The sequence below is a fragment of the Gluconobacter roseus genome, from assembly GCF_046058915.1.
Taxonomy (GTDB): Bacteria; Pseudomonadota; Alphaproteobacteria; order Acetobacterales; family Acetobacteraceae; genus Gluconobacter; species Gluconobacter roseus_A.
Genome location: NZ_CP175538.1, coordinates 1,564,420 through 1,619,662, shown reverse-complemented (window position 1 = coordinate 1,619,662; position 55,243 = coordinate 1,564,420). Strand labels below are relative to the sequence as shown.

The window sequence follows — 55,243 nt, the reverse complement described above, 5'->3', positions numbered from 1 at the left end:
CCTGCCGACAGGGCTGCCCTGGGAAATCGGGACACCCAACAATGGTGGTTCCGTTATTACCAAGGGAGGACTGGTCTTCATTGGTGCAGCGACCGACAACCTGATCCGGGCCATCGACGAGCGGACGGGCAAGGTCCTGTGGTCGCATGTCCTTCCGGGGGGAGGTCAAGCCAACCCGATGACCTATGAAGCCAATGGTCGCCAGTATGTTGCGATCATGGCCGGTGGGCACCATTTCATGATGACGCCGATCTCAGATCAGATGGTTGTTTTCGCCCTGCCCAAGGGCACGAACTGAAAAAAAACCGGTTGCCGCATGGACTGCGACAACCGGAAAAGTCGAGGCGCAGATCCTGCCTTGTCCGGGACACGAAAATGGCCGTTTTGCGTGCAAGCAAAGCGGCCAGATGTTTTCCAGATTCGCCCGGGAAGGCGTTTTGGCTAAACAGGACTGTCAGGCTGCGTTTCGATCATTTCGGCCATTCAAGAGAAAAGGTTTTATGTCGAAAACTCCTAAACTGATTCAATCCATTGAACGCGCCGTGGCTCTGCTCGAAATCATTGCACAGCAGGGAGGAGGGGCGCGCCTGCGGGACCTGGCCACGATCTCGGGTTTGGGCAAAACGACTGCTCACAACATTCTCCAGACGCTTGAACAGCTTGGCTATGTTCATCGTCGTCTGGGAGACATGAATTACTATCTTGGCGGGCGTATCCTCAATCTCTCCCGCATTGTCGGTAACGACTACGTTTTCCGCGACAGGATGCATCCCATCCTGGAAAATATTGCCCGGGACAGTGGGGCGACCGTCTATTTTGCGGTGCCCAGCGGGGACAAGGCCGCTTATGTTGATATCGTGGATCTGAAAGATCCGCTTTTCGCCGCATCCCGCCTGCGCGACCGGGAAAAGCTTGAAGGGTCTTCGGTCGGACTGGTGTTTCTGGCCTTTGTGCCGGGCTTGGGAAAACGGGTGCTGGCCACGCGTTCCAATGCACTGGACGAAAATATCCTGTCCGAAATCGAAAGCGTACGGATCAAGGGGTATGCCCTCGACATCGAATCCTACCGGCCCGGGATCAATGCGGTGGCCATTCCCTGGCGGGAAAGCAGCGGCGAGGTCCGTGCAAGCATTGCCCTCTGGGGCCGGCTTCCGAACTGCCGCGACAGCGGCTGATCCAGCTTGCGTGGATGATGATGAAATATGTGGCGAGCGCCAATTTTCTGTAACAGCAGGCTTTGGACTGACTCTGGGCTGTAAATCATATCCAGATCGATACAGGAGACACAGGACATGATATCGGTCTGAGCCACTGTGAGAATGAGCCTGTTTTCAGGCTCATTCTCACCAGAGGTCGACAACCGGCTGCGCTTCTGGTGCAGTTCATCTGACGCTGATTGTCGTGTCCGATCCTGCTGCCCCGAACGAAACATTTCCCATGCCTGCTTCGCTCCAGACTACACAGTCCCGCCCTTTCTCCCATGGGGCGCCCATGCCTCAGACTGTGCCCTGTATCGCGGCCATAGATGGGGGAGGGACCAAGACGCTTCTGGTTGTGCTCGGTCAGGATGGGACGCTGGGCCCTGTGGCCCGGGCTGCGGGTTCCAACCCGTTTGACCAGAGCGACTGGCAGTCTGTCCTGCACGGGTTGCTCGCGCAGATCCCCGACACGGCGGCGGCACTTTCGCTCGGGATTGCTGGCTATGGCGAGAGCCGCCTTCATGGTCGCAGACAGGAAGAGCTTGTCGCCGCTGCTTTTCCGCAACCTTTCAGCTTTACCGGTGACGTTGAAATGGCGTGTACCGGGGCATTTGGCGGGCAGGCAGGTGTTCTTCTGCTGTCCGGCACGGGTTCGGTCGCCTGGGCAACGGATGGCAAGGGCAGCCAGGTCAAGGTTGGGGGCTGGGGTGGCCTGTTCGGAGACGAAGGAAGCGCGTTCTGGATCGGGCGTCAGGCACTGTCCCTGCTGACCATGCTGCTGGATGGACGCAATCAGGAAGATCAGGCTTTTCTTGCCCCGTTTGCAAGCGCCATGGGGCTGCCGCTCGACAGGGAGACCTGCGGGATGGCGCTGCTGGAATGGTATGGCGCGCTTGAGCATCCGCGGGCCAGTGTCGCGGCGCTGGCCCGGATTGTTTCGGATCTGGCCGAACAGGGGCTAGACCCGGCCAGACGCCTGATGCATCAGGCTGCCGACCATCTTTCCGAGCATATTAATGCCGCACAGCGTCACTTTTCCGAAACGCCCCTGGCATGGAGCTATGCCGGGAGAACTTTCCAGAGCCGCTTTCTGCGTGAAGCCATCACGGCCCGGCATGGTGCTCCTGTTGAGCCGCGTCTTCCTCCGGTCGGAGGTGGACTGCTCAGGGCCGCGCGACTGGCCGGGTGGAATCCGGATGATGCCTGGATCAGCCGGACAGCGGCAACCCTGCGCGATGCGGATCTGACGTCGTGACGGGCTTTGTTCGGCCTGATGAAGGCCTGACCGGACGTTACGGACTGGTACCGCTGGGCGTGGCGGCAGCGATTTTCTTCATCATGGGTTTTGTCACCTGGATGAACGGCCCGCTGATTTCCTTCGTCCGTGTTGCGTTTGATCTCAGCGATACGAGCGCCTTTCTCGTCCCGATGGTATTCTATTTTTCGTATTTCCTGTTCTCGCTCCCTGCATCTTTTCTGGCCCGGAAGCTTGGTCTGCGGACCGGACTGTCCGTATCGCTTCTTCTCTGCGCGGCGGGCGTGGCCCTGTTCGGGCAGTTCATTGCCATGCGCCTGTACGGAGGTGCACTGACCGGGCTTCTGGTCATGGGGGCGGGCCTGTCGCTGATGCAGGTCGTCATTAATCCGCTGGTTAGGGCCTGTTAGATCTTGAATTTCTTCCCATATTGTAGGGATGGAAGAAGGAGACAGAACAGGCACCTTTACGGACGAGACATGGGCGATCTGGGAACCTCTGATTGAGGAGGTTCGCCCGAGGGGCAAGACGCCGCCACATGATCTGCGGCGGACGATAGCAGCGATTTTCTGGCGTCATGAGAATGGCGCGAAATGGCGGAGTATCCCCGCTGAACTGGGTCCGTGGTGGCGGGCTGCGCAGCTTTTCATCCGCTGGGCGAAGCTCGGCGTATGGGAGCGGCTGCTCGCACTGGTTCAGGAACAACAGGGAGTGGCATTCGGAATGACTTTTCTGGATGGCACGAACATCAGGGCTCACCACAAAGCGGCGGGAGCCCAAAAAAGGGGCCTCTTTCGAAGAGCGAGACCATCGTGAAGCACTTGGCCGCTCTCGCGGCGGCTATGGCACAAAAGTCTGCGTGATCGCTGATGGACATGGAAAAGCCTTCGGTTTTGCGCTGGCCCCTGGACAGGCTCATGAACTGCCCCTGGCACCAGCCATGCTCGACAGCCTTCCCGCCACTCCCCTGTGGGTAGTAGCGGACAAGGGCTACGCGTCGAACGCCATGCGTGAACGGATATGGGACATGGGAGCACGGCCAGCCATTCCCGCGAAACGACGCGATGGCCCGGTCGTCTGCCCCAAATGGGCCTATCGGTGTCGGCATCTCGTTGAGAACCTCTGGGCTCGCCTCAAGGAGTGGCGCGCTGTCGCAACCAGATATGAAAAAACAGCAACGTCGTTCCTCGCGGTCATCCACATCGCTGCCGCAGCAGACTGGATCAAGCCCTAACAGGCCCTAGTCTGCTCGGCCCGTCCGAACGCGCCTCCCAGCGCATTGCCATCATGGGGGTGTGCAATAAATGCGCGGGGATCCTTGCCCCGATCGTGCTCGCAACCCTGGTCATGGGCGATATCGGCAGCATCTCGCAGCGCGCGCAGGAGACGACTGATCCTGTGGCGCGCAATGCCCTTCTGGCCGGTTTCGTCCACGCCATTTACGCTCCCTACATGACAATGGCGGTGATCCTGCTGATAGCGGCAATCGGCGTGGCAATCTGTCCGCTGCCCGACCTGCAGGCGCCCCCGCTTCCCGGACCACTGGAAAGCAGCAAACGCATTTTCCGGCCGCATCTGGTCGCCGGCATTGTCGTGATGTTCCTGTATGTCGGAATTGAAGTCATGGCCGGGGACGCCATCGGGACTTACGGGCAGGGCTTCGGCCTGCCTCTCAGCCAGACCCGCTTTTTCACGTCCCTGACTCTGGCGGCCATGCTTGGGGGATATGTGACCGGATTTCTGATCGTACCCCGCTTTGTGACGCAGGAGCGGCTCATGGAACTGGCCTGCATACTGGGAGGACTGCTCACCATCGCAGCCTTTCTGACGCACGGTTATGTCTCCGTACTCTGCGTGGCCCTTCTGGGAGCCGCCAATGCCATGCTGATGCCCACGATTTTTCCGATCGCCATCCGTGGCGCGGGTTTGTGGACTCCTCTGGCGTCTGCTTTGCTGGTCATGGCATATAGCGGCGGCGCAATCATCCCGCAGATTTACGTCGCCTTGAAACCCGTCATCGGCTTTCAGGCCATGTTTGCCCTGCTTGTTCTGCCATCCTATCTTGCGCTCCTGTTTTATGCCCGACGCTATGGCCAGACGGGCCTCTTACCTCTGGATCGGGAGTTATAATGTCTTATCTTGAGGGCCGGGTTGTCCTGCGGGACCGGATCGTGGACGGCCGGGTCAGCTTCGACAGCCATATCCGGGACATCACACCACTCGCTGAAACTGCAAACCGCTACATTCTGCCGGGCTTCATTGACGGACATGTCCACGGTGGCGGAGGTGCTGACACGATGGATGGTGTGGCGGCCATCGAAACGCTGTCCCGCTTCCATCTTGCGCATGGTACGACGACCATTCTGCCTACCACGATCACCGCGCCCTGGTCTGACGTCATGGACGCCCTGCGAGCCGTCGCATCGGTCCGTGAGAGAGGCGTGCAGAACGGTCCGCGCATTCACGGGGCGCATTTGGAAGGACCCTTCGTCAGTCCGCACAAGCTGGGCGCTCAGCCGCCTTTCAATATCGAACCGACGGCCGCGCGCGTGGCTGAAGCCATCGGCACCGGCTGCGTCCGCGTCGTGACGATCGCGCCTGAACTCGAACACGCTCCTGCGGCTATGCAGAGCTTTGCCCGTGCAGGCGTCAGGGTCAGTCTCGGACATACCACGACGGATTACGATGGAGCCGAACGGGCCATCTGTCTTGTCTGTGCGGCCGGGGGCACCATAGGGGCGACCCATCTGTTCAATGCCATGTCCCCCATCGAGGGACGGCGTCCGGGCCCGGTGACGGCGCTGATGTGCAGCGATGTGGCGTATGGCGAGATGATCTTTGATACCCACCATGTCCATCCTGCCAGCTTCCGGTTGGCGGAGCGCATGATGGGAAACCGCCTGCTGTTCGTGACGGATGCCATGCGCGGCACTGGTGAAGCGGACGGACCCAGCCAGCTGGGCGGCCAGGATGTGGTGATCCGTGATGGCGTGGTCCGCCTGCCTGATGGTACGCTTGCGGGAAGCGTGCTGACGCTGGACCAGGCCCTGCGCAATGCCATGCAGGCAGGGATGTCCCTGCCGAAGGCTGCGCGTCTGGTCAGCACGAATGCCGCCGCCTATCTCGGCCTGCATGACCGGGGTGCCATTGCGCCGGATCTGCTGGCGGATTTCACGGTTCTCGACGACAGGCTTCAGGTTACCGAAGTCTGGGTCAATGGCGAGCGCCAAGCCTGAGCATCCGGATAGGAGGGAGGCCACCCATGAAAATCATCGTCACCGACAGTTCCGATCAGGCTTTTACCCGCGCCGCTGACATGATCGCGGATGAAATCCGCAGCACTCCGACGCCGGTTCTGGGCCTTGCGACGGGCCGGACGATGGAAAGCATCTATCGCCTGCTGGTGCAGCAGCATGAAGCGGGGACGCTGGATTTCTCCGGCACCACGTCGTTCAACCTGGATGAATATGTCGGCCTGCCTCCGACAGATCCGAACTCATACAACCACTACATGCGGGAGCATCTGTTCGCCCATGTGAACATGCCTGCCGGGAGAGCGCATGTTCCTGACGGCGTTGCGGCGGATCTGGACGCGGAATGTGCGCGTTACGAAGCGGCCATCCGTGCTTCGGGCGGGATTGGACTTCAGCTTCTGGGTATTGGGGAAACCGGTCATATCGGCTTTAATGAACCGCCATCCGCTTTCGACAGCCGGACGCGCGTGGTGCCTCTGGATGACGTCACGCGCCGGCAGAACAGCGGCATGTTCGGCAACGATCCGGAGCGGGTTCCGGAGCGTGCCCTGACCATGGGCGTCGGAACAATCCTGGAGGCCCGGCAGCTTCTGCTGGTGGCTGTCGGGGATGGGAAGGCGGCCATCATCAACGACGCCCTGAACGGCCCCATCAGCGCGGACGTAAGTGCCACCGCCATCCGGTTTCATGACAATGTCACCGTCATTCTGGACAGGGACGCCGCCAGCATCTGGGCGCAGAAAAGAGGCTGAACTCTTCAGTCGGTTTGTGTGGAGAGAGCTTCGGTGAGTTCGAATGCGTTCCGTGTGGCGGCGCCGAAGGTTGTATTGTCATAGATGGTCCAGACTTCAGCGCCCTGACCTATGAGAGTTGCTACGGTTTCTGCCTGTTCTGCGATGGCTTCTTTTTCGTAGGGGGATTCGTAGATGCGTGGCGAGCCATGAAGTCGGAAATATGCCAGACCCTGCCATCCTCCGGGATGGGCCACGGCAGGGACGGGTTTGGCTGGATCGGCTGCGACGCGTGAGACCTGCTGTCTTTGCAGCATCCGGTCGATTTCGGGACTGAACCAGCTGGCATGTCTAGGCTCAAGCACGACCGGGCCGGTAAGCAGGCGTTTCAGTTCCTCGAAAAAGGCTTCAGCGGTTTCGCCGGGATAAGCGAAACTTGGTGGAAGCTGGACCAGGACAGGGCCGCGTTTGTTGCCCAGGCCACTCGTTTCATCGACGAATTTTTCAACAAGGTCCTGGCAGTCGATCAGGCGGCGTTCATGCGTGATTGCCTTGGGGAGCTTGACGGAAAAGCGGAATGAGGGCGGGACACTTGCTGCCCAGCGTTCATAGGTCGTGCGGCGATGTGGCCTGTAGAAGCTGCTATTGATCTCGACGCAGGACAGGCGTGTTCCGTAGCGCTCCAGATGTGTGCCGTCCGGAGGAAACTGCCCGGCCATTGCAGAAGGAATTGACCAGCCGGCAACGCCGATGCGGAGGGACATGAGCGGTTTCCTTGGATCCGGGCCATGGTGATGGAGCACTGTACGCCCTTGGTCTGTGAGAGAAAAGGAGTGCTGCTGTCTCTCACCGTGATGGGATCTGCTCTTGCCTGCTGGAGTGTTCCCGGTGTCGGGAAGACTAAGAACAACTTACGGTAGGACGGAAAAAAACATACATTCCGTTATCGTTCCGAAGATCGTTAGATTTTTCCGCAAGGTGATCGGCTGAGTGCGGGAGGTCACCGGGAATATTCAGAACGCTCCGATGTCTGGGTTGAGCGACGGACATGTGGTGGATGAACGGGAAGAAGATCAGCCGATGAAGACAGTCTCCATTCCTCTGGGTGTCATGCTGCTCACATGTGCTGCGAGCCAGCTTGTCTGTATGCAGGCCTATGCGGCTGACGTGGCATCGGATCGCAGGAATGCTCCGGCTTCGAAAGCGACGGGCGGGCATGTTTCTTCCGGCAAGAAGGTGATTTCGCTCCCCAAGGAAGACGAAACGGTCATCGTGACCGGAACGCGTGACCCGCACCAGACGGTCCGCAAGAGTGCCAGCCCGATCCAGGTCGTCACCTCTGCCGAAATTTCCCGCACGGGCCAGTCCGATCTCCGTGATGCCCTGACGCAGCTGACACCCTCTCTGACGCGCGCGCCGCTCCTGATCGGCAACGCCAATATGGTGGATGTGCTGCGTCTGCGCGGACTGTCTCCCAATCACACCCTGATCCTCGTCGATGGAAAGCGCCGTCACGCGACATCCGTACTGTCCAACAATTCCGGTCCGCAGCAGGGATCGAACGGTGTTGATATCGACATGATCCCGATCTCCGCGATCGATCATGTGGAAATCCTTCAGGACGGCGCCGCTGCCCTCTACGGCTCCGATGCGGTCGCAGGCGTCATCAACATCATTCTCAAACACCGCAAGTCCGGCATCACGATGCAGGCCACCAATGGCGGACGTTACGCTGGCGATGGTTTCCAGTCGGGTGAGTCCATCAATGCGGGCTTTGACCTGATGGGACGCGGCTTTTTCGATCTGAGCGCGGAATACAAATACCAGGACCACACCATCCGCAATTCGGCCGACAGCCGGAACGGCAAGTATGACTTCAAGGACGAGGGCGATCCGCGTCAGCAGCGCGGCACCATTTCCTACAACATGCAGTATGACTTCCTGCCGGACCTGTCCCTGTATTCGTTCTCGACTTACGGACACCGTTATGGCGAGAGCTATCAGGATGCGCGTGTCGCGTCTTCGGACTGGCCCATGTATCCCAACGGCTTCAGCCCGAAGGAGAGCGTTTCGGAAGACGATTACAGCGTCACCCTCGGCTTGAAGGGCGAGAAGTTCGGCTGGAACTGGGATCTCAGCACGACCTATGGCAGCGACCATACGTCGATGGATCTCTTCAATACCGTCAACCCGTCGCTCTATGCGGCAACGGGCGCCTCTCCGACGAGCTTCCACGAAATGGCGTTCACCAACACCCAGTGGACGAATGATTTCGGCATCCATCGCAGCTTCCACACACCGATTTTCGCAGGTCCGATCAACCTCGCGATGGGCGCGCAGTACCGTTACGATGAATTCGACATCATGTCCGGTGACGCGAACTCGTATTACGGCACCGGCCCACAGGGTCTGCACGGTCTGAGCCCGCAGAACGCCAGTGAAAGCAACCGTGATGTCACGGCCGGCTATGTGGAACTCTCCATGCGGCCGCTGAAGAACTGGCAGGTCGATTTCGCCGGGCGCTACGAATATTACACGGACGCCGGCGACACCAAGACGGGCAAGGTCTCCACGCGCTATGATTTCAACAAGTATTTCGCCCTGCGCGGCACGATCTCGAACGGCTTCAGTGCGCCATCCCTGCTGCAGGAGCACTGGTCCAATCTGTCGGTCGCGCCGACCTATGCAACGGGTTATCTGCCGGTCAATTCCGCCGGCGCACGCCTGATCGGGGCCAAGCCACTCCATCCGGAACACACGATGAGCTACAGCGCGGGCTTCACGCTGGACCCGCTGCCGCGTCTGCATATCAGTGTGGATGCATATCAGATCACCATCAAGAACCGCATCCTGGCGGCAGGCGTCTATAACGGTGCGAATGCGATCGAAGCCCTCCGTCTCGACGGCTTTACGGTGCCGTCCACGCTCCAGTCCAACGCCGTCACCGCCTCCTATTACGCCAATGCGGCCGACACGCGGACGCGGGGTCTGGACGTGACCGCGCGCTACGAAACCCGCTTCCGCGACTGGGGCAAGATCGACTGGGACGTGGCCCTGAACCTCAACGAGACCGATCTGACCCATACCGGCAAGGACGCGAACGGCAACAGTCTGCTGAACTCCCAGCAGGCCGCATACATCACGAGCTATACGCCCAAGAACAAGCTGATTTTTGGCGGCACCTGGCAGTACAAGAAGCTGGGTGTGTCCGTGCATGAGGTCCGTTACGGTCATGCGACGTCTTCGCTGACCTATTACGAAGGCCCGCTGGCCTATTCGAATACCGACTTCATGCGCTACGTGAACAAGGCCCGTTTCGAAACCAATCTGGCCATGTCCTATCAGGTCCTGCCGCAGCTTGGACTGACGCTCGGCGGGAACAATGTCGGCAACGCGAAGCAGCGCCGCATTCCCAAGGAATTCCGCTACCTTGGTGCGTTCCAGTACGACTATCAGATTGAACAGCTCGGCTATAACGGTGGATACTACTACCTGCAGGCCAATCTGAACTTCTAGGAAACGCGCTTCATGAGAGTGCCAGACACGGGAGAAAGCTCCTGACAGGGAAGGATCTCCCCCATCGTTCCGGAGCACTGCGCCTGATCGGACCTCTGATTGGGGTCAACGCTCTGGCGTGGCTTCTGGCAGTCCTGCTGTTCCACGGAAATGCGCTTCTTCTGGGCGCTGCGGCCCTTTCATATGGACTGGGTCTGCGTCACGCTCTGGATGCGGACCATATTGCCGTCATTGACAACGTCACCCGCGCTGCCCTGCGCGAGAACCGGCAGGCCCGCGCGGCAGGACTTTTCTTCTCGCTGGGTCATTCCACGATCGTCTGTCTGGCCACACTCGTAATCGTCCTCGCCGGACAGCATTACCGCACGCAGATCGACGCGTTTGCGGTGCAGGGCGGCCTGTTCGGGACATGGATCTCCGTCCTGTTCCTGCTCGTCATCGCCACCCTCAACGCCGCGACCCTGCATGATCTGTGGCGCAAACGGCGCGGCACAGAAACCACTCACCCTGAAATGCCACCCCGAGGCCTCTCCCGGCTGCTCACCCCGATCCTGCGTCAGGTCTCCGTGAGCTGGCACCTCTATCCGGTCGGCTTTCTCTTCGGTCTGGGCTTCGACACCGCTTCGGAAATCAGCCTGCTGGGCATTTCCATCGTCCAGAACCAGCACGGCCTGCCAATCTGGCAGATCATGATGTTCCCGCTGCTTTTCACCGCCGGAATGGCCCTGCTGGACACGGCCGACAGCATCCTGATGCACGGCCTGTACCAAAGGGCAGGGCGCAGGATGAACTGGAATCTGGCCCTGACCACCATCTCCGTTATGCTGGCGCTCGTCATTGCGGGGATCGAACTGGTGAACCTTCTTGCGGACCGTCTGCCGGGACTGGAAACGCTCACATCTCTCGCCAGCCTGCTGTCCGATCATTTTGAACTGATCGGCGCCGCCGTCTTCTGCGCGTCCGTCCTCGGATGGTTCCTGCTGCGATCCGGCCGGGAGGAGCCTGCATGAGTACGGCAGTTCTTCAGCGCGCCAGAGGCTGGTTCGGCCTGACGGCAAAGCTCCGGGACGGGCAGACCGTCCGCGGCGATCTGGAGCAGGGCGGATGCTGCCGCCTGCTGTTCCCACGCGTGGACGGCGCGTCGCTGGAAGCCGTCACCGTCAATATTTCTGGCGGCATCGCGGGGGGAGACCGGATTGAAGGCCGCATCGCCTGCGCGCCGGACACTGAATTGCTGGTCACGTCGCAGGCCGCAGAACGCATCTACCGCGCCCGCGCCAGCGATACGCCTCCCGAAATCCTCACATCCTGCCATATCGCGCCCGGAGCCAGACTGGATTGGCTGCCCCACGGAACGATTTTCTTCGATGGCAGCCAGCTTCGCCGGCACATGACCGTGGACATGGAGGCCTCATCCAGCTTCCTCTTCCTTGAAAGCCGGATGTTCGGCCGCACCGGCTCAGGCGAAATCCTGCAGACACTTGCCCTGCGTGACCGGCTGACAGTCCGGCGGGACGGGCGCCTCATTCTGGAAGACCTCGTACGGCTGGAGAGCGACGATGTCTCCGCCCTGATGGCCCGCAAAGCCGCGAGCGCGGACCAGCTTGCAGTCGCCACGCTGGTTCTGGTCTCGCCGCTCGCGGAAGCGCATCTCGACGCCGTGCGGGACGTACTGGACGCCATCGCGCCGCATGAGTTTGCAGCATCGGCGTGGAATGGCATGCTGGTCATCCGAGGGGTGGCGTCGGGCGGCTGGTCGCTGGAAAAGACGATCAGACGGATCCTGCCGGTCCTGCGGGAAGGGCGCCCCATGCCGGCCACATGGCGGTCATGACACAGAGTTCGGAACGGAGCAGGACATGAAACTTACCCCCCGTGAAAAGGACAAGCTGCTGGTGGCGATGGCGGCAAACGTCGCGCGTCGACGGCTGGAACGCGGTGTCGTGCTCAATTATCCGGAAGCCGTAGCTCTCATCACCGATCACGTTGTCGAAGGCGCACGGGACGGAAAAAGCGTGTCCGAACTCATGGCCAGCGGCGGCCGCGTTCTGACGCGCGACCAAGTCATGCAGGGCGTGGCCGAAATGATTCATGACGTGCAGGTGGAAGCAACCTTCCCCGATGGCACAAAGCTGGTGACCGTTCATGACCCGATACGCTGAATCCCTCGCCGCCGGGGCCATTCCCGGTGAAATCCTTCCCGCTGAAGGCGAGATCGTCCTCAATGAAGGCCAGCCGCGCCGGACGCTTCTGGTGACGAATACCGGCAACCGGCCGGTGCAGGTCGGCAGCCATTATCATTTTGCCGAGGTCAATCCGGCCCTGAAATTCGACCGCGCACAGGCGACAGGGTGGCGTCTCGATGTGGCGTCGGGCGGGGCCATCCGGTTTGAACCGGGACAGGACCGCGAAGTCACGCTCGTCCCCCTGCGTGGCCTGCGGCGCGTCGTGGGCTTCCGGGGCAATGTCATGGGGAGTGTGGATCAGTGATGCGTCTTTCCAGACATGACTATGCCGGACAGTTCGGCCCCACGGTCGGCGACCGCCTGCGCCTCGCCGATACCGCGCTGCTCGTCGAGATCGAGCGCGACCACACGATCTATGGCGAGGAAGTCCGCTTCGGCGGCGGCAAGACCATCCGTGACGGCATGGGCCAGTCGCAGGTCACGCGGGAAGAGGGCGCTGCGGATACCGTCATCACGAACGCCGTCATCATCGATCACTGGGGGATCGTGAAGGCGGATGTTGCACTGCGCGACGGGCGGATCGCAGCCATCGGCAAGGCGGGCAACCCCGATATCCAGCCGGGCGTGGACATCATCATCGGTCCGGGCACGGAAATCATCGCGGGCGAGGGCAAGATCCTGACCGCCGGCGGGATCGACAGTCATATCCATTTCATCTGCCCGCAGCAGATCGAGGAAGCACTGGCATCGGGCATCACGACCATGCTCGGCGGCGGCACCGGCCCCGCGACCGGCACGGCTGCCACAACCTGCACACCCGGCCCATGGCATCTGGCGCGGATGCTTCAGGCGGCGGAAGCCTTCCCGGTCAATCTGGCGTTCGCGGGCAAAGGCAACGCCTCCCGCCCGGACGGGCTGGAGGAAATGGTGCGCGCCGGGGCCTGCTGCCTCAAACTGCATGAAGACTGGGGCTCAACCCCCGCCGCCATCGACTGCTGCCTGAGCGTTGCGGACCGCATGGACGTGCAGGTCATGATCCATACCGATACGCTGAATGAAAGCGGCTTCGTCGAGGACACGATCGCCGCCTTTCAGGGCCGCACGATCCACGCCTTCCATACGGAAGGCGCGGGCGGGGGCCATGCGCCGGACATCATCCGCGTGGCTGGCCTGCCCAACGTCCTGCCGTCCTCGACCAACCCCACGCGCCCGTTCACCGTCAACACGCTGGACGAACATCTGGACATGCTGATGGTCTGCCATCACCTGGACCAGCGCGTGCCGGAAGACATCGCCTTCGCCGAAAGCCGCATCCGCCGCGAGACGATCGCCGCCGAGGACATTTTTCATGACATGGGCGTGCTCTCGATGATGTCGTCGGACAGTCAGGCCATGGGCCGCGTGGGCGAAGTCCCGCTGCGCACATGGCAGACGGCCCATAAAATGAAAATCCAGCGCGGCTCTCTGGCCGGGGATGGTGCTGCGGATAATGCCCGCGTGAAGCGCTATATCGCCAAATACACCATCAACCCCGCCATCTCGCATGGCCTGTCCCATGAAGTCGGATCAATCGAAGTCGGCAAGCTCGCGGATCTGGTCCTGTGGGACCCCGCTTTCTTCGGCGTCAAACCCGATCTGGTCATCAAGGGCGGCGCCATCGTCTATGCGATGATGGGCGATCCCAACGCGTCGATCCCCACGCCGCAGCCCGTGCATGGCCGCATGATGTTCGGCGGCTATGGCGGCGCGCTGACCCATACCAGCCTGACCTTCGTGTCACAGGCCGCGCTGGAAGACGATATCGGCAAAAAGCTGGGTCTGCGCCGGCCGCTCTCGGCAGTCTCGAACGTGCGCGGCGGGATCGGCAAGCGCAGCATGATCCATAACGACGCCATGCCCCATATCGAAGTCGATCCCGAAACCTATGAAGTGCGGGCCGATGGCGTGCTCCTGACCTGTGAGCCCGCCGAAGTCCTGCCCATGGCCCAGAGGTATTTCCTGTTCTGATGACCCAAATCCTGGATATCCTTCCCGCCGGAAGCTGGCCCGAAGCCGAAGCCAGCGGCACCTTCGCCGCCGATTACGAAGGGCGGCACCGTCGCCGGATGATGCTGACCCTGCAGAACGGTGAGAAAATCCGGCTGGAGCTGGAACATGCCCGCCTGCTTCAGGCCGGAGAGGGGCTGCGTCTGGAGGATGGCCGCATCATCCGCGTGGAAGCCCTGCCCGAAGAGCTGATGGAAGTCACGGCCCACAGCCCCCTGCAACTGCTTCAGCTCGCATGGCATCTGGGCAACCGCCACCTGCCCGCCGCCATTTCGGAACACGCCATCCTCGTGCGCCGCGATCATGTTATCGCCGACATGATCCATGGTCTGGGCGGACATGTGCGCATGGTGGAAGCGCCGTTCGACCCGGAAAGCGGAGCCTATGCCTCCCGAGCGGGCGGCCACGAGCCGCACCACCACGGGGACGGGCACCATCACCACACGCATGACTGAAACCCCGCTCCCGCAGACAGGCGCCGCCTTCCTGCGCCTCCTGTCATGGGTGTCGCCAGCCTTTCCGACGGGCGGATATGCCTACAGCCACGGTCTGGAATGGGCGGTGGAAAGCGGAGACGTCACGGATGTCGCAACCCTCTGCGACTGGATTGGCTGCCTGCTGGAGCACGGCGCGCCGGGCAGCGACCTGATCGTTCTTCAGGAAGCGTGGAAGACTGCTCACGACATGCCCCGCCTGCGCGATCTGGCGGAATTGGCCTGCGCCTGCGCCTCATCGCGGGAGCGCTATGACGAAACAGTCTATCAGGGCGAAGCCTTCTTCAAGGCCGCATCCGTCTGGCCGGTCACGCCCGATCCGTCCGAACTGCGCGGTACGCGCTGGCCGCTGCCGGTCGCGCAGGGGCTGGTCTTCCGGCGGGGCGGTCTGGCGCTGGAACAGGCGCTGCTCTCGGGTGGATACGCCACCATCGCCGCTCTCGTCTCAGCAGCCGTGCGCCTCGTGCCACTGGGACAGACGGACGGCCTGCATGCGCTGGCCCGGCTGGAACCGCTTCTCTTGCGCGCCGTAACCGTCACGAAAAACCGGACCCTGGACGATGTCGGGGGCGCCTGCTTCCGCTCCGACCTCGCGGCCATGCATCACGAAACCCAGACAACAAGGTTGTTCAGAACATGACAAAAGCAAAACACGGCCCGCTGCGGGTCGGGATCGGCGGTCCGGTCGGAACGGGCAAGACGGCGCTGATGGATGCCCTGTGCCGGACCTTCCGCGACGACTACAACATCGCTGCCATCACGAACGACATCTACACGCGCGAAGATGCCGAGTTCCTGACCCGCGCGGGCTCTTTGCCGCCGGAACGGATCAAGGGGATCGAAACGGGCGGCTGCCCCCACACGGCCATCCGCGAAGACGCCAGCATCAATCTGGCGGGCATCGCCGAACTGACGGAGCGCTTCGAGGGGCTGGATCTGGTTCTGGTGGAAAGCGGCGGCGACAATCTGGCCGCGACCTTCAGCCCCGAACTGGCGGATCTGACGATCTATGTGATCGATGTCTCGGCCGGGGACAAAATCCCCCGCAAGGGCGGCCCCGGCATTACCCGGAGCGACCTGCTGGTCATTAACAAGATTGATCTTGCGCCTTATGTCGGTGCTGATCTGGGCGTGATGGACCGCGACAGCAAAAAGATGCGCGGCACACGGCCCTTCGTCTTCGCCAATATCCGCGCGGGCGAGGGCGTGCCTGAAATCGCCCGCTTCATCGTCGAACAGGGCGGCCTCTGAAGGCCGCTTCTGGCTGCCCCGACGCGGCAGCCAGAAGCCTGTCTCAGGGCGTGTCAGCGCCCTTGGAGCGCTGGAGCATTCCGAACAGATCGCGCGGATCATCCGGATCGGCGAGCATGTCCAGCTTCTCGTACAGGCCGGTTGCGTCCAGCTTGTCGCGCACATAGCGCAAGGCCGAGAAGTCCTCGATCGCAAAGCCCACGGAATCAAACAGCGTGATCTGGCTGTCACTGGCGCGGCCCTTCGCTTCGCCGTTGATGACCTGCCACAGCTCCGTTACCGGATGATCTTCGGGCAACTGCTGGATTTCGCCTTCGATATGCGTCTGCGGCGGATATTCCGCAAAGATGGAGGACCGCAGCAGAATATCGCGCTGAAGCTCCGTCTTGCCCGGGCAGTCCCCACCCACAGCGTTGATGTGAATGCCCGCGCCAACCATGTTGTCCGACAGGATCGTCGCGCACTGCTTGTCAGCCGTGACGGTCGTGATGATGTCCGCCCCGTCCACGGCCTCCTCACTGCTGTCGCAGATCGTGATGTCAAAGCCCTGTCCGCTCAGGTTGCGGGCGCATTTCTCCGACGCCGTCCGGTCCAGATCATACAGCCGCAGCGCCCGGATCCCGACGATCTCGCGGAACGCCATCGCCTGGAACTCGGACTGCGCGCCATTGCCGATGATGGCCATCGTTTTCGCGTTTGCCGGTGCGAGATATTTCGCAGCCATGGCCGACGTCGCCGCCGTGCGCAGGGCCGTCAGCAGCGTCATTTCGGACAGAAGCATTGGATAACCCGAAGCCACATCCGCCAGCATGCCGAACGCCGTGACCGTCTGAAGGCCTTCCTTCGTGTTCTTGGGATGGCCGTTGACGTATTTGAATCCATAGAGGCTGCTGTCGCTCGTCGGCATTAGTTCGATGACGCCTTCAGCCGAATGCGCGGCCACACGCGGGGTCTTGTCGAATTCCGGCCAGCGCTTGAAGTCGGCTTCAAGATACTCCGCAAGCTCGCGCAGGAAAGTTTCGATCCCGATGGTGTGGACCAGCGCCATCATGTTTTCGACCGAGACGAACGGCACGAAGGCGAGATGGGACGGGGCAGGGGCGAAGGAAGTCATCTCAGTAGGTCCTTGTCTTGCGTTCGAGAACACGGCGGCCAAAGAGGCTGGCGGCCAGATCGGTCATGAGCAGGGCGGTCTTGGCGCGGACGTCGAGGAACGGATTGAGTTCCGCCAGATCCAGCGATGTCACGAGCCCGCTGTCATGCAGCATTTCCATAATGAGATGCGCCTCACGGAAGGTCGCACCGCCATTGACGGTCGTGCCCACGGCCGGTGCGATGTCCGGATCAAGAAAATCCACGTCCAGGCTGACATGCAGGCGCCCATTGGCAGCGCGGACGCGGTCCAGAAAGCTGTTCAGCGGTCCGACGATGCCCTGCTCGTCAATGGCGCGCATGTCGAAGACGGTGATGCCGATTTCCGCGACATGGCGTTTCTCGGCCTGATCGACCGAGCGGATACCCATCATGCACATGTTGTGCGGATCGACGGGTGCCGCAGGCGGCGGAAAGCCCTCGAATCCGGACTGGCCCGTGAAATAGGCGACAGGCGTGCCGTGCAGGTTGCCGCTGGTGGTCGTGTGCAGTGTATGCAGGTCGGTATGCGCATCCAGCCACAGGACGAACTGGGGCTGCTCCAGATCCTGCGCATGACGCGCCACACCCGAAACCGTCCCGGCGGACATGGAGTGATCCCCGCCCAGGAAAATCGGGAAATCGCAGGCCTTCGCCATCTCATAGGCCCGCTCACCGACGCTTTTCGTCCAGGCGATGATCGCGTCCAGATTGCGCACGGCGGGGTTGGAATGGCTCACATCCGGCATCGCGGCGGGTACGGCGTCTCCCACATCCTCAACCTGCCATCCAAGCTCCTGCAGGATTTCGGGCAGTCCCGCGATGCGAAAGGCCGTTGGGCCCATGATGCAGCCTCTTTCAGAGGTTCCGCTTTGGATGGGGACACCCAGGATCTGGCACGTCTTCATCTCAACTCCTTTCCGATACTCGGCGCCAGGGCTTCAGCCCTGACGCGAAAAATGGCTGACAAACCTGTCGAAGCGCTCATCCATACCGCCTTTGAACAGATCCTGCGGGGCACCCTGGGCGCGGACGGTTCCTTTTTCCAGAAACACGACCCGGCTTGAGACGTCCCGTGCGAACGCCATTTCATGCGTGACAATCAGCATGGTCCTGCCCTCGGCCGCCAGCCCCTGCATGACTTTGAGCACTTCCCCGACCAGTTCCGGGTCCAGCGCGGAGGTCGGCTCGTCGAACAGCAGGACGCGCGGACGCATGACGATGGCGCGGGCAATCGCGACCCGCTGCTGCTGCCCGCCGGAGAGCTGGGACGGATAATAATCCGCCCGGTTCAGCAGGCCCACGCGGTCCAGCTCCTTTTCGGCTTCCTCACGCACCTCCTGTCGGTTGCGTCCCTGAACATGGACCGGGCCTTCCATGACGTTCTGCAGCACGGTCCGGTGGCTCCAGAGGCAGAAGTTCTGGAACACCATGCCGACCTGCGACCGCAGGCGGTTGACCTGCCGCGCATCCGCAATCTGCCGCTCTGCGTCTTTCATGCGGAAACGGACGTCCTCGCCCAGCACATTGAGCGCGCCGCCCGAAGGGACTTCCAGAAGGTTCAGACAGCGCAGGAACGTGGATTTTCCTGAGCCGGAAGCGCCCAGGATCGAAATCACCTCGCCTTCATGCGCGTCCAGATCAACGCCCCGCAGGACGTCCAGGGCGCCATAGCGTTTCGTCAGGCCGGTGGCGCTGATGACGGGGGAGGCGGACAGGGCCCCTGTGGCGGACTGGATCGGTTCCATGGAAACTCCGGAAAAGACGGGGGCGTCTGGGTCAGACCCGGCGACAGGGCGTGAGGCGGCGTTCAAGGAGATGGACTCCCGTGGCAATCACGAAGGTCAACGCAAGATAGATCACACCCGCGACCGTGAAGATTTCTTCCGAACGATAGGTCTTCGAGACCAGCCTGTAAGCCAGACCCGTAACATCCATCAGCGTAATCACACTGGCGAGCGACGTTGCTTTGAGAAGCAGGATGGCCTCGTTGCCGTAATTCGCCAGCCCGTATTGCAGAGCCTGCGGCCAGATGATCCGCCGGCGCAGCAGCAGTCCGGACATGCCCATCGCGCGCGCCGCCTCGATCTCCCGCGCGGGAACGGCCGCGATGGCGCCACGGATGATTTCCGCGCCATAGGCCGAGGTGTTGAGCGAGAGCGCAAGAACGGCGCACCAATAGGCCTGCTGCAGGAACGACCAGGCAAAGGACGCCCGCAGAAAATCGATCTGTCCGAAGCCGTAATAGACGATGAAGATCTGCACCAGCAGCGGCGTGCCCTGAAAGAGCATCACATACAGCGCAGCCAGCCAGCGCGCCGGAGCAAACCGGCTCCTGGCCAGGGCAGCGATCCCGACCGCCAGCACAAACCCCGCGCAAAGCGACGTTGCTGCCAGCCGGAGGGTCAGCGGCACGCCTGTGAGGAGCGTCTTTGCCGTTGCGAAAAGAAAAGGCCAGTCCATCCTATCGCCCCCAGCAGCGTGCAAGACGTTTCTCGACCGTCCGGATGTCCAGCGCCGTGATCTGCCCCATGACAAGATAGAGCAGCGCAGCCACACCGTAGAACAGCAGCGGCTGCCGTGTCGCGCCCGACGCAATCGTGGACTGCCGCAGAAGCTCGACAAGCCCGATGATGGACAAAAGCGCCGTTTCCTTCAGGACGGACTGCCAGATATTACCCAGCGCAGGCAGCGCAAACCGCAGGGTCTGCGGTGCTATGACACGCCACAGCAGGACAAAGCTGGACATGCCGCAGGCCTTGCCCGCTTCGATCTGCCCGCGCTCCAGCCGCAGATAAGCGCTGCGATAGGCTTCGGTCTGATAGGCCTCCGAAACCAGCCCGATGGCCACGACACCGATGATGAAAGAGGGCAAGGAGAAGAACCCCGGAAACCCCGCCAGATGCATCAGGTGCGTCAGGGCAAGCGAGCCCCCGAAATAGAACAGATAGACGACGAGGATCTCCGGAATCCCGCGAAAAACCGTCGTGTAAAAAGTGCCAACCCCCCGCAGGCTCCGCGACGACGCCAGCTTGAGCGCTGCCCCTGCCGCTCCAAGCAGACTGCCCAGCGCAAAGCTGCACACCGCCGCCACGAGCGTCAGCCCGGCCGCCAGCAGCAGGAGCCTCCCCCAGCCTTCCGGGCCAAACCCGATGAGCGTGAAGGCCGGTGTGCTCACGCGGCGTCTCCCGCATCAAAGCGCCTGCCGCTGAACGGCGCAAGCAACGGATCAACCGTCCCGCTGACCAGAGAGCGTCCCACAACATCGCCCACCGCCGGCGAAAGCTGGAACCCATGCCCGCAGAACCCGAAGACATGCCACAGATCCGGCGTGCCTTCGCCCGGCCCGATCACGGGAATCCCGTCCGGCGTCGCGCCTTCAAGCCCGGTCCATGTCCGCAGGACCGGCACATGCGCCAGGCCCGGGAAGGCTTCGAGTGTGGCGGCCGCGCCCTCGGGCATCCGGTCCATGACGGTAAAGGACGTGTCGTGATCCGCACAGGGTTTCCCAAGAATGCCCCCGCCGATCACCAGCGACCCCACGGCGCTCTGCTTGAAAGACAGCGGACGGTCGATCCCGATAACAACGGGTTCCAGGAATGGCTGCGCCCGTGCCGTGACCATCATGGAGGGGGCGACCACCTTCAGCGGCAGCGTCTGCCCCGCCATGGCCGCCACCTGCGCGCCCCAGGCCCCGGCACAGTTGACCAGCACGCCCGCCTCATACCGCCCCGACGATGCCGTAACGGACCAGCCGCCGCCCGGCAGGCGGTCGAGGCCCAGAACACGGCAGTTCTCGACGATCTTTGCGCCCGCCGCCATGGCGGCCTGCCTGAAAGCCCGGGTCGACGCAGCCGGATTGGCATGTCCGTCCCCGCGCGAAACAAGCCCGCCCAGAGCCTGATCCGTCAGACCGGGCAGCATCTTCCGGACTTCCGTGGCCGAGAGAAGCTCTTCCGCCCCCAGCCCCCGCCGTTCCATCTCCTGCACGCGGCCCAGCGTCCAGGACATTTCCGCCTCATCGAGCGCCACCGCGATCTGCCCGACGCCGAGCCGAACCTCACAGCTTTCCGCAGCCCCCGCACCAACAAGCCGGTCGAGATGCCGCCAGTGTTCCATCGCCAGTTCGGACAGCGGATATTCCCGCCAGTCCCGCATCAGCGTGCGCAGGCCCCCGGCATTGACGCTGGAGGCATGACGCCCGGCGACATTCTTGTCGAGCAGCGTGACACGCCAGCCCGCACGCGCCAGGAACAGGGCGATCGAACAGCCCTGAAGTCCGGCACCGATGATCAGGGCGGTTTCATTCTGCCGGGGCATCGACCGTATCCTCTGATGCATTTTCGGGCTTGTCTTCGAGTGTCAGCCGGATGGTGGCTCGGGGGTCAAGACCCGACAGCGTCGCTACCGCTCCAAGCGGGATCGGCCGGATCGGCGGCCGTCCCCGGAATGTTGGCGGACAACCCGTAGCACGCGTCTCATCCTGAAGCAGCCGGGCCGCCGTCACCATGCAGCTCCGGCCCTGACACGGCCCCATGCCACAGCGTGATTCGCCGCGCAGCGCATCCATGTTCCGAAAGCCCGAGCGAATCTTCTCCCGCAGATTCCCGGCCGTCAGTTCCTCGCAGCGGCAGACGATCGTGTCATCATCCGGCAGTTCCTGCGCCAGACCAGGCGGGAAAGCTGCATCCAGAAACGGACGCACGGACAGCGCCTTATCGACCGCCCGCAGAGCCCCTGCTGACGGCCCCGCACCGTGATCCAGCGCCACCAAAATGGCCTGTGCGGCCACTTTGCCATGCGCCATGGCCGCATCCGCGCCTCCGATCTTCCGGGCATCGCCCGTAACGCGCAGCACGCACGGCCCTGCGGACAGTTCCGGCGGAAGGGTAGAGGCGCCCAGCCCGTCCGGCGTCGTCGCCGGACGCCAGCTCGCATTGGGCCCGTCCCATTGCAGACGCAGCCCGGCAGCATTGGGAATGTCGATCGCAGGCACGATCCCGTCATGCACGATCAGCAAATCGCAGGGCAGCGTCTGCCGTTTTCCACCGACCGTAAAGCTCACACTCTCGACGCTCTGCGCCCCATGCGCGGCCAGGTTCTCAAGCCCTGTCACGGATTTCACACCCGCCAGCTTCAGACGCCCCAGCCAGCCCAGCCCCTTCACAAGCGGCACAAGCCCGCCCGGCCGCAGATGCCGTGCAGCCCGCACACTATCGGAAAGCCGGTCGGTCCGGCCCACCAGCGCCGGTTTGACGCCAAGCTGGTGCAACTGGTTGGCCAGCAGCAGCAGCAGCAGCAGCAGCAGCAGCAGCGGGCCCGTCCCCGCCAGAACGATCCTGCCCGAAGGCTTCAGATGCCCGGCCTTGAGCAACGTCTGCACCGCACCCGCCGTCATGACGCCAGGCAGCGTCCAGCCCAGGAACGGCACGGGCCGCTCCATCGCCCCATGCGCGAGCAGAACCTGCCGCCCCCGCACATATCCGGCGTTCATGCCCTGCAACCAGCCCACGGTTCCATCGGGCCGCACTTCCCACACGGTGGTCTGCGGCCGGTAATCAATTCCGGAAAATGCCCGGAAACGCCGGATCAGATCCGCACCCGCCCGATAGGCAGGCCCCAGCGCGGCCAGAAGGCTCTGGCCTGCCGGGCTCGTGTCGCACAGATTGGCTTCAAGGCTCCGGAAAATCTGGCCGCCGGGCGCAGGCTGCATGTCCAGTACGATGACGGAGCGGCCTGCCTCCGCCAGCGTCACCGCAGCCGCCATTCCGGACGGCCCGCAACCGACGATGATGACATCCGCATCAGGGAGAGGCGCGTTGATGCTCATGGGACGGACGGCTCCAGCGCCGGTGGCGCCCCGGCCTGCCGGCGTACCTTCATGCCGTCGCGAACCAGCGTCAGGCAGGCCTGCCGGTTCCCGATCCCGTCGATTTCGACGAGACATTCAAAGCAGTGCCCGATCATGCAGTAAGGCAGGCGTGGCGCGCCGGAGACCGGTGTCAGGCGGTTATACGGCACCCCGGCCCGCAGCAGACAGGCCGCAACGGTCTCACCCTCACGGGCTCGGACCGGCTGCCCGTCAACAGACAGGGTGACCGCATCGGTGAGGGGGGCGAGGGCTGAAAACATCTTCGGTCCCGGTTGAAGGCCAGAGGAATGGCCAAGGGAATGGGCAAAGGAGGGGCGCGTTACGGACTCATTCATGGATCGAGATATCCGTGCCGAACCATTTTTCTGACAGCTTCTGATTGGTGCCGTCGCGGTTGACGGATGTCAGGGCCGCGTCAAAGGCATTGCGCAGCGCATCATCATCCGGGCGGAACGCAATATTAGTCGTGTTCGACCCCAGCACCCCGCCCGAGAATGTCGGTCCGGTCATGACGAGCGCCCCTTTGGGGGCCGCCTCCATCATGGTCCCGAAGGTGGTAACATTAGCGATGGCAATATCGATGCGCCCGGCAATCAGCTCCAGCCCAAGCTGGTCGAGGGAAGGGTATTCCATGATCTTCAGGCCCTGCAGATAGGCATCGGCAAACCCCGCCGCCGTCGAGCCCGTCTGCACTCCGATGACCTTCCCGGACAGGGCGGTCTTCAGCTCGGCAAGGGCTGCCTGCGCCTCCTGCGGCCCGCGCGTTAGATCAAAGGGCACACCCGTATGAGCCAGACGGGTCAGGGGCCCTGTGCCCGAGGTCAGAAAACCGTTCGGCGCCCGGGTATAGGGATGCGAAAACGAGACAACTTTGCGCCGCTCGTCCGTAACGCCCATGGACGCAATGATAGCGTCGTACTGCCCCACGCGAAGCCCGGGAATGAGCCCGTTCCAGTCCTGCGTGACAACCTTGCAGGTCGCATGCATCCGCTCGCAGAGCACTTTTACGAGGTCCATTTCATACCCGGCATAGGAGCCATCCGGCTTTGCAAAGGCCCAAGGCGGATAGGTGCCTTCCGTGCCGATCGTGATGTGGCGGGGAAGATCCTCTGCGGCGGCAAGGGACGGAAAGGCCAGAAGCAGGAACGGAAGGAGCAGACATGTCGCACGAACAGACATCCATGGAGTTCCCGCTGAGACGTTTGCAAAAAAGGCTCACTCACCGCTTTATGGCGTTGAATGCGATATCGGAATATATTTCTTCTTGGCAGAAAGCATAAGCTGAGCTTACGCTTGAGGAATGCAGCCTCATCGTATTCCGTCCCTGAACTGGCTTCGCGTCTTTGATGCCGCGGCACGGCACCAGAGTTTTGCGTCCGCCGGGCGTGAACTGAACATGTCGGCTGCCGCTGTCAGCCAGCAGATCCTTGCGCTGGAGACCTATCTCAAGAAGCCCCTGTTCCTGCGCAGTGCCAACAAGGTCAGGCTGACGCAGGAAGGCAACGAGTTTCTTCCTACCGTTCAGGTTTCCCTCCGGGCCATCGAGGCGAAATCCGCTGCCCTGTTTCCCAGACGGGATGTGGAGCGCGTCTCCCTTGTTGCCAGCCAGTTGATGGCCATGAGCTGGCTGCCGCGGCGCCTGTGCGAGTTTGAAAAGAACCATCCTTCCGTGCGGGTGGACGTCATTATCGAAGACTCCCAGAGGCACCGGGAGCCGGATCTTGCCATCCGTTTCGATTATGCCATGTCGACGCGGGAGCATCCGGGATGGCTGATGGGGATCAGCCATGTTGTTGTGGGTCAGCCGCAGGATGTGGAGCGGATCACTTCGGCAAATGATGTCGTCGGTTTCAAGCTGCTTGACGTCAGGTCCCATGCAGTCGGATGGAACACGTTGCTGGCCCGCTATCCCGGTCTTTCCGACGAGCCTTCCCTGATGGTGGAATCGGTGGATATGACCCCGCTGGCGCTCATGATGGTCAAGGAAAGTTCGGCTCTGGCTCTTGTGCCCTGGCCTGCGTCCCAGAACTTGGTTGAAGCGCTGGGGCTGAGTGTCTGCACTGTTCTCCCTGCCATTTCAGGGTTGGGGAATTACTATATCGAGCAGTTTTCCGGTCATGGTGTCCGGCCGGTTATCAGAACGCTGTTTGAAGCGCTGCGTCAGTCCAGCCGGGATTCCTAATAAACGGGTACAGGACGATCCCGTATGATAGCGGCTGCTTGTACTGATGATCCGTGTCATTCAACAAGGCGGAATGACTGACTTTTCTGCCGGATCCCGCGCGTATTTCAGACGTCTTTTGTCGTCTCCTGTATGGGGGGCTTCTGCTCTTCTGATTGCGTCGCTCACAGGGCTTGTTCTGGCGAATTCACCATGGGCGTCAGCTTATGCTGGCCTGATGACATTTCCTTTGCGGCTTTCCTGGCTGGGAGCGGATGGTCCGGGGACAGTTGGTGCATGGGTGTCGGACGGGCTGATGAGCCTGTTCTTTCTGGTGGTTATTCTTGAAATTAGAAAAGAGATTGTCTCCGGGCATCTTTCGTCATTCCGCCGTATCGCCCTTCCGCTCATCGGGGCGGTGGGAGGGATGATCGTGCCTGCCCTGACATATCTGCTGGTAACATACGGGCATCCGGAGACGGTCCGGGGCTGGGCTGTTCCGGTCGCAACGGATGCCGCGTTTACGCTGCCGATCATTCTGGCCCTTGGCAGGCATGTGTCTCCGGGGGCCCGGGTCTGGCTGATGGCACTGGCCATTTTCGATGATGTTCTGGGGATCGTGGTGATTGCCCTGTTCTACGGGCATGCTCTGTATTGGCCGGCGATGGGTGCGGTCATGATCCTTACGGGCGCGCTGATCGGGGCGAACAGGGCCGGGATCATGAGCCTGTGGAGTTATGGGATCGGGGGCGGTCTGTTGTGGAGTGCGCTGCTGTATTCTGGTCTGCATCCGACACTTGCAGGTGTTGTGACCGGGTTGTGTCTGCCTGCGGGTGTGTCCGGACGGGCTGTGGGAGACGCATCTCCGCTTGAGCGGGTGGCGGCTGGGCTGGGGTCTTTCGTGACCTGGGGTGTTCTGCCGTTGTTTGGTTTCATGAATGTGGGAGTGTCGCTGACGGGTTTCCGTCCGGAAATGATGCTGAAGGCTGTTCCGCTGGGGATCATGGCAGGGCTTGTGATCGGCAAGCCGCTGGGCGTTTTTGGTGCGACATTTATCGCGACGAAGCTGAAAATTGCCGATCTTCCGGTCGCAACATCCATGAGGATGATTTTTGGTCTGTCGCTGCTTTGCGGGATCGGATTTACGATCAGTCTGTTTATTGCCGGGTTGGCTTTTTCCACGCCGGACCTCGCATCTTCCGCCAGGCTGGGCATTTTTGCCGGTTCTGTCTTTTCTGCGCTGATTGGCTGGTTGTGGCTGCGGTTTTCCATGAACTATGCGTCATCCGGGTCTGCGACAGGGTAAGTTGAGGCAACACTTGTCGGCTTCGACGGTTGATCATGGCAGAGGTGCTGCTCCCTGAAAGCGCCAGAACTCTTTTGGAGTACTGTTTCATGCCTGATCATATTCTTCCGCAATCGCAGGATCACCAGCCCGGTCTTGAAGGACTGATGAAGCCCAAGGCCATTCATATCCGGCCTGATTATCGTGGGAGCAGTAAGCTTGAGGGAAAGAAGGCCCTGATCAGTGGTGGCGATAGTGGGATCGGACGTGCTGCGGCCATCCATTTCGCCCGTGAAGGTGCGGATGTGGCGATCCTCTATCTGGAGGAACATGAGGATGCACAGGAGACTGTTCGGCTCATCGAGAAAGAAGGGCGCAAGGGGCTGGCCATTGCCGGTGATGTCTCTTCCAGTCAGGTCTGCAATGATGCGGTGGCCCGCACGGTCGAGGAGCTGGGCGGTCTCGATATTCTCGTCAACAATGCCGGCGTGCAGATTGTCGAGGAAGACATTGAAGCCATCTCCGATGAGGAATGGCAGCGCCATATGGACACCAATATCAACGGCTATTTCTATCTCGTCCGGGCGGCGCTTGCTCATCTGAAGAAGGGGAGCGCCATCGTCAACACGTCCTCCATCAATGCATTTGCGGGGAACAAGGCGCTTCTGGCCTATTCCACGACCAAGGCGGCAGAAATGGGGATGACGCGGTCTCTTGCGCTTCAACTGGTGTCTAAGGGGATCCGGGTGAATGCCGTGGCGCCGGGGCCGGTCTGGACGCCGCTTCAGCCGGCAAGCTGGGGTGTCGTTGATCCGCAGTCTGTGGCTGATCTGGGCAAGGATACGCCGATGGGGCGTTGTGGGGATCCGGCTGAGCTTGGTCCGGCCTATGTCTATCTGGCGAGCGAGGATGCGTCCTTCGTGACGGGACAGACGCTGCATGTGAATGGCGGCATGATCATCAACGGCTGAAAATGCCTTTCTGCGCCTCTTCCGGTCAGTTTATCGGAAGAGGCGCAGGGATCATCAGCTTCCGGGTGTGATGGGCAGGCTGCGGTGGCGCTGGCCTGTGGCATGGAAGATGGCATTGGCGATGGCAGCGGCTGTTCCGCACATGCCGATTTCACCCACGCCCTTGACCCCGAGCGGGCTGACTTCCCGGTCTTTTTCCTCGACGAAAAGGACGTCCATGTCCGGAATGTCGGCATGGGCCGGGATGTGATACTCGGCGAAATTGTGGTTCATGAAGCGGCCGACGCGTTCGTCCATCAGGGACTCTTCGTGAAGTGCCATGCCTGTTGCCATAACCATGGCACCGCGGACCTGACTGGCTGCAGTTTTGGGGTTCATGATGCGTCCGGCGGCGACAGCATTGACCAGTCGCGTCACGCGGACGATGCCAAGTTCCTCATCTACGCGGACTTCGCAGAAAACGGCGCTGTGAGTGAAGCGGGCTTTTCTCATCTGGCTGATGGTGCCGCGCAGGCCCGGCTTTGCTGTTTCCTCGACTTCAAGCCTGTCCTGACCTGTCAGGGACAGGGCTTCGGAGAGAGACAGTCTGAGGTTTTCATCTGCGCCTTTATCCTGAAGAAATCCGTCCTTTAGCACTGTGGTATTATTCGACAGTCCTTCCGTCAGCCAAGCGGAAATATTTCCGCTTTTGCCTACAGCCTTAAACAGCTTCTCGCGCAGGCTTTGGCAGGCGAGCCAGACAGCGGCGCCTGCGGAGGCGGCTGTCCATGAGCCGCCCTCTGTCGGGCATTCGGGGAGGGTTGAGTCGCCCAGTTCAATGTCGATCATCTCGATAGGGATGCCGAAGGCTTCCGAGGCAGTCTGGGCCAGGATCGTGTAGGTTCCGGTTCCGATATCGGAGGCAGCAGTTGCGATATGCAGGCGTCCGTCTGCTGTCAGTGTGGCGCGGGCCGAGGTGGGGGAGAACATCGCGTCCCAGATGCCTGTCGCCATGCCCCAGCCGATCAGCTCCTTTCCGTCACGCATGCTTTTCGGGGGCATCGGGCGGTTGTACCAGCCGAAGCGTTCCGCGCCCTCATGCATGGCTTCTTTCAACGCCTTGCTGGTCAGGGGCATGTCATGCATGGCGTCGATATCGGAATAGTTGTGCAGGCGAAAGGCCAGCGGGTCCATGTTGCAGGCATAGGCCATTTCATCGACGGCCATTTCAAAGAGATTGACGCCCGTGGCGGCTCCGGGGGCGCGCATGTCGCTGGAAGTATAGGTGTCACGCGGGGCGACTTTGTAATCGGCCGTGGCGTTGGGGCATTTGTAGTTGATCAGACCCCAGATCACGAGATTTTCCATGTTGTGCTCAAAGCGCGATGTGTCCGTCACGCCATCGACGATCATGGACTGCAACGTGCCGTCTGGCTGGGCGCCGAGCGCGATATCCATGACGGCTTCCGGACGGAAGACATGGGTGAACATCTGCGGGCGGGTCAGGGTGATCCGGACCGAGCGCTTCAGCATTTTTGCGCCCAGCGCTGCGAGGAAGACGTTGTGCTGGGCGCGCAGGCCGGAGCCGAATGCCCCGCCGACATAGGGATTGCGCACGCGGACCTGATCTTTTGAAAGGGACAGGGCGCTGGTCAAATAGGCCTGGACGGCCTGCGGACCCTGTGTCTTGTCCCAGACCGTGAAGCTGCCGTCATCCTCGGCAATGACGGTAGTTGCGTGCATCTCCATGGGATTGTGATGCTCGGGGGCTAGGTGATAGCGCCCTTCGACCTTGATCGGGCTGAGGGCATAGGCCTCGGCGGCGTTTCCGCGTGATTTGGGCGGCACGTAATTGCTGCGGGTTTTGCCTGGCATGTATTTCTGGTGCAGGGACGCTTCAAAATCCGCGTTATGTGGCCAGCGTTCGTAATCCACTTCGAGGAGCATGGCGGCTTCACGGGCGGCTTCAAATGTCTCTGCGAGGACGACGGCGACGGGCTGGCCGTTGAAGCTGATTTCCGCGTCATGGAGTGGTCTGTAGGGAGAGCCGGGGACGCCCAGACCATCCATATAGGATTTCTCAAAAAGCGCGCTGTGGGGGCGGTTGAGATGCGTCATGATCTCCACCACGCCCGGCACCGCGCGGGCGGCCTCGTCCCGGATTGCCTCGATCCGGCCGCGGGCGATGGGGCTGTTGACGATGAAGCCGTACAGCATGCCGGCAGGATGCGGTTCGGCGGCGTAGCGGGCCTGTCCCGTCACCTTGGCGAGGCCGTCGATCCGGGAGACGGGCTGTCCGATTTTTGCTGAATGGAGGGTCATACCCGGGTTCTTTCAGAAAATGGTCTTTTGCGTCTGGGACTGGGGCGTGCCCGCGGCGGCCTGCGACAGGGCGCGGATGATCACGCGGGGGGCCAGCTTCAGCTTTGCGGCGTTATCGCGATCGGTGACGGCACCTTGCAGCAAGCATTCGGCAACGTCGCGGAACAGGGAAGGGGACGGTGTTCTCCCCTCAAGGAGGGCTTCGGCCTCCGGGACGCACCAGGGTTTCGTGCCGACGCCGCCCATGGCGATGGAGGCCTTGCGGATCGTGTTGTTTTCGATCTGAAGGCCCGCTGCGACGGAGACGATGGCGAAGGCGAAAGACAGGCGGTCGCGGATCTTGAGGTAGGTGTGATGGGATCCGAAGCTGAGCGGCGGAAGGTCGATAGACGTGACGATTTCACCGGCACGCAGGATGTTGTCCTGCCAAGGGGTGTCTTCCGGCAGTCGATGATAGTCGCGCAGGGGAACACTGCGCTCGCCTTCGGGACCTGTGAGGTTGACCGTCGCATTCAAGGCTGCGAGGGCCACGCACATGTCGGACGGGAACGTGGCGATACAGGCATCGCTGGTGCCGAGGATGGCCATGATCCGGTTGCGGCCGCCTTTTGCAGAACATCCCGTACCGGGAGAGCGCTTGTTGCAGGCCATGTCCGGGTCATAGAAATAGTGGCAGCGCGTGCGCTGGTTCAGGTTTCCACCATTCGTGGCCCTGTTGCGGATCTGCGGACTGGCACCGGCGAGAATGGCGGAGGCCAGAAGGGGATAGCGCTCGCTGACGAGCGGATGGGCGGCCGTGTCGGCATTGGTGGCGAGGGCGCCGAGGCGCAGGCCGCCATCAGGACGTTCCTCGATCTGGCTCATGGACAGGGCACTGAGATCGACGACATGTTCGGGCCGTTCGACGTCCGATTTCATCAGATCGATGAGATTGGTGCCGCCAGCGAGATAGCGCGTGTGGTCCGGTGTGTGGCAGGCGATATCGAGCGTGTCGGGGCGGGAATAGGAGAACTGTCTCATGCGGCTTCTCCCGTCCGGTCCTGCTGTTGCTGGGCAATGACCTGTTCGATGGCATCGAGGATGCCGTTATAGGCGCCACACCGGCAGAGATTGCCGCTCATGAATTCGCGGATTTCCTCGCGGGTGTGGACATGCCCTTCTTCCATAAGTGCCACCGCGGACATGATCTGGCCCGGTGTGCAGTATCCGCATTGAAAGGCGTCCTGATCGAGAAAGGCCTGTTGCATGGGGTGCATCTGCCCGTCCCGGCTCAGACCTTCGATCGTGGTGACCTCGGCATCAGGGATCGAGACGGCGAGGATCAGGCAGCTTTTCACACGCCTGCCATTGACGAGAACGGTGCAGGCGCCGCACTGCCCGTGATCGCATCCCTTCTTGGTTCCGGTGAGGTCCAGACGTTCCCGGAGCAGGTCCAGCAGAGTGACGCTGGGCGGGATATCGATGGTGCAGGGCTCTCCATTGATCCGGAGGCGGCAGGGGCTGGTGACGGACACGTCAGTCATTGGAAATTCGCTCCGTTCAGCGTCATTTTTGCAGGTATGTCGAAGTGTAAGAGCAACGCTGGCGGCAAGTTTCATGCTGCTCCCGATAATTCGGGGATACGGAAGTGTTGTCAGGCTGAAGAACCGGGCGGCGACTGCGGGCGGGGGCTGAAAAAGCATTTTTCTTTCAGCGGCTTCGTAACGTGAGTGGGATCTGGCCGTTTAATATCGAAGCGGCCGGGTTTCAGTACCTTTGCGGCGTGTCAGAAAATCTTGATGGGAACCAGTGTGACGGAAAACAGAGCGCAGACCCGGCATCGGAAGGATGACCTTTCCCTCGACGGACTGAGCTTTCTTCTTGCGGATGTTCAGGACAATCTCGGGAACTTCCTGACCGCTTTCCTGACGATACAGAACTGGCCTTCCAGCCGGATTGGGGCCGCCATCGCTGCGGGCGGGCTTGGGGCCGTGCTGGCGCGTTTCATAGGGGGATGGGCGCTGGATATCATTGCCCGTCGCCGCCTGATGCTGGCTCTGTGCTGTGTCGTGACGTTTGTGTCCGTTGCGATGATGGCCTGGGTGCCGCTGTTTTATCCCATTGTTGTGGCGCATTTTATTGCAGGCGGGGCGGGGGCTCTCTTTACGCCCATTCTGGCGGCCATCAGCCATCATACGGCAGGGGCCAAGGGTTATATCGAACGGATGGGGCGCAATGAGTCCTTCAACCATCTGGGCAATGCGTCTTCCGGCTTTCTGATGAGTCTTCTGGGGCGCATGATGGGGCCGGTGGCGCCATTATGGGGTGTGGGAGGGCTTGCGGCGGTCAGTCTTCTGCTGGTTGGTGGGTTTTCATCGCGGGCTGATGAACCTTCGGGCCAGTCGCGGGAGGCAGCGTCTGTGCGTGAGACGCTGCATGCCGTTGTCAGCCTGCTGTCCGAGCCGCGACTGGCCGTTTTTCTGGTGACGTATCTGCTGTTCAATGTGGCCAATGGTGCGGTTGTTCCGCTCATGATCGAGCGTTATGCCTTTTACCATCTTGGCAATCCGGCGGATGTGACGGCCATCTGCATTGTCGTGGCCCAGATAACGATGGCGCCGGTCGCATTCCTCGTGGGCAGGAAGGCACCGCAATGGCCGCGAAAACCGCTTTTTGTTCTTGCGCTCGCTTTGCAGCCTGTTCGGGATGGACTGGTTATTCTGAGTGCGGGCTGGCCGACGCTGGCGCTTGTGCAGATCCTAGACGGGTTGTCCTCGGGCATCATTCTGGTGCTGTTTTACGCCATTCTCTCCGATATCGCTTCGGGAAGCGGGCGGCGCAATCTGCTGATCGGCCTGGGTCTGGCGCTGGGGACCATCGGGGCGCTTCTGTCCAATCTTGCAGGCGGTGCATTGGCATCGGCTTATGGCTTCAGCACGACCTTCACGATCCTTGGCCTGACGGGGGCGGCCGTGGCCTGTCTGTTTGCCTGGGGGATGCCGGAAACCCATCCTCATGGTTCCGATCCGGCCTGATGTGCGGCATTCCGCGCCGCCTGCCCTCGAAAGAGTGACCGGGGAGCGGAGTTGGACTGTGCATCCCTGACCGCTTGTCAGACGTTGCGTGTGCTGGCTGGCGCGGAAGGATGCTCGGGCATGTTGAATTCAGGTCGGGACATCTCCTGCGAAGGCCTTGCCGTGTTTCAGGACAGGCTCCGACGCCTGTTTATGGAGTGGAAGGCCAGACCATTCCGATCTTCGGAAGATGTCTTTCCTGAGGAACTGCTCGCTTCTCTAAGGAAAATTGGTGCACTGGATGCGTTGCTTCCTTTCGAAGACGGGGGGCTTGGTGTGGCCAGTTCGCCGGAAGGACGTGGCGCGCTCCTGACCCTGCTGCGACGGACCGGGTATCTCAGCCTTTCCCTTGGCCGGTGCCTTGAAGGGCATGTGAATGTCATTCGCCTTGTTGCGCTTTATGGCAGTTCAGATCAGCGCAAGAAATTGGCCCGGACGCTTAAAGGTGGAGTTCTGGCGGGGATATGGGTGACGGATGGTAATCCCCCCGTGACGATTCAAAAGGAAAGCGATGGCTACAGGCTTTCCGGGCTCAAGGGATTTTCCAGTGGTGTCAGTCAGGTTGGACTGGCGCTGATCACGGCGACGACCGTGGATGATGCGTCGGTCATGGTTCTTGCTCCGACGACCGATCCCAGTCGCAGGCGACCCGGTCCGGGAAAGCTGACAGGGATGCAGGCGAGCGGGACCGGCGCTTATGATTTCACTGATCTGCATGTTTCAGCTGGGGATATTCTCGGATCGGCAGGTGATTATTTACGACAGCCCGAGTTTTCTGCCGGAGCCTGGCGTGGATCGGCGGTTGCTCTGGGGGCCATGGACCGGTTGGTTGACCTGCTGCGGCAGGAGCTTGTGGCGCGGGGGCGGGCGGATAATCCGCATCAGCTGTGTCGCATCGGAGAGGCGCTCATCCTGCAAAAAACGGCGTCACTCTGGGCCGGGCAGGCCGCTCAGGCAGCATATGGGGGGGCGGAGGTGAGTCCGGAAGAGATTACAGCGACCGTCAATCTTGCGCGGCTGGCGGTTGAACGGGCTGCTCTGGAGCTGATGACGCTTGTGCAGAGGGGGCTGGGTCTTTCGGCCTTTGTGAAGGGAAGGGCCGTCGAACAGGTGATGCGGGATCTGGCGACCTATCTGAGGCAGCCGGCGCCGGATGAAGCACTGACGGACGCTGCAAGCTGGTTCGTTAACCATGACTGGCCGGAGGATGTCGCATGAAAATCGAAGAGATGCTGCGCCATTTTTCCAGTTTTCCATTCGCGTCTCTGGATGAGATCGCACCCGGCACATCGCTTGTGCTCTCACCACATCCGGATGATGAGAGTCTGGGATGTGGGGGCTTTATTGCCAGCGCTGTCAGCGAAGGACGGCCGCCAGTGGTTGTGATTGTTTCTGATGGCTCGGCGTCTCATCCCGGGTCCGTGTCCTGGCCGCCGCAGCGTCTGGCTCAGTGCCGGCAGGAAGAGAGCCGGGATGCCGCCGCTGTGCTGGGTCTGCCTTCTGACCGGTTGCTGTTTCTGGGATTTCGGGACACGGCGGTGCCGAGTGAAGGCAGGGGGCTGGATGATGCCTTGCAGCAGTTGGCCGGGATTGTCCGACGTTACGACTGCAGCACGGTTCTGGTGCCCTGGCGGTATGATCCGCACTGCGATCACGAAGCGGTCTGGGTCATGGGGCAGGAGCTGAAAGCTCTTCTGCCGCATCTGAGGATACTGGCTTATCCGGTCTGGGGCCTGACACTTCCGCCTGACATGGAAATTGACGAGCCTGTTCCGATGGGATGGCGTCTTGATGTGCGGGATTTTCTGGACAGGAAACGAAAAGCCGTTGAGGCGCATCGGAGCCAGAGAGGTCTGGTTGTGGAGGACGATCCGGAAGGTTTTGTCCTGCCGGAGCATCTTCTGGGAAAAATCATCAAGCCTTATGAAATCTTCATCGCGTCATGAGCCGCGAAACGTGGAAACCGGAGGTTTTCGAGCGCCTGTTTCAGAGCAGTTCTGATCCGTGGGGGTTCGAGAGCAGTCCCTATGAGCAGCAGAAACTGGCGAGGGTGCTGGAGTGTCTCCCCAGCCGCCCTGTTTCATTTGCTGTTGAACTTGGATGTGCGATCGGTGTCGGTACGCTGGCGTTGGCACAGCGTTGCGGGCGGGTTCTGGCTGTTGATGCGTCGGAAAATGCCCTGTCCATTGCGCGGCAGCGATGCAGGGCACAGGATCATGTCACGTTCCTTAGGGCGTTTCTGCCAGCGGATTATCCTGTTGCAGAGGCTTCTGACTGTGATCTCGTCCTTATTTCGGAAATTCTGTATTTTCTGACGGCAGAAGATATTCAGCGCCTTGCCGTCATGGTCGTGGAAAGCCTTGTCCCTGCAGGGCGTATCCTTCTCGTAAACTGGACGGGAGAGACGGATACGCCCTGTACTGGCGACGAGGCGGCTGAGCATTTCATGCAAACCTGCCGTGAGGCAGGCTGGCAGGCTGATCTGTCAGAGCGTGGAGAGGGATATCGGATTGACCGGCTGTGCCGGTCTGCAACCCTTCTGGAAAGCGGCATTTCAGCTGACGGAGGACATTGAGGACACGCTGGGCACGTTCATGATGTCTGGGAAGGTCCTGACGACGGATATGGACAAGCGGTATGTCAGGATAGGGCTGCATGGGAAATGCATACTGGTTTGCATTCCAGTAAGCATGTTCCCTGCGGATCCGCAGCAGGCGTCTTGAGACCGGCTCAAAGGCATCATCAATATATTCGTCCTGCGTGATCAGGCGCCGGGCCAGTGTTTCCGCCATACCACCTTGAGCCCGCCCCTGAAGGCGGGCAGAGACATACACACTGACTTCCAGATCATGCCGAACCGGTATCCCGTGGCGTCGCAGGGCCTGATAAAATGCTCTATCCTCCCCGGAGGGAACGTGCGGGATGCCGCCGGTCCTGCGCCAGGCCTCGTGTGTGACGGCAATGCTCGCGCCGGAATGTTCCTGATGCCGGGGCCAGGGGTCATGCGCTTCCGGACGAAGTATCAGTCCGATCTGCTCGAGAAGCGCGCCATAGGCTCTTTCCGCCTGTTCGTCTTCATGCAGATGAAGCGGAATCTTGCTGTATTCCTCCGGCATCAACAGAACCCGGCCGAAAACGGCTTCGACGGGATAGTGTGTGAAAGCCGTAAGAGTGTTTTCGATCCAGTCGGAGGCAACTTCGCTATCGGCATCCGTCGTGAAAAGAATGGCATCGGGCGACGCCTCTCTGGCGGCATGGGCCATGGCGTCACGTCGTGCCAGACCGGCACTGGCCAATGCCGGGTCATAGGAGACCGCGACGATTTCCAGTTCAAACGGAAGTCTGTCGATCAGGGAACGTGCCTGGGTACAGGTATCGTCTGTGGTATTGTTGACCCATAGAACAACCTTGTCCGGGAGGGCTTTCTGGGCCGCCAGTGCAAGGAGGCATGGAGCAATATGCTCTTCCTCATTGCATACAGGGATTGCGACAATTCGCTGCTTTTTCCACACCGTGGAATGTCCGCGGATGGATGCGAGACCCGATCTGACAGCTGAAAGAGCCCGGTCAGCAAAATGGGAGACGCTTCCGTGTTTAGGGCCGAACTTCGCTGTAACGGGGGTGTCTGCTCGTCCGTTCATCATTGCCAGATACCTGCCTTCAATGACCCATCGGGACCTGTGCCCGGTTGGCCGGCTTTTCCGGAGAATGTGTGTTCTCGGGGGTGTCTTCCTCGGGCGGTTCGTCAATGACCGGGCTTTTGTCGGGATAAGGATCAAAATGTTCCCGTTCATCAGGAGAGCCAGGAGCTTTTGTCGGATTTTTGGGGTGGTCGTTTTGTGAGAAAGGCATTGTCGCCTCCATGAATGAGACGACTCAATGGCTGGAGACGGCAAGAGTTCAGATCACTTAAAAAAGACAGAACTCTCCAGTCATGATGGTTGGGGTTTGCCGAGTTTTCCGTTCAGGAACTGGGCTTCTCCGTTGCCGAAGGACCAGTCGGCATCGGTGTTTTCGACGTAATTCACCATGACGTCACTGGGCGCGATACCGCATTTTTGCTCCAGCGCTTCGGTCAGTATGCGGAAAAAGGCCGTCTTTTCGTCAACGGTGCGCGGACGCGTTGTGATCGAGATGATCATCACATCATCGGTGCGGGGAATGCCCAGTCCTGTATCCTCGATCCGCACACGACTTTTCTTGTGCTCATGGACGATCTGGTAGCGGTCCCGGGGCGGCACATGAAATGCGTCGAGCACGGCTTGATGGGCCGTATCAAGAATAGTGGCCAGTTCAGTCTCGGAACGGCCTTCCAGTATGTCAAAGCGGATGAGAGGCATGGGGTGTCTCCTGTTTTCAAGCAATAGAAACCGGAATTCAGAATGACGGTGCATCTGCCCTTTCAGGAAGTAAATTCATTCTGACTTTCTTGGGGCCGTTTATTTGGGTGATGCGGGGAACTTTTGACAGAAAAGCGTATCTAAAATCTACTGGAACGTGCGGTGATTTACACGGGCTGATCTGATTTCGCTCTTTTTTCTCTTTCGACTAAATGGGCATACTGATCCCCCCACGTCTTGAGAGCCTGAATGACGGGTTTCAGGGTCTCTCCCAGTTCCGTCAGCCTGTATTCGACATGCGGCGGTACAACCGGGAACACGGTTCGCGATACGAGACCGTCTGCCTCCAGTTCCCGGAGCTGGTTGGTCAGCATGCGCTGCGTGACATTGGGAAGGCGATGACGGAATTCGCCAAAGCGCAGTACCTGATCCTCAAAGAGATGATAAAGGATCAGCGCTTTCCATTTCCCGCCGAACAGTTCGAGCGTGGCTTCGACTGTGCAGCCTGGGCTACAGTTCAGGATCGTGTGACGTGTTCGCGGCATGGTATCATTCCTGACACTAATGGCGGTTTATGTGCATTCTTGCGCGGCAAAGTCAACGGGACAATCTTGAACGACAGAACCAAAAGGGTGGTACTGTTTTCAATTCCGCCTGATCACCTGCTTTCTTCCCCACGACAACACATAGTGGGAAAGAAGTCCCTGGCTACAGTTCCTGTTATTTTATGAAGAGGAAAAGCCGACATGATCGTCTATCAGACTCTCAATCCGACAACGGAAAATGTCGAACGCAGTTTTGACCTGCATACACCGGCACAGATGAAAGAAATTACGGATCGTGCCGATCAGGTCTGGAAAACGGACTGGAAGCTGCGGAGCATTGCAGAGCGCAAGAAAGTCGTGTCCAGGGCCGCGGATCTGCTTCGCAAAGACCGTGAGCTTCATGCCCGGTTGATCGCCACGGAAATGGGCAAGGCACTGTCTGACGCGCTTGAGGAAATTGATGTTACGGCCGACATCCTGTCCTTCTATGCGGATGGGGCAGAAGAGTTTCTTGCGCCTACGACGCTTAAGGTGAAAACGGGACGGGCGAAGATCATCAATCAGCCGCTTGGAATCATCTACTGTATCGAACCCTGGAATTTCCCGTATTACCAGCTTGCCCGCGTTGCAGGACCAAATCTCATGGCGGGGAATGTTGTCATTGCAAAACACGCCCCGAACGTGCCGCAATGTGCCCTCGCATTTGAAAATCTGTTTCTGGATGCCGGTGCCCCTGTCGGCGCCTATACCAATATCTTTCTGGATAATGACCAGTCCGCCGAGCTTATCAAGGATGACCGGGTCCGCGGTGTTGCCCTGACGGGAAGCGAACGGGCGGGAGAGGCTGTTGCGGCCCAGGCTGGTGCAGCCCTCAAGAAAGACACGATGGAGCTGGGTGGCAGCGATGCGTTTATCGTGCTCGACGATGCCGATCTTGATCAGGCTGTAAAATGGGCGACCTGGGGGCGGTTTGCCAATAACGGGCAGGTCTGCACCGCTGCCAAGCGCATGATTGTGCATGAAAAGGTTTATGATGCCTTCTTGGAGGGCCTTAAAACCGCAATCACCCGTTTCCGGATCGGTGATCCTCTCGACAAGGGTGTGACCCATGGTCCGATGAGCAGTTTCAAGGCGATGGAACTGGCGCTTGTTCAGACGGAGGACGCGGTCAAAGGCGGCGCGACGCTTGTGGCGGGTGGAAAGCGGTTGGACCGCAAGGGGTTCTTCATGGAACCGACCATCCTGACGGATGTCTCAAAGGACAATCAGGTCTTTTATCAGGAGATCTTTGGTCCGGTGGCAGTCGTTCACAAGGTCGCATCCGAACAGGCAGCCATTGAGCTGGCCAATGACTCTCCTTACGGGCTTGGCGGAGCAGTGTTCTCGCGGGATATTGCCCGTGCAGAGAAGGTCGCCGAACAGGTCGAGACCGGCATGGTTTTTATCAATACGGCCACCGCAGCTGCACCGGAACTGCCTTTCGGAGGCATCAAGAATTCCGGTTTCGGGAGAGAGCTGTCTTTCCTCGGCATTGAGGAGTTTATCAACCGCAAACTTGTCCGGGTTGGCTAGGATATATCGTCAGTTAACAGGCGATAATAGCGGTCCTAGACTTCTCTTCTGTCTGCCGCTCTTCTTGTTGAAAATCACGAAGAGCGGCAGATCACATGGGCTATTCTTTCTGGAATTCACTGACGCTACGTTCCAGATCCTGACTAGGGCCAGATGATCGAAAAAGCTGGAGAGATAGAGTTTTCTTTTGCCTGTCCTCTCCGATATTCTCCCCTTTTTTGGAGGGTTTGGAAACATGGCTATTAAAGATCCTGTGGTGATCGAGCACCTGAATACACAGCTCACGAACGAGCTGACGGCGATCAACCAGTACTTCCTTCATGCCCGCACGCTGAGGCACTGGGGTGTCACGCATTTGGGGAAGAAGGAATATGACGAGTCCATCGAAGAGATGCGTCATGCGGACTGGCTGATCGAGCGGATTCTGTTTCTGGGTGGTCTGCCGAACGTGCAGCGTCTGAACCCGATCCTGATCGGGCAGACCGTTCAGGAAATTCTGGAATGCGATCTGAAGCTTGAAGAGAAGGCCATTCAGGATCTGCGGGACGGTATCGCTTACTGTGAAAGCGTTCGGGATTATGTCTCGCGCGATCTTCTGCTGAAAATCCTCGTCAATGAAGAAGAACATGAGGATTTCATTGACCGCCAGTTCGACCTGATCAGGCAGGTCGGGATTGAGCGTTATATTCAGAAAAATTCTGCTGCAGCGCCCGAACAGGAATAAGGCAGCAGGACTTTGAACAACCCGGCATTGTCCGGGTTGTTTTTTTATGCGGCGTTGAGCTGCGCCTGTTCAGCCTGGGTTTTCTGAAGAGCCGAGCGCAGAAGGCAGACAATGCCGGGCACACAGTTGCCGCACTTCGCCTTGCATTTTCTGGCTGAGTAGATTTCCGACGGTCGGGAAGCTCCGTTGTGAATTGCGATTTCGATGTCCCGATGGGACAGCGCATTGCATGAACAGACGATCATGGAAAATCAGGCTTTCGTTCACGGGGACCGATGAATCGAGCCTAATTCAAATGCAAATGGTTCGCAAATGCATTTTTGTGTTTTCGCGACTCAGGCGGGATCCTGATTGATCCAGCGCTGGACGACGGGACGGATTGCGAAATTGCTCTGGATGCGGACGACGCCGGGGAGGCGGGAGAGCTCTTCCTTGTGGATGCGCTCGTAGTCGGCCAGATCCCGGGCGGCGACATGGAGAAGGTAATCAGCCTCTCCCGTCATCAGATAGCATTCGCGGACATCGGGACATTCGCGGATGCGGGCTTCGAAGCGACGGAGCGTTTCATCGGTCAGGCGTTCGAGGGTGATCTGGACGATGACCGTTGTCAGTTTGTGGGCCGAGCGTTCGTCGATGACGGCGCGGTAGCCGCGGATGACCCCCTGTTCTTCCAGCAGACGCACCCGCCGCAGACAGGCGGACGGAGACAGGCCGACGCGCTGTGCGAGGTCGGCATTGCTGAGGCGTCCGTCGTGCTGAAGGATGCGCAGAATGGATTCGGTGATGCGGTCGAAGATCATGTTGGAATTATCGGTCTATTTTCGCAGAATCGGTCATAGTTTTTTTGTTAATCAGAATATTCTGTGATTATCCGGCAGGATATTCTAACGGGGAAGGGGATAGTCTCATCTTTCATGATGAGCGCATGTCCTGATCCTCTGTGGCCTTCTTCCCGTGCCGGAGCCCGCCTTACGGTGGATCTGGACGCGATTGCTTCAAACTACCGGTATCTTCAGAACTGCGTGGGTAGCGCGTCCTGTGCTGCTGTCGTCAAGGCAGATGCCTATGGACTGGGCATCGCGCGTGTTGCTCCGGTACTTGAGCGCGCCGGTGCGAAGGATTTCTTCGTTGCGCATGTTGATGAAGGTATCAGGCTGCGCTCGGTCGTATCAAAGGATGCGCGGATTACGGTGTTGCATGGCCCGCGGCCGAATGCGGCCGGAGCCTGTGCGTATTATGGACTGCGGCCGGTTCTGAACAGTCTTGAGCAGATTGCGGTCTGGCGTGACGCTGCGGAACAGGCGCGCGCTCCGCTGGAGGCGGCTCTTCAGGTTGATAGCGGGATGTCCCGGTTCGGTCTTTCGCAGGCGGATCTTGAGGCTTTGCGGGAAGATGAAGGGCTTGTGGACGGGCTGGATGTCAGTCTGGTTATGAGTCATCTCGCCTGTGCCGATACGCCGGATCATCCTGCCAATCCATCACAGAAAGCCCGGCTGCTCGAGATGTCTGCGCAATTGCCGGCTGCACCGCTGAGTCTGTCGGCGTCTTCGGGGATCTTTTTAGGGTCGGACTATCATCTGGACATGGTGCGGCCGGGCGCTGCGCTTTACGGACTTGCTCCGAACCAGAACGGACCCAATCCGCTGTCGCCGGTTGTCCGGCTGCAGGCTCATATTCTGCAGATCCGCGATCTTCTGCCGGGTGAGGGGGTCGGGTACGGGCTGACCTACCGGCCGACGATGCCGCGCCGGATCGCGACTGTAGCCGTGGGCTATGCGGATGGATTTTCCCGCCATGAGGCCGGGCAGGGCTGTGCGTGGTTTGAGGATTTCTGTCTGCCGCTTCTGGGGCGTGTTTCGATGGATTCCCTGATTGTGGATATTTCAGATGTGCCGGATGGAAAACTTGGTCCCGACATGATGGTCGATCTGATTGGACCCAGGCGTAGCGTGGATGATGTCGCGGCAGCGGCAGGGACGATCGGATATGAGGTTCTGACGTCGCTGGGGCACCGTTTTCATCGGGAATATGTTGGAAATGGGGAGATGCCCTGAAAGGGCAATTGACATTCCAGCATGGAAAACAAGATAGACGAACTGAAATCGGACTATGTCATGATGATGTTGTCTGTCGCAGAAAATCGGAATTCTCATGTATCTCCGTCGTGATAGAGCTTTGACCGCCATATCCATCATGCTGGATGTCGCCTTTCATGCAGGCCGGTCCGGAGTTGTGAGCGGTGCGGATATTGCCCGGCGGGGTGATATGCTCCGTCGCGGAATTGAACCGGTGCTGCAGGCGCTGTCCCGTGCCGGGCTGCTGTCGAGTGTGCGTGGCCCGAAGGGGGGATATCGTCTGGGGCGGCCGCCGCGGACCATTACGTTGAACGAGATCGTCCGCACTGTGACGGAAGATCCGGAAATGCCGGAAGAAGGCACGAATCTTCTGCGGACCAAGGTGCTGGAACCGTTCTGGCAGTCAGTGGATCAGGAAGTTTCGGAAAAGATGGCGTCGGTCACACTGGAGCATCTGCTTCAGAATGCGGAAGAGGCCGGGATGCAGCGTCCCAGCCGGGCGCCGATTTCTTTCTCTATATAACCAGTAAAAAAAGTATTTTGTAAAAACCACGAAATGGGTTTTACAGGACTGGATATCTTACCATGATGGATCAATGTTTGAGCCGCTGTGGTAAGCCCCATGTCCTCGGTATTTTCCCATCTCTTCTGTCTGAAGAGGGGATTGAGGACGGATTCATGATGGGTCCAGCCGCAGGGTGAGATCGGGATTCATCAGGAAGGTGAGCGCTGATGAAACGTCCTGTCCGACTTGAACCTGGCCAGAAGCTGGTTCTGACTGCCAACCGTCTTCTGGATGGTCGTACCGTCTGGTGGTGCGCGGATGGAAGCTGGGATCTTCATATCGGCCACGCGGCGCTGCTGAATGCGGAAGACGCGGAAGCTGTGCTGGCGCGTGTGGCCGGGGAAGCCCAGCGTGATGGTGTTGTAGGCGTTTACGATACGGCCGTACAGGCTGTTGTGCCCCCGGAACCCGTCACTGTACGCGAAAAGATCCGGGCTCATGGCCCGACCGTTCATCCCGAATTTGCAGTGGAGAGCCAGCAGTGAGTGCTCCTGTCGGCCATTATCAGTATGACCGGATTGACCGGGATTTCCTTCAGGCGCGGATTGCCGAGTTTGAAGGGCAGGTGCAGCGTCGTCTGGACGGGACGCTGAGCGAGGATGAGTTCAAGCCGCTGCGGCTGATGAACGGGCTCTATCTGCAGCTTCATGCCTATATGCTGCGGGTTGCCATTCCTTACGGAATTCTAGACAGTCGGCAGTTGCGCAAGCTGGGTGAGATCGCCCGGCGGTATGACCGCGATTACGGGCATTTCACGACGCGCCAGAACATCCAGTTCAACTGGATCCGGCTGGAGGATACACCGGCCATTCTGCGTGAGCTGGCTGAGGTGGACATGCATGCCATCCAGACCAGTGGGAACTGCATCCGCAATGTGACGGCGGATGAGTATGCAGGGGCTGCGGCGGATGAGCTGGTGGACCCGCGGGTTCATGCGGAGATCCTGCGTCAGTGGTCCACGCTGCATCCCGAGTTCACGTTCCTGCCGCGCAAGTTCAAGATCGCGATTTCGGGCAGCCCGAATGACCGGGTGGCGGCGCGCTTTCATGATATCGGGATTCTGGCCCGTCCGGGTGAGGATGGAGCGCCAGTGTTCCGGATTTTCGTGGGGGGTGGTCTGGGGCGGACCCCGGTCATCGGTCAGGAACTGTTTGACAGTGTGCGGGAAGAGCATCTTCTGGCGACGCTCGAGGCCATTCTGCGCGTCTATAATGCGCATGGGCGGCGGGACAATATTTATAAGGCGCGGATCAAGATCCTGGTGCAGGCCATCGGGGTTGAGGCCTATCGCGAGGCTGTGGAAGCGGAGCTCGCCCAGATGGATCTGGAGCGGTATCGGCTGACGCCGGAGGCGGTTGCGGCGATCCGGTTGCGCTTTGCCGTGCCGCAGCTTGAGGCGCCAGCCGATGCGGATGCTGTTCTGGCGCAGCAGCGGCGGGATGATCCGCTCTTTGACCGCTGGGTGCGGAGCAATACGCATGTTCACCGCGATCCGGGGCATATCATTGCCACCATTTCACTGAAGCCGGCGGGTGGGATTCCGGGCGATGCGACGTCGGCGCAGATCGCGCGTCTGGCGGATCTGGCGGATGCGTATTCGTTCGGGGAGATCCGGATCACGCATCTGCAGAACGTGGTTCTGGGGCATGTGCGCAAGGACCGGCTGCGGGATTTATGGCTGGGACTGTCGGAGGTCGGACTGGCGGAAGCGAATATCGGTCTGATCGGCGATATCGTGGCGTGCCCGGGGCTGGATTACTGTGCGCTGGCGAATGCGCGGTCCATTCCGATTGCGCAGAAGCTGGGCGCGCGGTTTGCGGATACGGCGCTTCAGGCGGAAATCGGGGCGCTGCGGATCAATATCTCGGGCTGCATCAATGCCTGCGGACATCATCATGCCGGGCATATCGGGCTTCTGGGTGTGGACAAGCGCGGGGAAGAGTTCTTCCAGCTGACGGTTGGTGGCCGGGCCGAGAATGGTGCGGCGATCGGGACGATTCTGGGCGCGGCCCTGCCGGAAGACGAAACGGTGGATGCGATTGCGCGGCTTGTGGACTGCTATCTCGGGCGGCGGGAGAGCGGGGAGACGTTCCTCGATACGCTGACGCGTCTGGGGCATGAGCCTTTCAGGGAGGCGGCATATGAGACTGTTTGAACTCGGCGAGCGGACGGCACAGGTTCATGATGTGCTGGTGACGCCTGCAGAGCTGGCGGAGCGGGATGATGCGCGGGCAGTTCTGCTGGAAAGTGCGGATGATCCCGCGCTTCTGAAGCCATATCTGAACCGGCTGGATCTTGTGGTGCTGCGGTTCCCGATTTTCCGGGATGGACGCGGGTTCACACAGGCGCGGGCGCTTCGGGAATATCTGCGGTTTTCGGGGGAGATCCGGGCGGAAGGGCATATCCTGCCGGATCAGGCGGCGTTTCTGCGCCGCTGCGGGGTGGACAGCGTGGTTTTGCCGAAAGATGGCAATGGCGATCCGGCCTTATGGGAAAAGCAGCTCCGGCAGTTCCCGGTGGCGTATCAGCGTTCGGTTCTGCCGGAGCGGTCCGTGGGGCCGGGGCTTCGGGTGGAAGAGGCGTCCTAACGGGCGCCGAACCAGCCGCGGCGCCAGAACCAGAAGAGCGGCAGGACGACCGAAAGGACCATGAGGGTCAGGCCGTAGGGGTAGCCGTATTTCCATGACAGTTCGGGCATGTTGTGGAAGTTCATGCCGTAGATGCCGGCAATCAGGGTTGGCAGAATGCCGATCGCGCTGACGACGGTCAGGACCTTCATCCCGTCATTCTGTTCGATGCTGATGAAGCCGAGTGTGGCGTCGAGCAGGAACTGGACCTTGTTGACGGTCTGGGCATCGAAGTCGTTGAGGGAAGCGATATCGCGTCCTGCGACCTTGATGCGGGTTCTCAGGGCCTGTGGGTCTTTTTCCGTCCGGTCACCGATATAGATCAGGATCCGGTCAAGGCCGAGCAAGCTGTCACGGGTCATGGAAGCAAGATCGCCGCTATGGCCGAGGCGGCGCAGGGTTTCACGCAGCATTTCGCCGGCCCTGGCGGGATCGCGGGGGCGGTCGGTGTTGAAGACGCGTCTGGAGATGGCGTCGAGGTCGCGGCCGAGACCTTCCAGAATATCTGCCAGACGGTTGATGACTTCCTCGATGATCTCGACAAGGATTTCGTTGGCGGATGGGTCGCCCTTGGCGGGATCGCGCTCGGCCTGACGGCGACCGACGATGTCGAAGCCGTAGTAGTCGGCATAGCGGACAGTGACGAGGCGGCGGTCTGTGAGTACGAAGCCGATCGGCAGGGAGAAGGCTGTATCTTCCTCGCGCCGGACGAGGGGAGTCGAGAGGTAGAGAACACCATCTTCTTCGTGATGGCGGGACGAGCTTTCGATTTCTTCAAGTTCGTCCCGGCGGGGGATGTGGGTGCCGAGAGCTTTTTCCGCGCGGGCGATTTCGTCCGGGGTCGGGTTGATGAGGTCGAGCCAGACCGCTTTGGAAATATCGGCGTCCGGTCCGGTTTCCCGGGCCGGAGCGCCAGCGGGGCGCACCAGGAACATCAGGCAGGTCCTCGGGGAAAATGAAAAGGCGGTGAGGCTCTCTCATGTCCTGCCTGCTTGAGGATCGCAAGGCCCCCGCTTCGGAATTGTTTCAGAATACGTCGGAAGTCGGCGAGGTGGATGGACGGCGGGGGCTGCCCTTGGTATCGCTTTGGGGCCCTGAAGTGGAACCGAGTGCGGTATGACGAACACATCTTCCCCCTGTCATCTCCTTTGGCCAATTCCCTCCGTTCCGGTCCGGATGACCGGGGACGGTTCGGGATATTCGGTGGCCGCTTCGTTGCGGAAACGCTGATGCCGCTGCTGCTGGAGCTGGATGAGGCCTATCGCGCCGCGCAGGCTGATCCGGAATTCCGCAGGGAGCTGGATTATTACCTGAAGGATTATGTTGGTCGCCCGAGCCCGCTGTGGTTTGCGCAGCATCTGACGGAGGAGCTTGGCGGGGCGAAGGTCTACTTCAAGCGTGAAGAGCTGAACCATACCGGCTCGCACAAGCTCAACAACGTCATGGGCCAGATTCTCGTGGCCCGGCGGATGGGCAAGACGCGGATTGTGGCGGAGACCGGCGCGGGGCAGCACGGTGTGGCGACGGCGACGGTCTGTGCGCTTTTCGGGCTGAAATGCACCATTTACATGGGCGCGACGGACGTTGAGCGGCAGAAGCCCAATGTGTTCCGCATGCATCTGCTGGGCGCGGAAGTGAAGCCGGTAACGGCCGGGGCGGGGACGCTCAAGGATGCGATGAACGAGGCCATGCGTGACTGGGTGGCCAATGTCGCCGACACGTATTTCCTCGTCGGTACGGTCGCGGGGCCGCATCCGTATCCGGAAATGGTTCGTGATTTTCAGTCCGTTATCGGGGTTGAGGTCAAGGAACAGATGACCCAGGCCGAGGGGCGTTTGCCGGATGTGATCGTGGCGGCCATTGGTGGCGGGTCGAACGCGATGGGGATTTTCCATCCGTTCCTGGATGATGCGTCCGTTAAGCTGATCGGTGTCGAGGCGGCGGGGCATGGGCTGGATACCGGGAAGACGGCGGCGTCCATTTCCCGTGGTCGGCCGGGTGTGCTGCATGGCAACCGGACGTATCTGCTTCAGGACAAGCACGGGCAGATCGAGGAAGCGCATTCGATCAGCGCGGGGCTGGATTATCCGGGGATCGGGCCGGAACATTCCTGGCTGAATGATATTGGCCGGGCCGAATATGTCGGTGTGACGGATGAGGAGGCGCTTGAGGCGTTCCAGGTCTGCACGCGGACTGAGGGCATCATTCCGGCTCTCGAATGCGCGCATGGACTGGCGCATGTCATGAAGATCGCGCCCACGATGGCGAAGGACCAGATCATTGTCCTGAATGTCTCCGGGCGTGGAGACAAGGACATCTTTACTGTGGCGCATCATCTGGGAGTGAAGCTGTGAGCCGTATCCAGACACGTTTTGCGGCCCTGAAGAAGGAAGGGCGCGGTGCGCTGATCCCGTATCTTCAGGCCTGTGACCCGGATTATGATACTTCGCTGGAGCTTCTGCGGGCGATGCCGGCGGCGGGGGCGGACCTGATCGAGATCGGGGTGCCGTTTTCCGATCCGTCCGCGGATGGGCCGACGATTCAGGCGGCAGCACTTCGTGGCCTCAAGGCTGGGGCGACGCTGGGGCGTGTGTTGGAAATGGTCCGGGCGTTCCGCGAGACGGATAATGAAACGCCGATCGTGCTGATGGGGTATCTGAACCCGATCGACAGCTATGGTCCGGCGGAGTTCTGTTTCGATGCGGCTCAGGCGGGTGTGGACGGGATTATCGTTGTCGACATGCCGACCGAAGAGGCGGATCTGCTGGATGCGCATGCGCGGGAAGCAGGCCTCGACATCATCTCGCTGGTGGCGCCGACGACGTCGAACTCCCGTCTGTTCCATGTCCTGCGGGAGGCGAGCGGGTTTGTCTATTATGTGAGCATTACCGGGATTACCGGGACGAACAGTGCGAGTGCTGCGGATCTGGAGAAGGCACTGCCGCGGATCCGGGAAGCCACGGATCTGCCGGTTGCTGTGGGTTTTGGCATTTCCACGCCGGAGCAGGCACGGACGGCGTCGCGGATCGGGGATGCGGCGGTTGTGGCTTCGGCTCTGATCAAGACCATGGCCTCAACGCTGGAGAATGGTCAGGCAACGGAGCGGACCGTCCCGTCTGTTTTGAAGCAGCTTGAAGGTCTGGCGGCGGCCGTTCGGGCCTGATCTTTGATGTTCCGGCAGGTTGGTGCCTGCCGGAACAGGATATTCAGACGCCGTCGTTACGCAGGGACAGCCCGAAGAGGACGGTTGCGACGCCGGCCATGAGCAGTTCCACGGCAATGAACATGCCGATCAGCCACAGGCCGGACCAGGGCAGCGTCATGTAGAGCATGATGCCGATGAGCAGTGTGACAAGGCCGCTGATGGCGAGGGCGAGCCAGCTTCTGTTGTTGCGGTGGCCGCCAGCCCAGAAGGTACGGGCGAGGCCTGCGAAAATCAGGCAGCCTGCAAGGATGGCGGTCAGGAAGATCGAGCCGGTTGCCGGTTCTTCGATCAGGAGAATGCCGCCGAGAATGTAAAGGCCGCCGATCAGTCCGGAGAGCCACTGGTTCGGGACGGGCAGGCCGCGATGGGCGAAGCTCTGCATGACCTGGGCGACGCCACCGATGATCATCAGGACGCCGAGGATGACCATGCTGGTCAAGGTGGTGGTGATGGCGTCTAGGGCGGCCAGGATGCCGAGAATGATCAGGAAGGCGCCGAAGCCGATGAACCAGCCGGGCTTGAGGCCCTGTGGGCTGGGGAAGCGGATGGTGTTGAAACTGTCGGACATGGTCTTCTCCGTTCAGGAACGTGGTCTGTCGGTCTGACCCTTTACGGGAAAAGGGCCGGATGCCGGACATGACGTCCGCTGTGATGGGTCGTGTCGGGGAAGATGGCATGATTTGTGATGCAGGCGGGAGAGATAAGACGGGCCCGCCGATGGTTGGGCTGGCATATTTGGCCTCCGGGCGTTAAAACGCGCCAGAGAATGCAGCCCTTCGCCGGGCTTTAACCCCACTCCGTCCTTTGTCCTGAAGGCGGGCAGAAAGTAACGAGACGACATGAGCTGGATGACCGACTACGTCCGACCCAAGCTGCGTGGCCTGCTTCAGCGGGACGTGCCGGACAATCTGTGGACCAACTGCGAATCCTGCGGGCAGATGATGCTCACCAAGGAACTGGAGCGGTCCGAGAAGGTCTGTCCGCATTGCGGGCATCACATGCGGGCGACGGCGAAGGAGCGTCTGGGATGGACGTTCGACGGGGGGGAATACACCACCATCGAGCTGCCGAAGATGCCGGTCGATCCGCTGGGGTTCAAGGATTCCAAGCGTTATACGGACCGCCTGAAGGATGCGCGGAACAAGTCCCATCTCGATGAGGCACTGGTCGTTGCTCATGGCATGATCAAGGGTCAGAAGGCTGTTGTGGCCGTCATGGCGCCGGAGTTCCTGCTGGGGACGATGGGTGCTGCGCTGGGCGAGGCTTTTGTGGCCGCCTGCCGTCTGGCTGTTCTGCAGAAGGCGCCGCTGGTGGTCTATACGGCTTCGGGTGGGGCGCGGATGCAGGAAGGCGTTGTCAGCCTGATGCAGATGCCGCGGACGACGATCGGTGTGCAGATGCTTCAGGAAGCAGGTCTGCCTTATGTTGTCGTGTTTACGAACCCGACGACGGGTGGTGTTTCGGCGTCTTTCGCGATGCTGGGTGATGTGCATATTGCCGAGCCCAATGCGCTGATCGCGTTTGCGGGGCCGCGCGTCATTCAGGATACCGTTCGTGAGAAGCTGCCGGAAGGCTTCCAGCGTTCGGAGTATCTGCGTGAACATGGCATGGTCGATATCGTGGCCAAGCGCTCCGAACTGCCGGAACTGCTTGGGCGGATTCTAGGCATCATGATGCGCCAGAAAACCGTTTCCGACGCGGCAGCCTGATGACTGCGGAGCGTGGGGCGCCGGTTCGGCTGTCCGGCGAATATCAGGGACGGCCGGGTGCCGTTCTTGCGCGCTTGCAGGAGCTTTATCCGGCGCTGATTGATCTTTCGCTGGGGCGGCTTGAGGGGCTTCTGGCGAAGCTGGGCAATCCCGAGCGCCATCTGCCGCCGGTTATTCATGTGGCGGGGACGAACGGCAAGGGCAGCACCTGTGCCAATCTGCGGGCGATTGCCGAGGCTGCTGGTTTGCGCGTTCATGTCATGAGCAGTCCGCATCTGGTGAGCGTGACCGAGCGTTTCCGGCTGGCGGGGCGGCTTGTGGACGAGGATGTTCTGGTTGCCGCGCTCGAGAAGGTTGAGCAGGTCAATGCCGGTGCTCCGATTACGGTTTTCGAAGTTCTGACGGCGGCGGGATTCCTGCTGTTTTCGCAGGTTCCGGCTGATCTGGTGGTGCTGGAAGTCGGGCTTGGGGGGCGGCTGGATGCGACCAATGTCGTGCCGAAGCCTGCGGCCTGCGTGATTACACCGGTCAGTCTGGATCATGAGGCGTTTCTGGGCAGTACGGTTGCGGCCATTGCCGGGGAGAAGGCCGGGATCATCAAGGAGGGTGTACCGGTTGTTTCGGCGGCCCAGGCACCGGAAGCGCTGGATGTCATTCGCCGTCGGGCTGCGGAACTGAATGCGCCCCTTCGGGTGATCGGGCAGGATATTATCTTCACCGAGCGTGCGGATGGTCTGGAATATCGGGATGCGGATGGCATGCTTTCGCTGCCGGTGCCGGCTCTGAAAGGCCAGCATCAGGCCGGGAATGCAGCGCTGGCTGTGGCCGCATTGCGGGTTTCGGGGCTGGGTCTGCCGGTTTCGGCCTATCAGGGCATTTCCAGAACCTTCTGGCCTGCGCGCCTGCAGAAACTGGATGGTACGCTGGCGCAGATGCTTCCTGCCGGGTGGGAGCTCTATCTGGATGGCGGACACAATCCGGATGCCGGTCAGGTGCTGGGAACGGTTCTGGATGGCTGGAAAGACCGTCCTGTTCATGTAATTGCGGGTGTGAAGCAGACCAAGGATGCGTCAGGGTTTCTGAAGCCGATTGTTGAGAGGGCGGCTTCGGTTCAGGCGGTAGCGGAGCCGGGACAGCATCTGGCGATGCCGGTCGAAGAGATCATTTCGGCTTCGGGGGGGCGGGCGATTGCTGGTCCAACTGTCAGGGAAGCTCTGGAACGTCTTGTGGCCGAAGGGGATGCGCCTGCACGCGTACTGATCTGTGGGAGTCTTTATCTGGCGGGTGTGGTTCTGGCAGAGGATGGTTGGATCGCGCGGTAATCCGTTTCTGGTCGCGGTGCGGGATGTTAGAAGGGCAGCGTGAACATGATCGAATCGCATTTCTCTCCGACCGTCTCTGATGCTTCCTCGAACGATGGAGATCTGGGCGTCCTGCTAAGGCGCAGTCCGCCGTCCAGCACGGCGGCCGAGCAGGCGCTTCTGGGCGCCATTCTGACCAACAACAAGGCGTATGAGCGGGTTTCGGACTTTCTGGAACCGGCTCATTTTTCCGACCCGGTCAACGGGCGGATTTATGAGGCCATTGCCCGACGGATCGAGCGCGGACAGCTGGCCGATCCCGTGACCATGCGGGCGGAATTCGAGCATACGGGTGTTCTGGATGCCGCGGGTGGTCCGGCCTATCTGGCGAAACTGCTGACGGCGATGGTGGGTATCGTCAATGCGGGTGATTATGGGCGGGTGATCCATGATGCCTGGGTGCGCCGCCAGCTGATCGATATTGGTGAAACTGTCGTTAACAATGCCTTTGGGGCGCGGCCGGATCTGGATGGTTCCGATCAGATTGCAGCATCTGAGGAAGCGTTGTTTAAGCTCGCGACGGAGCGGGGCCAGGAAGGTGGGTTTGTCTCGTTTACCAAGGCGCTGACGGAAGCGGTCAGTGTTGCGACCAAGGCCTATCAGCGCACTGGCGACGTGGTCGGTCTGACGTCGGGTCTGCGGGATTTCGACAAACGGACGGGTGGTCTGCATCCTTCCGATCTGATTATCCTTGCCGGGCGTCCTGCGATGGGCAAGACGGCGCTGGCGACCAAGATCGCGTTCTCGGCGGCGCGTTCGATCCTGCGGGATGCTGAGGACAGCGGAGAGAAACCCAAGGGATCGGTGGCGATTTTCTCGCTGGAAATGTCATCCGAACAGCTGGCGACCCGTATTCTTTCGGGAGAGGCCGAGGTTTCGGGTGAAAAGATCCGGCGCGGTGATATCGGGCAGAAGGAATTTGACCGGTTTGTCCGGGTTGCGCGTGAGCTTCAGCGACTGCCGCTCTATATCGACGATACGCCGGCGATTTCCCTGTCCGCCATGCGGACGCGATGCCGCCGCCTGGCGCGAACGCAGGGGCTGAGCCTGGTGGTGGTGGATTATCTGCAACTGATGCGACCGGCCATCGGGACGAAGCCTGACAGTCGTGTTCTGGAAATCTCGATGATTACGCAGGGGCTCAAGGCGATTGCGAAAGAGCTTTCCGTGCCCGTGATTGCATTGTCCCAGCTTTCACGTCAGGTCGAATTGCGTGAGGACAAGCGGCCGATGCTGTCGGATCTGCGCGAATCGGGTTCGATCGAGCAGGATGCGGATGCGGTCATGTTCGTTTATCGCGATGAATATTACCTGCAGCAGCGTCAGCCCAAGGACAGTGCCTACGACAGCAATGACAAGTTCCAGGCTGCGACAGAAGAGTGGCAGCGCAAGATGGCTCTTGTGCACAACAAGGCAGAGCTGATTCTTGAGAAGCAGCGGCATGGCCCGACCGGAATGATCCAACTGTATTTCGAAGGGGAATATACCCGGTTCGGAGATCTGGACGTCATTCACGAGTAACACTCCAGTGGGAGTGAGTACTTTGAATGCAGCCTTGCTGCTTCCATCACGCATTCTCTGACGAGGGCATCGTCCGGCGAGGAAAAATATCCAGCCGGGCGCTTCGATCGTGAAAAAAAGCATCAGGATTTTTCGGAAAAATTTTTGCAGCCACTGAAATACAATGTTGCATTTTTCCAAATCAATACTTGAACAGTACAGATTGATGCTGAAGCTGCTGCTTGAAAAAAGCTGTAATATGAAACTCTTCAGCGCAGTTTCTCTGTAAAATCTCAGGAAAAAAGCACGGTCGCATTCCCCGATTGTGGCTGCAATGCGGAAAATCAGAGGCAGCCAAAACCTGTATTAATGGCTCAAAGCCATATTTGTTCCTTGACCCAATGGCACAGTGCCATTAATTTATCGTTAATCGGTGGTTGCCATGGGGGCGATCAACGGGGAAGGAAGGGAGCCGGTCAATGAATTCAGACGATCTGATGGCCGGCAACGTTTCCGATTTGTTCATTCCATCGATGATGCGAGCTTGTCGTGTCGTATCGAATGGGGGGCGCCTGAATGCGTATGGAAACCGGTGAAACAGTCACTAATGGATCTCCTCATCTGGTCTCTTGGGCGGATCAGGTGTGTCGGAAGACATGTTTCTGTCCGTGCTCGGAGCCATGTCTTGCCGCTGGAGCACCAGTTCTGGGTGCAGGGCAGCCAGCCGCAGGGCCAGTTCTTCGTCGGTACGACCGTTCAGGACGCCTTTCAGAAGAAAATCTGTCGACACGCGCAGGCGGTTCGACAGTGCCGCAATGAGGAAGACGCTGGGCGCACGATCGCCGCGTTCGATCTTATTGAGGGTCGAAGCGTCAACGCCCAGCAGGCGGGCGCACTCGCTCTGATTGGGCATGACGAGTTCACGAGCCCAGGAAATGCGAGTTCCGATGGCTCGTTGGAGTGCAGTCAGAGAGTCCGGGCGCTTGTGTTTGGCCATGAGGCCTTTTTAGCAATGGCTTTATGCCAAATCCAGAAGAAGTTTTTTTTATCACACACTGTGGCATTTTGCCAAAGTTGGAAACAGTTCTGTACTGATAAAGGATGTTGAGATGAGGCAGGTCAAGTCAGGTTCCGTACCCCGTCGGGTCTCCGCAAGCGCTCTCGCTGCCATGCTTGCTTCCGATGGCTGGCTACCTGAGCAGGGCAGTGCCCGCAAGGGGCGGGGACGTTCTGCCAGAAAAACATCCGGAACGTCCTCTTCGCGCACCCGGATGGTGACGGACAGGGAAACGGCTGAGGCGCTTCCTGCCGGTCATCCCGTGAGCTGGAATGCGCTGTGGGGTGCGGACCTGGTGCCGGTCTTTCCGGGGCTACAGCCGATGGGTGGTCGTGATGCCGGCATGGAGATCAACTGATGTTCAATATGGTGCAGGACGTGTCTCCGTCGGGTGCATGTGGAATGCCTGATGTTGTGGTGAAGCCTACTGCGGAGCGGTATCAGCATTCGGATATTCGCGAAGTCGCAAACACGTTCCGGGTCGTGAATGCGGTGCAGTCCATGTATGACGCGGGCGATATCGGGGATGATGAACTCGCAGCGGCTGACCGGTGGTATCGCGAATATGTTTTTGCGTCGCTCGGTGTTGTGGAAAATCCGCCATCTGATGGTCGTATCCGTGAGCGCGGAGATATTCATACCTGGATGATGGGGCGGGGGCAGTGTTCTGCACGGATTACACAGATTCGGGACATGCTTGGACTGTGTGCGCATGTTCGTCTCGAAATGCTTCTGGCGCGTGAGATGTCGTTCTCGGCAATGGCTCGCCACCTTTATCCGGCTTTGTCGGAAGGGCGTGCACGGATGAAGGTTTCGGCTCAGTGCGCTCTTCTTCTGGAGCAGCTCGCACATGTGTATGAAACGATGTCCAGAAACAAGAGCAGGAAAAAATCTCGTTAACGATAAATTATCGCTTGCTATTCGAGCGCGGTTTTATTATAAGAAATACACACTGAGGAATTACATCATAAAAATCCAAAGCCGCTCTTCCGCAAGGGGAGCGGCTTTTATTTTGGAAGTTTCCTGAATTATGGGAAAATGTGAAATTTCTTCTGGAAGCGTAGTTTTGTCTGGCCGACAGACATTTATTGTTATTCAGAAAAATTCCGGTTCATTTGTGGGTTGTCCTCTCGTTTATGAGGGAGAGCCGGTACACAGGGCTGATGTTGTTCTGCAGTGGCATGATCTGGTGGATGCGGGTCTTTCCCGGCTGGATGTCCGGTGCAGGTCCATTCCCTGTCAGAGATCGGTTCTGTC

The 55,243-nt window shown here is 60.2% G+C and carries 58 protein-coding genes and 1 pseudogene (1 of these 59 cut by a window edge); 38 read left to right on the top strand and 21 right to left on the bottom strand.

Going from position 1 to position 55,243, the window contains the following annotated elements; all coding sequences use genetic code 11:
* The 8 genes from ACJ2A4_RS07500 to nagB form a co-directional block, all read left to right on the top strand.
* A protein-coding gene (locus ACJ2A4_RS07500) for a PQQ-binding-like beta-propeller repeat protein (RefSeq protein WP_408872352.1) crosses the window boundary here: on the top strand, positions 1-298 show its end. 1,922 nt of this gene lie to the left of the window's left edge; 298 of the gene's 2,220 nt are visible here — the last part of the coding sequence; its start codon lies off the left edge, out of view; its stop codon occupies positions 296-298.
* A 202-nt stretch (positions 299-500) separates the two neighbouring features.
* A complete protein-coding gene (locus ACJ2A4_RS07495; RefSeq protein ID WP_408872351.1) occupies positions 501-1,175 on the top strand; it encodes an IclR family transcriptional regulator in 675 nt (224 codons plus the stop codon).
* A 316-nt stretch (positions 1,176-1,491) separates the two neighbouring features.
* Positions 1,492-2,454, top strand: coding sequence for an N-acetylglucosamine kinase (locus ACJ2A4_RS07490; protein WP_408872350.1), 963 nt, complete (start codon positions 1,492-1,494; stop codon positions 2,452-2,454).
* A complete protein-coding gene (locus ACJ2A4_RS07485) occupies positions 2,451-2,864 on the top strand; it encodes a hypothetical protein (RefSeq protein WP_408872349.1) in 414 nt (137 codons plus the stop codon). Before ACJ2A4_RS07490 ends, ACJ2A4_RS07485 begins: the two co-directional genes overlap by 4 nt.
* 28 nt (positions 2,865-2,892) lie before the next feature.
* A protein-coding gene (locus ACJ2A4_RS07480; protein WP_408872348.1) for an IS5 family transposase occupies positions 2,893-3,688 on the top strand; the annotation gives its coding sequence in 2 pieces (ribosomal slippage) (positions 2,893-3,233 and positions 3,232-3,688; 798 coding nt in all).
* Entirely contained in the window at positions 3,673-4,584 is a 912-nt protein-coding gene (gene gluP, locus ACJ2A4_RS07475) for a glucose/galactose MFS transporter (protein ID WP_408874125.1), read from the top strand. The genes ACJ2A4_RS07480 and gluP overlap by 16 nt, the downstream gene beginning before the upstream one ends.
* The gene (gene nagA, locus ACJ2A4_RS07470; RefSeq protein WP_408872347.1) at positions 4,584-5,690 is read left to right on the top strand and encodes an N-acetylglucosamine-6-phosphate deacetylase; all 1,107 of its coding nucleotides are present in this window, start codon (positions 4,584-4,586) and stop codon (positions 5,688-5,690) included. Before gluP ends, nagA begins: the two co-directional genes overlap by 1 nt.
* Before the next feature lie 26 nt (positions 5,691-5,716).
* Positions 5,717-6,460: a glucosamine-6-phosphate deaminase gene (gene nagB / locus ACJ2A4_RS07465; protein ID WP_408872346.1), complete on the top strand. Its 744-nt coding sequence runs from the start codon at positions 5,717-5,719 to the stop codon at positions 6,458-6,460.
* A gap of 5 nt (positions 6,461-6,465) precedes the next feature.
* On the opposite strand, the gene ACJ2A4_RS07460 is transcribed toward nagB, so the two are convergent.
* The gene (locus tag ACJ2A4_RS07460) at positions 6,466-7,203 is read right to left on the bottom strand and encodes a DUF72 domain-containing protein (protein WP_408872345.1); all 738 of its coding nucleotides are present in this window, start codon (positions 7,201-7,203) and stop codon (positions 6,466-6,468) included.
* A 271-nt stretch (positions 7,204-7,474) separates the two neighbouring features.
* Here ACJ2A4_RS07460 and ACJ2A4_RS07455 point away from each other — a divergent pair, with 271 nt between their 5' ends.
* Genes ACJ2A4_RS07455 through ureG form a run of 9 tightly spaced genes read left to right on the top strand, consistent with a single transcriptional unit; the run spans position 7,475 to position 15,932 of the window.
* A complete protein-coding gene (locus ACJ2A4_RS07455; RefSeq protein ID WP_408872344.1) occupies positions 7,475-9,955 on the top strand; it encodes a TonB-dependent receptor plug domain-containing protein in 2,481 nt (826 codons plus the stop codon).
* Complete coding sequence (locus ACJ2A4_RS07450; protein WP_408874124.1) at positions 9,922-10,965, top strand: HoxN/HupN/NixA family nickel/cobalt transporter; 1,044 nt, start codon at positions 9,922-9,924, stop codon at positions 10,963-10,965. The genes ACJ2A4_RS07455 and ACJ2A4_RS07450 overlap by 34 nt, the downstream gene beginning before the upstream one ends.
* Complete coding sequence (locus ACJ2A4_RS07445; protein WP_408872343.1) at positions 10,962-11,789, top strand: urease accessory protein UreD; 828 nt, start codon at positions 10,962-10,964, stop codon at positions 11,787-11,789. The genes ACJ2A4_RS07450 and ACJ2A4_RS07445 overlap by 4 nt, the downstream gene beginning before the upstream one ends.
* A 25-nt stretch (positions 11,790-11,814) precedes the next feature.
* Complete coding sequence (locus ACJ2A4_RS07440) at positions 11,815-12,117, top strand: urease subunit gamma (RefSeq protein ID WP_077803551.1); 303 nt, start codon at positions 11,815-11,817, stop codon at positions 12,115-12,117.
* Positions 12,101-12,445, top strand: a complete 345-nt coding sequence (locus tag ACJ2A4_RS07435; RefSeq protein WP_408872342.1) for an urease subunit beta — start codon at positions 12,101-12,103, stop codon at positions 12,443-12,445. The genes ACJ2A4_RS07440 and ACJ2A4_RS07435 overlap by 17 nt, the downstream gene beginning before the upstream one ends.
* Entirely contained in the window at positions 12,442-14,148 is a 1,707-nt protein-coding gene (ureC, locus tag ACJ2A4_RS07430) for an urease subunit alpha (RefSeq protein ID WP_408872341.1), read from the top strand. The genes ACJ2A4_RS07435 and ureC overlap by 4 nt, the downstream gene beginning before the upstream one ends.
* On the top strand, positions 14,148-14,642 hold the full coding sequence (locus tag ACJ2A4_RS07425) for an urease accessory protein UreE (RefSeq protein ID WP_408872340.1): 495 nt from the start codon (positions 14,148-14,150) through the stop codon (positions 14,640-14,642). The genes ureC and ACJ2A4_RS07425 overlap by 1 nt, the downstream gene beginning before the upstream one ends.
* On the top strand, positions 14,635-15,321 hold the full coding sequence (locus tag ACJ2A4_RS07420; RefSeq protein WP_408874123.1) for an urease accessory protein UreF: 687 nt from the start codon (positions 14,635-14,637) through the stop codon (positions 15,319-15,321). Before ACJ2A4_RS07425 ends, ACJ2A4_RS07420 begins: the two co-directional genes overlap by 8 nt.
* Entirely contained in the window at positions 15,318-15,932 is a 615-nt protein-coding gene (ureG, locus tag ACJ2A4_RS07415) for an urease accessory protein UreG (RefSeq protein ID WP_077803555.1), read from the top strand. Before ACJ2A4_RS07420 ends, ureG begins: the two co-directional genes overlap by 4 nt.
* A gap of 43 nt (positions 15,933-15,975) precedes the next feature.
* Here the strand turns inward: ureG and ACJ2A4_RS07410 are convergent, their stop codons facing one another.
* From ACJ2A4_RS07410 to ACJ2A4_RS07370, 9 genes are all read right to left on the bottom strand, one after another.
* On the bottom strand, positions 15,976-17,046 hold the full coding sequence (locus tag ACJ2A4_RS07410) for an ornithine cyclodeaminase (RefSeq protein ID WP_408872339.1): 1,071 nt from the start codon (positions 17,044-17,046) through the stop codon (positions 15,976-15,978).
* A gap of 1 nt (position 17,047) precedes the next feature.
* Positions 17,048-17,971 (bottom strand): arginase, encoded by a 924-nt coding sequence (gene rocF, locus ACJ2A4_RS07405; protein WP_408872338.1) that lies wholly within the window; start codon positions 17,969-17,971, stop codon positions 17,048-17,050.
* A 33-nt stretch (positions 17,972-18,004) separates the two neighbouring features.
* Entirely contained in the window at positions 18,005-18,811 is an 807-nt protein-coding gene (locus tag ACJ2A4_RS07400; protein WP_408872337.1) for an ABC transporter ATP-binding protein, read from the bottom strand.
* A 31-nt stretch (positions 18,812-18,842) separates the two neighbouring features.
* On the bottom strand, positions 18,843-19,526 hold the full coding sequence (locus ACJ2A4_RS07395) for an ABC transporter permease (RefSeq protein WP_408872336.1): 684 nt from the start codon (positions 19,524-19,526) through the stop codon (positions 18,843-18,845).
* A gap of 1 nt (position 19,527) precedes the next feature.
* Positions 19,528-20,241 carry an ABC transporter permease gene (locus ACJ2A4_RS07390; protein ID WP_408872335.1) on the bottom strand — a complete coding sequence of 238 codons (714 nt, stop codon included), beginning with the start codon at positions 20,239-20,241 and terminating at the stop codon, positions 19,528-19,530.
* Positions 20,238-21,383 carry an NAD(P)/FAD-dependent oxidoreductase gene (locus ACJ2A4_RS07385; protein WP_408872334.1) on the bottom strand — a complete coding sequence of 382 codons (1,146 nt, stop codon included), beginning with the start codon at positions 21,381-21,383 and terminating at the stop codon, positions 20,238-20,240. Before ACJ2A4_RS07385 ends, ACJ2A4_RS07390 begins: the two co-directional genes overlap by 4 nt.
* Positions 21,367-22,893, bottom strand: coding sequence for an FAD-dependent oxidoreductase (locus ACJ2A4_RS07380; RefSeq protein WP_408872333.1), 1,527 nt, complete (start codon positions 22,891-22,893; stop codon positions 21,367-21,369). Before ACJ2A4_RS07380 ends, ACJ2A4_RS07385 begins: the two co-directional genes overlap by 17 nt.
* A complete protein-coding gene (locus tag ACJ2A4_RS07375; protein ID WP_408872332.1) occupies positions 22,890-23,195 on the bottom strand; it encodes a (2Fe-2S)-binding protein in 306 nt (101 codons plus the stop codon). The genes ACJ2A4_RS07380 and ACJ2A4_RS07375 overlap by 4 nt, the downstream gene beginning before the upstream one ends.
* A gap of 67 nt (positions 23,196-23,262) precedes the next feature.
* Positions 23,263-24,114, bottom strand: a complete 852-nt coding sequence (locus ACJ2A4_RS07370) for a transporter substrate-binding domain-containing protein (RefSeq protein ID WP_408872331.1) — start codon at positions 24,112-24,114, stop codon at positions 23,263-23,265.
* A gap of 121 nt (positions 24,115-24,235) precedes the next feature.
* Here ACJ2A4_RS07370 and ACJ2A4_RS07365 point away from each other — a divergent pair, with 121 nt between their 5' ends.
* From ACJ2A4_RS07365 to ACJ2A4_RS07355, 3 genes are all read left to right on the top strand, one after another.
* On the top strand, positions 24,236-25,117 hold the full coding sequence (locus tag ACJ2A4_RS07365; RefSeq protein ID WP_062507226.1) for a LysR family transcriptional regulator: 882 nt from the start codon (positions 24,236-24,238) through the stop codon (positions 25,115-25,117).
* Between the two features lie 73 nt (positions 25,118-25,190).
* Positions 25,191-26,402 (top strand): Na+/H+ antiporter NhaA, encoded by a 1,212-nt coding sequence (gene nhaA / locus ACJ2A4_RS07360; protein ID WP_408872330.1) that lies wholly within the window; start codon positions 25,191-25,193, stop codon positions 26,400-26,402.
* Between the two features lie 89 nt (positions 26,403-26,491).
* On the top strand, positions 26,492-27,352 hold the full coding sequence (locus tag ACJ2A4_RS07355; protein ID WP_408872329.1) for a glucose 1-dehydrogenase: 861 nt from the start codon (positions 26,492-26,494) through the stop codon (positions 27,350-27,352).
* A gap of 54 nt (positions 27,353-27,406) precedes the next feature.
* On the opposite strand, the gene ACJ2A4_RS07350 is transcribed toward ACJ2A4_RS07355, so the two are convergent.
* The 3 genes from ACJ2A4_RS07350 to ACJ2A4_RS07340 are packed head-to-tail and all read right to left on the bottom strand — an operon-like array spanning position 27,407 to position 31,176.
* Positions 27,407-29,653 carry a xanthine dehydrogenase family protein molybdopterin-binding subunit gene (locus ACJ2A4_RS07350; RefSeq protein WP_408872328.1) on the bottom strand — a complete coding sequence of 749 codons (2,247 nt, stop codon included), beginning with the start codon at positions 29,651-29,653 and terminating at the stop codon, positions 27,407-27,409.
* Positions 29,654-29,665: 12 nt separating this feature from the next.
* Positions 29,666-30,673, bottom strand: a complete 1,008-nt coding sequence (locus ACJ2A4_RS07345) for an FAD binding domain-containing protein (RefSeq protein WP_408872327.1) — start codon at positions 30,671-30,673, stop codon at positions 29,666-29,668.
* Complete coding sequence (locus ACJ2A4_RS07340; protein ID WP_408872326.1) at positions 30,670-31,176, bottom strand: (2Fe-2S)-binding protein; 507 nt, start codon at positions 31,174-31,176, stop codon at positions 30,670-30,672. The genes ACJ2A4_RS07345 and ACJ2A4_RS07340 overlap by 4 nt, the downstream gene beginning before the upstream one ends.
* 267 nt (positions 31,177-31,443) lie before the next feature.
* Here ACJ2A4_RS07340 and ACJ2A4_RS07335 point away from each other — a divergent pair, with 267 nt between their 5' ends.
* The 4 genes and pseudogenes from ACJ2A4_RS07335 to ACJ2A4_RS07320 all read left to right on the top strand — a co-directional run.
* On the top strand, positions 31,444-32,667 hold the full coding sequence (locus ACJ2A4_RS07335) for an MFS transporter (protein WP_408872325.1): 1,224 nt from the start codon (positions 31,444-31,446) through the stop codon (positions 32,665-32,667).
* A 120-nt stretch (positions 32,668-32,787) separates the two neighbouring features.
* Positions 32,788-33,924, top strand: coding sequence for an acyl-CoA dehydrogenase (locus ACJ2A4_RS07330; RefSeq protein ID WP_408872324.1), 1,137 nt, complete (start codon positions 32,788-32,790; stop codon positions 33,922-33,924).
* Positions 33,921-34,652: a PIG-L deacetylase family protein gene (locus ACJ2A4_RS07325; protein ID WP_408872323.1), complete on the top strand. Its 732-nt coding sequence runs from the start codon at positions 33,921-33,923 to the stop codon at positions 34,650-34,652. The genes ACJ2A4_RS07330 and ACJ2A4_RS07325 overlap by 4 nt, the downstream gene beginning before the upstream one ends.
* A pseudogene (locus ACJ2A4_RS07320) lies at positions 34,649-35,029 on the top strand (SAM-dependent methyltransferase); the annotation flags it as partial. The gene ACJ2A4_RS07325 and the pseudogene ACJ2A4_RS07320, both read left to right, overlap by 4 nt.
* 121 nt (positions 35,030-35,150) lie before the next feature.
* Here the strand turns inward: ACJ2A4_RS07320 and ACJ2A4_RS07315 are convergent.
* The 3 genes from ACJ2A4_RS07315 to ACJ2A4_RS07305 all read right to left on the bottom strand — a co-directional run bounded on the left by ACJ2A4_RS07315 (position 35,151) and on the right by ACJ2A4_RS07305 (position 37,591).
* Positions 35,151-36,218 (bottom strand): glycosyltransferase, encoded by a 1,068-nt coding sequence (locus ACJ2A4_RS07315; RefSeq protein WP_408872322.1) that lies wholly within the window; start codon positions 36,216-36,218, stop codon positions 35,151-35,153.
* Positions 36,219-36,638: 420 nt separating this feature from the next.
* A complete protein-coding gene (locus ACJ2A4_RS07310) occupies positions 36,639-37,046 on the bottom strand; it encodes a tautomerase family protein (RefSeq protein WP_408872321.1) in 408 nt (135 codons plus the stop codon).
* Between the two features lie 167 nt (positions 37,047-37,213).
* Positions 37,214-37,591 carry a winged helix-turn-helix transcriptional regulator gene (locus ACJ2A4_RS07305; RefSeq protein ID WP_408872320.1) on the bottom strand — a complete coding sequence of 126 codons (378 nt, stop codon included), beginning with the start codon at positions 37,589-37,591 and terminating at the stop codon, positions 37,214-37,216.
* A 201-nt stretch (positions 37,592-37,792) separates the two neighbouring features.
* On the opposite strand from ACJ2A4_RS07305, the gene ACJ2A4_RS07300 reads away from it, so the two are divergent.
* Together ACJ2A4_RS07300 and bfr are read left to right on the top strand one after the other, a co-directional pair.
* Complete coding sequence (locus ACJ2A4_RS07300; protein ID WP_408872319.1) at positions 37,793-39,163, top strand: NAD-dependent succinate-semialdehyde dehydrogenase; 1,371 nt, start codon at positions 37,793-37,795, stop codon at positions 39,161-39,163.
* A 235-nt stretch (positions 39,164-39,398) separates the two neighbouring features.
* Positions 39,399-39,887: a bacterioferritin gene (bfr, locus tag ACJ2A4_RS07295; RefSeq protein ID WP_062507244.1), complete on the top strand. Its 489-nt coding sequence runs from the start codon at positions 39,399-39,401 to the stop codon at positions 39,885-39,887.
* 44 nt (positions 39,888-39,931) lie between these two features.
* On the opposite strand, the gene ACJ2A4_RS07290 is transcribed toward bfr, so the two are convergent.
* Together ACJ2A4_RS07290 and ACJ2A4_RS07285 are read right to left on the bottom strand one after the other, a co-directional pair.
* Positions 39,932-40,132 (bottom strand): bacterioferritin-associated ferredoxin, encoded by a 201-nt coding sequence (locus tag ACJ2A4_RS07290; RefSeq protein WP_408872318.1) that lies wholly within the window; start codon positions 40,130-40,132, stop codon positions 39,932-39,934.
* A 90-nt stretch (positions 40,133-40,222) separates the two neighbouring features.
* Positions 40,223-40,687, bottom strand: a complete 465-nt coding sequence (locus ACJ2A4_RS07285; RefSeq protein WP_194259837.1) for an Lrp/AsnC family transcriptional regulator — start codon at positions 40,685-40,687, stop codon at positions 40,223-40,225.
* Between the two features lie 114 nt (positions 40,688-40,801).
* On the opposite strand from ACJ2A4_RS07285, the gene alr reads away from it, so the two are divergent.
* The 5 genes from alr (at position 40,802) to ACJ2A4_RS07260 (ending at position 45,115) form a co-directional block, all read left to right on the top strand.
* A complete protein-coding gene (gene alr / locus ACJ2A4_RS07280; RefSeq protein ID WP_408872317.1) occupies positions 40,802-41,941 on the top strand; it encodes an alanine racemase in 1,140 nt (379 codons plus the stop codon).
* Positions 41,942-42,038: 97 nt separating this feature from the next.
* The gene (locus tag ACJ2A4_RS07275) at positions 42,039-42,485 is read left to right on the top strand and encodes an RrF2 family transcriptional regulator (protein WP_408872316.1); all 447 of its coding nucleotides are present in this window, start codon (positions 42,039-42,041) and stop codon (positions 42,483-42,485) included.
* 209 nt (positions 42,486-42,694) lie between these two features.
* Positions 42,695-43,012: a DUF2849 domain-containing protein gene (locus tag ACJ2A4_RS07270; protein WP_408872315.1), complete on the top strand. Its 318-nt coding sequence runs from the start codon at positions 42,695-42,697 to the stop codon at positions 43,010-43,012.
* A complete protein-coding gene (locus tag ACJ2A4_RS07265; RefSeq protein WP_408872314.1) occupies positions 43,009-44,682 on the top strand; it encodes a nitrite/sulfite reductase in 1,674 nt (557 codons plus the stop codon). The genes ACJ2A4_RS07270 and ACJ2A4_RS07265 overlap by 4 nt, the downstream gene beginning before the upstream one ends.
* Positions 44,669-45,115, top strand: coding sequence for a DUF934 domain-containing protein (locus ACJ2A4_RS07260; protein WP_408872313.1), 447 nt, complete (start codon positions 44,669-44,671; stop codon positions 45,113-45,115). The genes ACJ2A4_RS07265 and ACJ2A4_RS07260 overlap by 14 nt, the downstream gene beginning before the upstream one ends.
* On the opposite strand, the gene corA is transcribed toward ACJ2A4_RS07260, so the two are convergent.
* Positions 45,112-46,089 carry a magnesium/cobalt transporter CorA gene (gene corA, locus ACJ2A4_RS07255; RefSeq protein WP_408872312.1) on the bottom strand — a complete coding sequence of 326 codons (978 nt, stop codon included), beginning with the start codon at positions 46,087-46,089 and terminating at the stop codon, positions 45,112-45,114. The two genes, ACJ2A4_RS07260 and corA, sit on opposite strands and share 4 nt — an antisense overlap.
* A gap of 213 nt (positions 46,090-46,302) precedes the next feature.
* Here corA and trpB point away from each other — a divergent pair, with 213 nt between their 5' ends.
* Together trpB and trpA are read left to right on the top strand one after the other, a co-directional pair.
* Complete coding sequence (trpB, locus tag ACJ2A4_RS07250) at positions 46,303-47,508, top strand: tryptophan synthase subunit beta (RefSeq protein WP_408872311.1); 1,206 nt, start codon at positions 46,303-46,305, stop codon at positions 47,506-47,508.
* Entirely contained in the window at positions 47,505-48,317 is an 813-nt protein-coding gene (trpA, locus tag ACJ2A4_RS07245) for a tryptophan synthase subunit alpha (protein WP_408872310.1), read from the top strand. Before trpB ends, trpA begins: the two co-directional genes overlap by 4 nt.
* A gap of 43 nt (positions 48,318-48,360) precedes the next feature.
* Here the strand turns inward: trpA and ACJ2A4_RS07240 are convergent, their stop codons facing one another.
* The gene (locus ACJ2A4_RS07240) at positions 48,361-48,927 is read right to left on the bottom strand and encodes an HdeD family acid-resistance protein (RefSeq protein ID WP_408872309.1); all 567 of its coding nucleotides are present in this window, start codon (positions 48,925-48,927) and stop codon (positions 48,361-48,363) included.
* Positions 48,928-49,198: 271 nt separating this feature from the next.
* Between ACJ2A4_RS07240 and accD the strand changes: the two genes are divergently transcribed.
* From accD to ACJ2A4_RS07225, 3 genes are read left to right on the top strand one after another with little or no spacing between them, the layout of a single operon-like run.
* Positions 49,199-50,068: an acetyl-CoA carboxylase, carboxyltransferase subunit beta gene (accD, locus tag ACJ2A4_RS07235; protein WP_062496312.1), complete on the top strand. Its 870-nt coding sequence runs from the start codon at positions 49,199-49,201 to the stop codon at positions 50,066-50,068.
* On the top strand, positions 50,068-51,390 hold the full coding sequence (locus ACJ2A4_RS07230; RefSeq protein ID WP_408872308.1) for a bifunctional folylpolyglutamate synthase/dihydrofolate synthase: 1,323 nt from the start codon (positions 50,068-50,070) through the stop codon (positions 51,388-51,390). Before accD ends, ACJ2A4_RS07230 begins: the two co-directional genes overlap by 1 nt.
* Before the next feature lie 45 nt (positions 51,391-51,435).
* The gene (locus ACJ2A4_RS07225) at positions 51,436-52,950 is read left to right on the top strand and encodes a replicative DNA helicase (protein ID WP_408874122.1); all 1,515 of its coding nucleotides are present in this window, start codon (positions 51,436-51,438) and stop codon (positions 52,948-52,950) included.
* 583 nt (positions 52,951-53,533) lie between these two features.
* Here the strand turns inward: ACJ2A4_RS07225 and ACJ2A4_RS07220 are convergent.
* The gene (locus ACJ2A4_RS07220) at positions 53,534-53,842 is read right to left on the bottom strand and encodes a helix-turn-helix domain-containing protein (protein WP_265589056.1); all 309 of its coding nucleotides are present in this window, start codon (positions 53,840-53,842) and stop codon (positions 53,534-53,536) included.
* A gap of 196 nt (positions 53,843-54,038) precedes the next feature.
* Between ACJ2A4_RS07220 and ACJ2A4_RS07215 the strand changes: the two genes are divergently transcribed.
* Together ACJ2A4_RS07215 and ACJ2A4_RS07210 are read left to right on the top strand one after the other, a co-directional pair.
* The gene (locus ACJ2A4_RS07215) at positions 54,039-54,344 is read left to right on the top strand and encodes a transcriptional regulator (RefSeq protein ID WP_408872307.1); all 306 of its coding nucleotides are present in this window, start codon (positions 54,039-54,041) and stop codon (positions 54,342-54,344) included.
* An 8-nt stretch (positions 54,345-54,352) separates the two neighbouring features.
* Positions 54,353-54,886: a hypothetical protein gene (locus tag ACJ2A4_RS07210; RefSeq protein ID WP_408874121.1), complete on the top strand. Its 534-nt coding sequence runs from the start codon at positions 54,353-54,355 to the stop codon at positions 54,884-54,886.
* The last annotated feature ends 357 nt before the right edge of the window (positions 54,887-55,243 follow it).

Bases quoted from the DNA above. Each gene is read 5' to 3' on its own strand.
- ACJ2A4_RS07495 (WP_408872351.1), top strand. From the start codon at position 501: ATGTCGAAAACTCCTAAACTGATTCAATCCATTGAACGCGCCGTGGCT.
- ACJ2A4_RS07490 (WP_408872350.1), top strand. From the start codon at position 1,492: ATGCCTCAGACTGTGCCCTGTATCGCGGCCATAGATGGGGGAGGGACC.
- nagA (WP_408872347.1), top strand. From the start codon at position 4,584: ATGTCTTATCTTGAGGGCCGGGTTGTCCTGCGGGACCGGATCGTGGAC.
- nagB (WP_408872346.1), top strand. From the start codon at position 5,717: ATGAAAATCATCGTCACCGACAGTTCCGATCAGGCTTTTACCCGCGCC.
- ACJ2A4_RS07460 (WP_408872345.1), bottom strand. From the start codon at position 7,203: ATGTCCCTCCGCATCGGCGTTGCCGGCTGGTCAATTCCTTCTGCAATG.
- ACJ2A4_RS07445 (WP_408872343.1), top strand. From the start codon at position 10,962: ATGAGTACGGCAGTTCTTCAGCGCGCCAGAGGCTGGTTCGGCCTGACG.
- ACJ2A4_RS07440 (WP_077803551.1), top strand. From the start codon at position 11,815: ATGAAACTTACCCCCCGTGAAAAGGACAAGCTGCTGGTGGCGATGGCG.
- ACJ2A4_RS07435 (WP_408872342.1), top strand. From the start codon at position 12,101: ATGACCCGATACGCTGAATCCCTCGCCGCCGGGGCCATTCCCGGTGAA.
- ACJ2A4_RS07425 (WP_408872340.1), top strand. From the start codon at position 14,148: ATGACCCAAATCCTGGATATCCTTCCCGCCGGAAGCTGGCCCGAAGCC.
- ACJ2A4_RS07420 (WP_408874123.1), top strand. From the start codon at position 14,635: ATGACTGAAACCCCGCTCCCGCAGACAGGCGCCGCCTTCCTGCGCCTC.
- ureG (WP_077803555.1), top strand. From the start codon at position 15,318: ATGACAAAAGCAAAACACGGCCCGCTGCGGGTCGGGATCGGCGGTCCG.
- ACJ2A4_RS07410 (WP_408872339.1), bottom strand. From the start codon at position 17,046: ATGACTTCCTTCGCCCCTGCCCCGTCCCATCTCGCCTTCGTGCCGTTC.
- rocF (WP_408872338.1), bottom strand. From the start codon at position 17,971: ATGAAGACGTGCCAGATCCTGGGTGTCCCCATCCAAAGCGGAACCTCT.
- ACJ2A4_RS07400 (WP_408872337.1), bottom strand. From the start codon at position 18,811: ATGGAACCGATCCAGTCCGCCACAGGGGCCCTGTCCGCCTCCCCCGTC.
- ACJ2A4_RS07395 (WP_408872336.1), bottom strand. From the start codon at position 19,526: ATGGACTGGCCTTTTCTTTTCGCAACGGCAAAGACGCTCCTCACAGGC.
- ACJ2A4_RS07385 (WP_408872334.1), bottom strand. From the start codon at position 21,383: ATGCCCCGGCAGAATGAAACCGCCCTGATCATCGGTGCCGGACTTCAG.
- ACJ2A4_RS07380 (WP_408872333.1), bottom strand. From the start codon at position 22,893: ATGAGCATCAACGCGCCTCTCCCTGATGCGGATGTCATCATCGTCGGT.
- ACJ2A4_RS07375 (WP_408872332.1), bottom strand. From the start codon at position 23,195: ATGTTTTCAGCCCTCGCCCCCCTCACCGATGCGGTCACCCTGTCTGTT.
- ACJ2A4_RS07370 (WP_408872331.1), bottom strand. From the start codon at position 24,114: ATGTCTGTTCGTGCGACATGTCTGCTCCTTCCGTTCCTGCTTCTGGCC.
- ACJ2A4_RS07365 (WP_062507226.1), top strand. From the start codon at position 24,236: ATGCAGCCTCATCGTATTCCGTCCCTGAACTGGCTTCGCGTCTTTGAT.
- nhaA (WP_408872330.1), top strand. From the start codon at position 25,191: ATGACTGACTTTTCTGCCGGATCCCGCGCGTATTTCAGACGTCTTTTG.
- ACJ2A4_RS07355 (WP_408872329.1), top strand. From the start codon at position 26,492: ATGCCTGATCATATTCTTCCGCAATCGCAGGATCACCAGCCCGGTCTT.
- ACJ2A4_RS07350 (WP_408872328.1), bottom strand. From the start codon at position 29,653: ATGACCCTCCATTCAGCAAAAATCGGACAGCCCGTCTCCCGGATCGAC.
- ACJ2A4_RS07345 (WP_408872327.1), bottom strand. From the start codon at position 30,673: ATGAGACAGTTCTCCTATTCCCGCCCCGACACGCTCGATATCGCCTGC.
- ACJ2A4_RS07340 (WP_408872326.1), bottom strand. From the start codon at position 31,176: ATGACTGACGTGTCCGTCACCAGCCCCTGCCGCCTCCGGATCAATGGA.
- ACJ2A4_RS07330 (WP_408872324.1), top strand. From the start codon at position 32,788: ATGTTGAATTCAGGTCGGGACATCTCCTGCGAAGGCCTTGCCGTGTTT.
- ACJ2A4_RS07325 (WP_408872323.1), top strand. From the start codon at position 33,921: ATGAAAATCGAAGAGATGCTGCGCCATTTTTCCAGTTTTCCATTCGCG.
- ACJ2A4_RS07310 (WP_408872321.1), bottom strand. From the start codon at position 37,046: ATGCCTCTCATCCGCTTTGACATACTGGAAGGCCGTTCCGAGACTGAA.
- ACJ2A4_RS07305 (WP_408872320.1), bottom strand. From the start codon at position 37,591: ATGCCGCGAACACGTCACACGATCCTGAACTGTAGCCCAGGCTGCACA.
- ACJ2A4_RS07300 (WP_408872319.1), top strand. From the start codon at position 37,793: ATGATCGTCTATCAGACTCTCAATCCGACAACGGAAAATGTCGAACGC.
- bfr (WP_062507244.1), top strand. From the start codon at position 39,399: ATGGCTATTAAAGATCCTGTGGTGATCGAGCACCTGAATACACAGCTC.
- ACJ2A4_RS07290 (WP_408872318.1), bottom strand. From the start codon at position 40,132: ATGATCGTCTGTTCATGCAATGCGCTGTCCCATCGGGACATCGAAATC.
- ACJ2A4_RS07285 (WP_194259837.1), bottom strand. From the start codon at position 40,687: ATGATCTTCGACCGCATCACCGAATCCATTCTGCGCATCCTTCAGCAC.
- alr (WP_408872317.1), top strand. From the start codon at position 40,802: ATGATGAGCGCATGTCCTGATCCTCTGTGGCCTTCTTCCCGTGCCGGA.
- ACJ2A4_RS07275 (WP_408872316.1), top strand. From the start codon at position 42,039: ATGTATCTCCGTCGTGATAGAGCTTTGACCGCCATATCCATCATGCTG.
- ACJ2A4_RS07270 (WP_408872315.1), top strand. From the start codon at position 42,695: ATGAAACGTCCTGTCCGACTTGAACCTGGCCAGAAGCTGGTTCTGACT.
- ACJ2A4_RS07260 (WP_408872313.1), top strand. From the start codon at position 44,669: ATGAGACTGTTTGAACTCGGCGAGCGGACGGCACAGGTTCATGATGTG.
- corA (WP_408872312.1), bottom strand. From the start codon at position 46,089: ATGTTCCTGGTGCGCCCCGCTGGCGCTCCGGCCCGGGAAACCGGACCG.
- ACJ2A4_RS07240 (WP_408872309.1), bottom strand. From the start codon at position 48,927: ATGTCCGACAGTTTCAACACCATCCGCTTCCCCAGCCCACAGGGCCTC.
- accD (WP_062496312.1), top strand. From the start codon at position 49,199: ATGAGCTGGATGACCGACTACGTCCGACCCAAGCTGCGTGGCCTGCTT.
- ACJ2A4_RS07230 (WP_408872308.1), top strand. From the start codon at position 50,068: ATGACTGCGGAGCGTGGGGCGCCGGTTCGGCTGTCCGGCGAATATCAG.
- ACJ2A4_RS07225 (WP_408874122.1), top strand. From the start codon at position 51,436: ATGATCGAATCGCATTTCTCTCCGACCGTCTCTGATGCTTCCTCGAAC.
- ACJ2A4_RS07220 (WP_265589056.1), bottom strand. From the start codon at position 53,842: ATGCCCAATCAGAGCGAGTGCGCCCGCCTGCTGGGCGTTGACGCTTCG.
- ACJ2A4_RS07215 (WP_408872307.1), top strand. From the start codon at position 54,039: ATGAGGCAGGTCAAGTCAGGTTCCGTACCCCGTCGGGTCTCCGCAAGC.
- ACJ2A4_RS07210 (WP_408874121.1), top strand. From the start codon at position 54,353: ATGGTGCAGGACGTGTCTCCGTCGGGTGCATGTGGAATGCCTGATGTT.